Below are 57,671 nucleotides of genomic sequence, written 5' to 3' on the forward strand. Positions count from 1 at the left end.
CGCAGTCGCTTCAACATTTCGTAAGTATAAGGTACACCTGCAATGGAAGTAGCTTTTTGTTCCTTGATGAAAGTCCAAAACTCACGTTGCATCACAGCTTTATCAGTAAGTAAAATGGTAGCTCCCTTAATTAAATGACTGTTAATGACCGACATGCCATAACTATAATACATTGGTAATGAAGTCACCGGACGCTCATCGGATGTAATTTTTAAATAATCTGCAATTGATTCTGCATTACTCTTAAGATTTTGTTCAGACAATCTCACCAATTTAGGAGAACCGGTACTCCCTGATGTCGTAAGACATAGAAGCAGATCCGGATTAATAGCTTTATCGGTCAAGGGCTCATCATAAGCCATCAACTGAAGAGAATACTCCTGATAAGTATATATACTCTTTCCACCGATTTCATTCGCACGAACCGATGGCATCCATATATACTCCGGCTGATAGATTCCAATGAGTCTTTGAACCAACTCTAAATCCTTACTACCATCCAAAAGTACCTGTGGAATATGTTTGTTCATGCAAGCCACATAACCGATAAAAGCACCAAGAAGATTCTCACAAAGCGTAAAAACAAACCCACCTTTATAATGAACGGCAAAGTTCTCCACTTCTTCCGCTACCTGTCCATAAGTCAACACCTCGTCACGGTCGGTAATGACAGCTGTATTATCTTTATATTTATCTAAATCGAACATCCAGTATATTATTATTCAATAATTCTTCATATAAGAAAGGATTACCATGTCCTGGAAAAATAGTCATATCACCCTTTAATTTTCTCTGTATCGTTGGTAAAGCCTTAATCAGATAGTCCTTATGGCTACTGTCCGGGAATCGGGTAATAATTGGTATATCCTTCAATAGTGAATCTCCTGTAAATGCATATTGATTATCAATCACTATCAAACTACTTCCTTTAGAATGTCCAGGAATATGATAAAACATAAGTTGATGTCCATGCCAATCCATCTGTAATTCTTTATTAAACGTAACATCTGTTTTATAGTTGCATGCAACATATTCATGCTTAAATAATTCCAGATTATTATCACCAGTAACCTTATCCCTTTCTCCAATAACAAATAAAAGTAATGTTGGTCTCAGGTATTTTGAGGAAACCATCCATTTTGCTCCAAATTCCTGACAAATTATTGTAGTCTCAAAATATTTCTGATACCAATATATTCCGGAAGTATGATCATGATGTTCGTGTGTAAGCAGTATGGTTATGTTTTGTATACCTTGCTTATTTAGCAACTCTGTTAATTCTTCATTTCTATGAGGATCAAAAATAATGGCTTCATTCTCACTAAAAATCACATACATATTAGAATTAACAAATTCATATACAGAACGATATATCTGCAATTCCCCTATGGGAAACATATCTAACATCTACTTCAACTCATTTAATATATCTTCTGCTACTTGTGATGCTGTCAATCGATTTTGTTCAAGCAAACAATCATAATCACCTGCCAGATCGAACACATCTGCGATACCCAAACGCAACAAACGAGTTTGTCTTAAGTGCTGTTCTGCAACAATCTCTGCGACGGATGCCCCAAGTCCTCCCATTTTATTATGCTCTTCTAAAGTCACAAGTAAACGTGTATCTTTTCCCTCCAAAACAACCTCCTTATCAATGGGCTTAATAGAATACATATCAACGACAGATACTTCTACCGATTGTTCTGACAATATTTCTGCTACCTTCAAGGCTGTTGCTACCATAGTTCCACACGCATAAATAGTAACATCTTTTCCTTCCGTCAAACGATTACTTTTACCGATTTCGAATTGAACATCATCTTTATATACTATTGGGCAGTTCAAGTTACCAGTCAATCGGATGTAGACTGGAAACTTGGATTTCAATGCTACATTAAATAATTTCACCGCAGAAGCAGCATCAGCAGGTGAAAGTATCTGCAAATTAGGAATAGCGCGCATCATCGATATATCCTCAATAGTATAATGAGTATTTCCTGCAAATCCTTGACTTAAACCAGCACCAGAACCAACAACTATTACCTTCTGAGACATGTATCCAAGATAATGACGAATTTGTTCACACCCTCTCATCGTCACAAAAGTTGCATATGTTGTAACTACAGGATGAAAACCTTCAGCAGCCATACCCGCAGCAATTCCTATCATGTTCTGTTCGGCAATACCAACATTAATAAATTGATCTGGATAAATTTTACAGTAACGATCCATTCCAGAAAGAGTTGCCAAGTCGGCTGTCATTAATAGAAACTTATCATCAGCCTTAGCAGCCTCAAGAACAGCCAAGCCAAAAATAGCGCCTCTCTGTCCCAACATGCTACATGTACGAGCCGTTATCCGTGTTATTTCAAACATTTTCCACCTCCTCTTTAGCTTGTATATATTGTTCTTTGGTCAAAGTGTGATGATGCCACTCTTTCTGACCCTCCATAAAACTTACACCTTTGCCTTTGATAGTATCTGCAATAACACAAATAGGTTTTTCACTTAACGTATTCAAGGCTTCAACCAGTACATCCGGATTATGACCATCTACAATACGTACCTCAAACCCAAAAGCCTTAAATTTTTCTCCAAGATCCATCTGATTCATCACCTCTGTTGTGAGTCCATCGTATTGCAGTTTATTTCTATCTATAATAACAATAAAGTTATTTAAACCATAACTAGCTGCAGACATTGCAGACTCCCAAATCAGACCTTCATCACATTCTCCATCACCAACAAGTGCAAATACACGCGATGAAAGCCCTTTCTTCTTACAAGCCAAAGCAAGCCCACCGGCAAAACTCATTCCCATACTAAGACTGCCACCAGAGAACTCTATACCTTTCTGAAGATTACGCATTGCATGTCCATGAAAATGAGAGCCATTTATCTCAAAGCTCTTGATGTCCTCATCAGAAAGAAAACCTGCCCATCTCAATGCGGAATAATATGAGAGCACGCAGTGCCCTTTGCTTATCACCAAACGATCACGATTCTCATTTTCTTTTTTATTTATGTCATAACGAAGCACCTTTCCGAAGAGGGCAGCAAATATCTCTACCGTTGACAATCCAGGGCCTAAGTGAGAACCATTCCGTCCACAGTCGTATGCCATCTGTAATGCAGACAAGCGAAGGTTCTTCGCCAATTCTTTTAATTCCATTTTATCTATTCTTAATCATTAATCGAAGATCAAACCCGCCACCATCAACTTTAACATTTTCTCCATTAATAAAACTGCTGTCATCACTTGCAAGAAACGCTATAGTTTTGGCAATCTCCTCTGGCCTACCCAATCGTCTCAAAGTAAGACCAGAATTGATTTTAGACATAGTTTTGTCTTCTATTTCTTGAGCCATTTTGGTGTCTGTGAGTCCTGGAGATACAGCATTGACTCGTATACCTACAGCACCCATCTCCCGAGCCAGTTTTTTGGTAGCACATACCAGTGCTGCTTTACTGGCTGCATATTCCAATTGGGAAGTATCTTCACAATCAGCTGCAACACTGGCAACATTAATGATACTTCCACTTCTTTGTCTTAACATTACTCTAGACACAAGTTGAATAGTCTCAAGTATACTAAAAAAGTTAACATCCATTACTTTTCTAATGTCAAGCATGTTTGTCATTGAAAAAAGTCTATCAGGACTAACTATACCAGCAGCATTTACCAAGATATCTATCGGTCGTTTCTCTTTAATAATTTCTTTAATTCCCGTTTTAATAGATTCCGATTCACTCAAATCTATATATACTCGCTTAATCCAAATATTATTCTGTTCTTGCAACAATTGTATTTGCTCCTCAAATTCGGTATCATCTCTATGAACTATCGCCCAACAATTAACCCTTTTTTGAGCAAATAATTGCAGTGTAGCGAAACCAATCCCACTACGTGCACCCGTAATTATTGCATTTTTACCTCGTAACATCAGAACTCTACATTATATTTCTTCAGTATCTCCTGCCCTCTTTCATAAGAAGAAAAATCAATGATATCATCTGTATCCATCATGATATCAAATGTATCCTCAATAGCTGCAATAAGTGTCATATGACCTACAGAATCCCAAAGTTCAGTCCCTTGATATTTTAAACCTGCAAGTTTGTCAACTGTTATTTGAAGATTCTCACAAAATACATTGTTATACTTTTCTAAATTTGTCATAATTATTAGTTTTATATGAAATAAATTAGTTATTATCTACCTGCTTTAAGAGCAATTCTAATCACAACCCTGTCACGACCATCAGGTAAAGTAAATTCATCAATAACTTCTGCCTTATTTACACGTTTATGAAAATCAAGAACACCTTTATTTCTTTTATCAACTTCCCCTATAAGTTCTTTTTCTCCAAGATGATAAAGAACCCGGTTCTTTATATTATCAACTTGAAAATTCTGAAGTCCAGCCTCTTCGCTCTTTAACCAGCACCAGTACTCACCTCTTACACCTTTTGTATCTATAAACTTAGGAGCATTGGGGGCATCACATAATGATTTATAACGTTGCCAAACACCTTTAATTAATGAAGGATGACATATTAATGCAAATGCTGCTGCAAATCCAAGTTTAAGTTTATGTTTCTTCAAATTATTTATCTGTGATTTAGCATCTTGACTAGCACTACTAAATCCCACTATTTTCCCATCCTCTTTTACTGCACATATTACTACCTCCCATGGGTCGTTGAGAATTATTTTATAATAAGTCTTTAAAAAGAACTTTCCTAGAGACAGAAATATGCCTTCTGTATACCGATCCCGTACATGCCAATGCACATCTGTAATTTGCTTGGCATCACTTGGTTTTGCTATTCTAAATCTAATATTGCTCATCATTTAAATGATTTAATTCTCAACTATCTTTATCACTTCTACCATTTTTTCTGCCAGATACTCATAATCAAATATTTTAGCTGTTTCCAAAGCCCGTTTACACATGACATTATATTCCTCGGCCGATAGTTCTAACAGAGAACGAATAGCTACTGCATAATCATTCTCATCTTTCATTTCATGAGCTATACCTATTTCATTATTGGTTATCGGACATTGAGGAAGATTGATGTTACAAACTATCGGACGACCACTAGCCATATATTGAAACATTTTGCTTGAACTGATTCCATATTTAGCAAATTCTGAAGAAATATAGTTCAGTATATTTAAATAGCTCTTTGAAAGTATAAATGGGACATACTTGGGATCTGTCCATTTTGCTTTGAACTTTACATTCGAAAGATTATGTTCCACACAATATTGAATCAGCGCATTACGATCATCACCATCACCATAAATCAAAAAGACAGTATCTTCCAGATCTTTCATTTTTTCAGCAGCACGTACCAACTGTCCTACATTATTCACCAGTCTGATACTCCCCAGATAAATAACCTTTTTCTTGTCAGATTTCAAATCTTCATCATCTATCGTATATTCAATCTTCCAGTTATCAAAATCTTTCAAGTCCACACCATTATTTATATAATAAATCTTTTTCATATCTACAGGACCTCCAGATTCTATATCCCATCCCTTTGCACGTATATAATCAAAACAACCGGTAAGTGAAAATACAGCAGCATCCGACTCTGTATAGTTTTTTTTGGCTCTATACCACAAATATTTCATGATTGGATTCTTTGCACTAATCAGCCCTAAATCCACAAAAATATCCGGCCACATATCCAATACCTCTTTCACATACTTAATACCATGTTTATGAGCAAAGTCAAGAACCGGATTTGAAATAAGCGCATCCGTTGTTGCCACTATCAAATCAGCTTTAGGTATTTTTTTCATCACCCTCACTAAATTATAATGGAACTGAATTTCACTCAATATACGTTTTATACCTGCCGTTCCCCGATAAGGCAAACTCCTAACATGTACAAAGTGCAAATCGTCATACTGACGCTCAATATATAATGAATCATCTTCTATAAGATCCAGATTCATATTATGCATAATACTACAACCAAAAATTGTCACATTATATCCACTTTGCTGGAGATAATGAGCAAATTTAATTGTCCGCAAGCGTGATTCATATTTGGGTGGCATAGCATACTTATTCACCAACCAAATATTTTTAATATGTTTTTTAGACATATATTTTTAATATACAAACTATTTGAATTTATTGATCAGTCCAACTACCCTTTTTACATCTTCCATCAGAATAGCAGGCCCAATTGGTAAACTTAATTCGTGATCTGCAATGTATTCTGTGATAGGAAAATATAAATCATTCCATTCTTTATAACACTCCTGTTTATGGGGAGCAATAGGATAATGGATAACAGTACCTACACCATTCTGTTCCAAATAGTCATGAAGTTCATCACGTTTTTCACAAAGTACAGGGAAGAGATGAAAAGCATTACTTTCATAAGGAAGTACATCAGGCATCAACACTAAAGGATTCTTTATATTTTCAATATAATATTTAGCAACTACTTTACGATGAGCATTGTCCTCTACTAGATATTTCAGTTTCACATCAAGTACCGCCGCCTGTACCTCGTCCAAACGGCTATTGCGACCTGTGTATTTAAAGACATATTTTTTCTGGCTACCGTAATTAGCTAAAGCACGGATTACCTTTGCCAATTTTTCGTCATTAGTAGTCACAGCACCACCATCACCAAGAGCACCGAGATTTTTACCCGGATAGAAACTATGACCAGCCGCATCACCAATATTTCCGGTCATACGACCATCACTGTAAAGACAACCATGACTTTGGGCACAATCTTCAACTAATTTCAAATGATATTTCTTACAAAGTTCACCGATCTTCTCTGTATAAGCGATACGGCCATAAAGGTGAACGATAGTAATTGCTTTAGTTCGGGGAGTGATTACCTCTTCTATCCTATCATCATCGATTTCAAGCGTATTCAATTTCGGTTCTACAAGAATCGGTTTTAAACCATTCTCTGTTATAGCAAGAATAGTTGCAATATAAGTGTTTGCAGGTACAATCACTTCATCTCCGGGCTGCATCACTCCCATTTCCAGATAGGCTCTGAAAATCCAAATTAAAGCATCTAGCCCATTAGCACAGCCAACGGTATATTTAGCTCCAATAAATTGGGAATAATTCTCCTCAAAACGCTCGTTCTCTTTGCCCTGGAGATACCAACCTCCATTAACAACACGATTTACAGCCTCATTTATCTCAGCCCCATGAAGGGCCGTTACATCTTTTAGTGAAAGGAATGGTATCATACTTTATCGTTCATCTACTTTTCTAAGAAATTTTGCAGGGTTACCGACCCATATTTCTCCGGCAGGCACACTTTTTGTAACCACGCTACCAGCACCAATCATGGAATTCTCACCAATAACTAGCCCGGGAAGGATAGTAGCCCCGGCACCAATGGAAGCCCCCTTACACACCTTTGTTTTAAGAAGCCTCCACTCTCCATTCTTTGATCTCGGATATATGTCATTAGTAAAAGTAGTATTGGCACCTACCATTACGCCATCCTCTAATTCAATACCGTCCCATATTTGTACTCCACATTTAACGGTGACATTATTGCCAATCACCACGTCATTCTCAATCAAGCAATGGGAACAGATATTACAGTTCTCTCCAATTTTAGCTCCGGGAAGCACTACGCAAAATTGCCAAATATTAGTAGACTCCGGTATGGCAGAATTATTACAGTCACTCAATGGATGTATCATCGTTTTATTCCTCTAAAGCTCAAAAATTCTTCATAATCCCGAATATAATCTTCCTGCAGATACACATCCGATGCCAAAACCATACAGACAGCTCCGGAAGAAAAATCATCCAAATCACGCCACATACCGGGTTTCACATACAAACCTTGGTATGGACGATTAAGAAAAAACGAACGTTTTACTTTGCCGTCATCAAGGGTAACACGAAATGATCCAGAAGCCGCAATCATCAGTTGACTCAAATCTCTATGGGCATGTGCACCGCGAGACTCACCACCCGGAACATCATACAAATAATAGACACGTTTCACATCGAAAGGCAAAGTATCCCCATTCTGTACTACAGAAAGATTTCCCTTTCGATCACTGTGGTGTCTATCCAGTTCAATTATAGAGCAATCAAATACGCTATATTTTTCCATTACTTTTTAATTTTAGGAATTCATCATAATTCCTGATATAATCATCCGGATCATAATTAGTTGAAGAAAATTCAAGGGCAAGAGAGTTTGTTGAGAAATTATTCATTTTTCGCCACAGCCCTTTAGGAATATAAAGACCATAGTAAGAACGATTGAGCGTAAAGGTCTTTCGTTTCTCACCGTCATCAACTATCACATCAAAACTACCGGAGAGTGCAATTATAAATTCCTTCGTGTTTTTGAAAGCGTGACCTCCACGTCCTTCTCCTCCTGGTACATCATAAATCCAATATGTTCTCTTGATTTCAAAAGGAATATGATTATTCTGTTCGGCAAATGATAGATTTCCTCTCGCATCCAAAAATTTAGGAAGTTCTATTGTTTTACAATCTTTGATCGACATTTTATAAATTCATATAAATCTGTTTGAGAACTCGTCCTACTTCTTCTCTGAAATTAATAATAAATGGAGAATTCCATTGTCGTGGATGCGTAAGAAGCTCCAAAACGGGTTCTCCACGTTTGATTGCAGCAATCGCTTGTTCCACAAAAGCCTCTCCCAGCACTTGATCCGCTAATCTACAAGTCAATGCATTCATATGCTCTTTATCATATGCCTCTCTTACTATTCCTGCTGACTCTTTTATTGCATTCGTCATCAGAATCGCATTCTGAACACCTAACTTAGTATTAACATAATCGCCATGAGAAGCAACAGTAAGACATGGTAGCCCTATCTCTTTACGGAAAGCCTTCAAGTTTTTTAAGAAAGTAATTTGAATCTCACTAAGATGTCCCAATACTTTCTCTCTATTTCTTATTCTATATTTATAGCAATATGTAGCAAGTTCTTCATAGTGATAAGATGGCTCACCTCCCCCATTTTGTATGTATTGCATTAATTGGAGATTTTTCGTACTCTTTCGAAAATAATATGTGCATCTAGCATTATATTTTTTCTCTATTGTGAACATCTTATATAGAGATACAAAATCCGGGGTATCAACATCACGACGAAGAATCAAATACTTTTTTAGGGGATCAAGACTTTCTCTGACTTCTTCGAATGAAAGAATTGTATGAAACTCATATCCTTCCTCTGCCGCTATCTTTATTATTTTTTCATATTCTTCAAACTTACTTGGACGTAAGAAATCATCATACAATCTTTTTTTATATTCATAATTTAGCAGTTTAATGATGCATTAATATACATCTCAGCTACCTTCTTATTTGTTAATTGCGTAGCTGTATCCATCGCATTCTTTGATATTCTATTCAATTCTTGAATGGAAAGATTTCGAATTTTATTTACAACCTTTACAAGTTCCTCTACGTTCTGGGATATACATAAAAAACCATTCTCACCGTCAACAATGACACCATCAATTCCTTGCCCTTTCGTTGCGACCGTAATACATCCTTTTGCCATAGCTTCTACATAGACCAATCCAAAAGCCTCATGCGCACTTACCATTATGAAACAATCCGACCGCCCTATAATTCTCTGTGCTTCATCCCTTGTTTTTTTCCCATGGAATGTAACCTTTTCCTTTATTCCTAAAGCTGATACAAGTTTTCTCAGATTAATTTCTTCAGAACCATTACCTACTATATCAAAATGAAATGTTTCCTTTCCATAACTCTTATTAAGAGCTTTTATGGTATCTTCTACCCGTTTCAGTTTGTATAGGCTACCTACAAAGGTAAAATTAGTCACACCATTTTTAAAGGTTTTCGACACCGGTTGTATGTATTTTTCAGGAATACCAGAATAGCATAAAAACTCATTTTTTTTAACTCCATATAAAGATTCAAACCTTTTCTTAAATGCAACAGATCTGAATCCCCAAACATCTACCGAATTCATATATTCCTTGTATCTATCACCATAAACTGTTTTAATATTGCTTCCATCACTATGGATAACCATTGTCGTCTTTACCTGTGGAAATCTTTCTTTAAACATGTATAAGAACTGCAACTGTGGAAGTACAAAATGGCCTACTACTACATCCGGAACAAAAGTATATTTGTTCAAATACTCACAAACCGCCCCAAAAGCTTTATTCATTTCTTTCTGCGAAAATATCCTATGGGGTATAAATTTGCGTAATGGAACAAATAAAACCGGTATGCCATCAACCGCATATTCTTGCAAAACAGTAGAAATATCTACATTGACTACACATCCTGTTTTGGCTTGAATTAATGAATTGAACGCTCTTCCGATCCAATAATATGGTTTTGGAAACAATGAATCAAAATGTATAACACGAACATCATATCCAAGTTGTATCCATTCACGAGTAAAATAATGGCAAACAGATGTTCCTCTATATTGAGGATTACCTGTCGGATATATATTCGAAATCAAAAGAATTTTCTTCATATTACAATCTTCCATCAACAAATTCTTTTGGAAGAATTCCTTTCACATCATACACTATACCAATTTCTTTCACTATAGACCTAACATCCAATGCAAGAAATTCTTTGTGAGCGACACCAAGGATAACCGCATCATATTTTTCTTTACTATTCAATTCATTGCTCACATCAATACCATACTCATGTTTCACAGCTTCAGTATTTGCCCATGGGTCATAAACTGTAATATTTCCAGTATATTCTTTCAAAGTATGATAAATATCCACAATCTTAGTATTACGAATATCAGGGCAATTTTCCTTGAAAGTAATACCTAAAAGAAGAATCTTGGCATCTTTCACCATAACTCCTTTTTTATTCATACATTTAATGGTCTGTTCAGCAACATATTCCCCCATACCATCATTCAAACGACGAGCAGCAAACATTATGCGAGGAAGTACACCATACACCTGTGCTTTCTGAATCAAATAATATGGATCTACAGAGATACAATGTCCCCCTACTAAACCAGGATTCAATTTTATGAAATTCCATTTTGACGCGGCAGCTTCAATCACATCATGTGTATCAATCCCCATTGCATTGAATATTTTGGCAAGTTCATTCATGAAAGCAATGTTCACATCACGTTGAGAATTTTCAATAATTTTACTTGCCTCTGCCACCTTAATGGAAGGTGCTTTATGGGTACCGTTCACAAGTACAGAATTGTAAACATCATCTACTATATCCGCTATTTCGGGAGTAGATCCAGATGTTACTTTCTTAATTTTTTCAACAGTATGCAGTTTATCCCCCGGATTTATCCGTTCAGGAGAATAACCCGCAAAAAAATCCAGATTAAATTTTAAGCCTGAGATTTTCTCTACGACTGGTAAACATTCTTCTTCAGTAACTCCAGGATAGACTGTTGATTCATATACAACAATATCACCTTTACTAATCACTTTACCGACTGTTTCACTTGCTTTCCAAAGGGGAGTTAAATCTGGACGATTATTCTCATCCACAGGAGTAGGTACTGCTACTACATAAAAATTACATTCCTTAATGTCATCTAAATTTGTAGTACACTTAAAACCGTGATTTTCGATAGCATCCTGAAGTAATTCATCAGAAACTTCAAACGTAGCATCATGACCACTCATTAATGCATTCACACGTTTTTGATTCATATCAAAACCTATAGTTTCATATCTTGTAGAAAAAAGACGAGCCAATGGCAGACCTACATAACCAAGACCTATTACACAAATTTTAATCCGCTGCATTTTAATATATATGATTAATTAATTTCGTTGTATTGAGACGCTCTCGATAATTGTTGCTTTATAACAAACTAAAAATATCATCATAAATAATATTCCAGAAGAAAGAATTGAAGTAGGAATAAATGCTGATATTAAGGTATTACAAAAAAGAAGAGAGATTAAACATATATACGTCTCATCAATACCTTTAGAACATGAGCTTACTAACTTTATATAAATAACTAAAATTATTGGAAGTATTACACATCCTACCATACCGAAATTCGCAAAAGCTTCACTAATCAACCCATTATTAGATCTAATACCTTCAACATTAGGATTAAAGTATTCCCCGACTGCAATATCGACACTTGTATCAGCATAAGGGGATTCAAATCCAAACCTCCTTAAAATACTATTCCGATAGAAATCAGGTTCAAATATGTTAAAAAAAGTATAATACTCATAATCCTGTCCTGATGGTATATAAAAAACTCTTAAAAAAAGTGGTGTAATTGCATATAGTATAGTTTCATTGAAAAAACTAAAACAGACAAATAATGCAATTGTCAAATAGATAAAAAATACTTTCTTATATTTTGCTTTATAATAATATTTTAAGAGAACTCCTGCAATTGTTGCAAAAATAATTGACTTAACACCAGCTATAGAAAAATCCAGATATACGATAAAAATAAAAATAAAGGCTAAAAGATACTTTTTTTTATCAATTAAGAGACAAAGGATTAAAGGACAAAGAGTCATAGAAGCTGCTAATATATAGCTAAATACCATAGGATAATTATTTTCTCTTTGTTCGAATCGGATATCATACACATCTATTAATGATGTATGTAAATGAAAGCCAGTATATCTTCCTGATACATAAATAACAGCACAAACAAATAGAATAATTATATATGATAAAGCCTTATTAAATACACTTTTATTTCTTCTTATATAGCTATTACTGAATAATTTAATATTAGGGAATATACTATATAACCCAAGAAATAAAATCCAAAAAATAAAATTTAAATAAATATACTCTAATTCATATTCAACTTTACCAATCATTATTGATAATGGAATAATTTTTAAGCACATTAAGAACAGTAAAATATATTGCCATAAAGTATCTGTAGTCTTAAATGATTTCAGATAAAAAGGTATCATAATTAAAAGGAATATCCAAGATAATATATATTGATACGAATCCGCATTATTCGTATAGCCTGAATATGAAAAAATAGGTACCACATAATCCACATAATATTTTTCATTAATTAAGCGATAAAGAATTATAATACACACTTGAATCCAATTAGGAATATTCCAGTTAGTTTTCATAATCAGCTAATATTTATCATTCAAATAGAAGAGAAACTTTACACAGAACATATAAACATTAGTATAATATCAAACAAAAATTAATGAATGTATCAGATATTTACAGATATTATCAACAATTCATTGTTTCATCTGCATTCCATTTACAAATTATACTTTCAATTATTTGTTACCAAGTGAATTTGAACTATCTTAAAATGAACGTCTTGTAAATAGCTCTTTTAAAATGTTCCCACAAAACATGATATATCTTTTTACTTTTAATATTCCCCCCCCCAATTGAATTTACATAATCAATAAACTCCTTAGCAATTTTATAATAAACTAATTTTGAATAGTGATTAATATTGTCAAAATAATCTGATTGAGATCTAACAATATCATTTACATTCAATAAATATATTGAATCCCTTTCTTTAAATAATTCTATTATTTTTTCATTAATCTCTCTATGATATATTTCTTTTCCAGAAAGAGCATAATATGGAGAAGTTTTTGTGTATTTATATGGTAATTCTGACAATAATAATATTACAAACTTTGTATTTGCATTTTTTTTTAATATTTTATCTATAATCAAAGAAAAATTAGTTGCAATCTCGTTTGCAGTATATGAATATTTATGAAACTCACTTCTAAATTTCTCCAACTGTTTATAATCAAAATTACAACGAGCCGTCATAACCCGTTTTTGATAATAATCGTTCCAATTTTTTGTATTGATGAGAGATTTATTATATAAACCAAATGGTAATAATATATTGCCATTTGAATAAACCCCTAATGTTGCATCCATTAAAGGAGATAAACATATAACATCATAATCTCCGCTAAATAGCGTAGTATTATAAGCCTCCTCAGATATGAAATTATATTTCTTTGAGATCTGTTCAAATTCTTCTTTCTTAATATTCGTAGAATTTATAATATTCACAGTGTGATTGTAAAAATCCACTTGGTTTCCCTTATCATCGCAAAAATTAAACTCTGTTGTTATATTACATCCTGAATTTTCAATATATGAAGCCATCACTTGTAAATCACAAGGACCTTTTAGCAATATCTTTAACCCTTTTTGCTCTTCACTCTCTTTCTCCTCTAAACTATCAACTAGAGTGATATAAGTTGGTTTTCCTAATTCTTTTGAAACATTACCAGAAACTGGACCAATTATATCCAAGCGAGGATAATTTAGATATGCATAGATATACTGCTCTATTCCCATTCCCATAGTTCTACATGAAAATACGAAATGCTCCAAAATACTATTATTTTCAGAGTAGAATCCAACTAAGCCATATTTTCCATAATTATCCTCAACAATAACAGCACCTGTTTCATTCTTTGGATTATTAATAAGATTAGTTACTTCAACGTTATCTATCCTCTTTTTTGTAAAATTCAATTGATTACTCCTAGCTATCAACTCAGTAATTCTTTCTACATATTGAAGAGGCTTTTTTATTATACAGATCTTAATTTCACTATGACTTAAAAAGTCATAGTTTGATGTGAAAGTTTGCTTATCTACACGTTTTTTTTCTAACACCTTATATTGATTTAATCTGCTCAATTCTCTATCATCCTTTCCTATATTATCAACGTTGTTATACAGATAAGAAATAGTATCAGGTGTAGCTACCAACAAAGAAGGACATACATATTCCGCTTCTCCTAAATTTGATAGATTATCATCTATAAATAAAACATTTTCCGGACGTAATGCCATATCTTTAATTGTTTGCTTAATACGCCCACCTTTAGATTCCCAATTAATTGAATTAAAAACAAAGTATTCTAAAATGCCCAATCTTCTCAGTTCATTTTCAGCAAGTTCACAATCATTTTTTGAGCATACAGAATTTACAATACCACGTTTAGAAAGTTTTTTAACTAAACTTATATTAGAATCAATAGGAATAATAGATGGGGCATTAACATTACTATCGGACAAAGTTCCTTTCCAGAATGTTTCATCCAAGTCCCATATTATTAGTTTAATTTTTGAAATATGATTTTTATTAAATTTCATTTCTGAGAATATTTAGTGACATAATTGTGTACAATATACTAGCTAATCCATCCGAGATACAAAATGCCAATACCCCTCCTAAAAAGCCATAATATGGAATCATTAGTACTGCTATAATTATAGATACTATTGCTGCTATACTATAAAATATAATATATATCTTATCCGCCCTATAAGAAACTAAAAACTGATTAAATACAGCTCCAATGGAACTCAATATTAAATAGACAGCACAAATCGGTAAAGCACTTGAAATCTCAAGGTATTCACTAGAGAACAAAGATTTAACAATCAAATCTGGACAAATAAACATTGGAATTACAAATGGCAACACAGATAATATCATTATAAAAATATATTTCTTTAGAAAACTCCTTTTTCGTTGCTTATCGTATCCTACCATACATATTTCGGCCATTTTAGGATTTCCAACCCTTGCCATTTGATTAAGGATAAATTTAGCAATGGTAAGAAGTTGTAAACAAGCAGCATACAATCCCACAGAAATTTCATTAGAAGATTGTTTCATTATCATTTGGATAATTGGCCCAAATGCACACCCCAGTACACAAACAACTGCAATTATAAATCCCGACTTATAAAAACGAAACAAATCCCTTATTTTAAATTGTTTAAATATATTAATATGTAATTGATGTATTACTTCCCAATATTGTATAACAACTACAATTATCCATGACAAAAACAGTATTATCGCAGCATTTCCAATAGATAATCTATTATTGATCAAAAGAATAACCCATACACCTACAATAAATAAGATTTTTTGTATTAGATAATAAATAGAATGCCAGCTTATTAAACGAAATGATTCATATACAGGTTGGAAATCCAATGAAATAAGGCACGGGGATAAAATTAATAAAATAGCAACAATGGATAATTGAATATCCATTTGATTATGAAATACAATAATAGTTGCTAAAAATAATATTAAATTAATAATTGAAATCCATACAGTATATGTAATAGTAATGTTTCTTTTATCAGGATACTGAACCAATTCACGAAGCATAGTTTTATGACGACCATAACGTACTATATTAGAACCGATCTCTCCAATTGCCAAATAGTATGAATAAATGCCAAATACTGCAGCCCCTAATATATTTGCCAACTTGATATTAGTAACTATTATTAGCAGACCTCCCAATGCATTGAATGCTAATAAACCTATAACATTCTGCATAGTACCCTGATGTGCTGAAAACTTACTATAAATATCTATCGTTGTAAAACGATCAAGTAGCTTCACTATAACATTGACAAATTCTTGCAAAAATCTATCTATAGCGTATAATACGATATTAGTACGTTTATTAATATACTTTCCACTGTTATCCATACCTCTTTTTACAAGAAATTTTAAAATTATTAGCCCATAACAGCTAATACACAAATACTATACTAATACTATTCTGCTACATAAATATAAAATTATAATCACAAAGACCTCAAAATATCCAGCACCCAATCAAATCTTTTATAATACTAACTAATTGTATAGATAATTGTATAAACAAGGAAATTGAATAAAAACTATTTATCTATTCAGTTATCCAAATATTTCAAGTTAACTTTAACACACTGTTAAAGTTAACTTCCTATCTGTAAGAAGTTAACATCGTAATCACAAGAAATTAACTTCCTGCAGACAGAAAAATCAATGTCTGTTTTTCACTTTAACATTGTTAAAATAGAGAAGATGTTTTTCATGATAATCCTATCGAAAGCTGTCGATAGCTCTATCAATACGCATAAATACCTATCGAAGCTCATCGATAGGCTGAATTCAAAATAACGTGATTTTATGTTTATTCAAAGGTTATCTCAGCAGTATTTTTATTCTTCCACTATATACTTATCCAGGTTCCTCGTTTCTTTACTGAAGTTCACTCCCACTTTTATAAGACGTTTTCCCTCCAGCGTATAAGGAATCAGATAACCCCTCTCATCGATTTGTTTCAAGGCTTCTTCGGCTGTACCGTTCAGTTTAAATTCAAAGGCATAAATGGCATTCTGAGTTTTCACGATTGCATCGGCACGACCACGCGCACTGCGGACTTCTGTTTCTACAAATTGTCCCATTAAAGTGAAAACTATATAAAAAACAGCTTGATAATGACGTTCGGTATTGTCACTCAAATCGTATGGCATACCGGCAAAGAAGACTTTCAAGCGCTCCATGAAGGCGTCTACATCACCGGAACGAAGTTCACGCATAAATTTAGCTATGAGGAAACCGGTTTCGTCATCAGTCACTTTGGTATAATATGGCACCAAGAAATTAAGGAAACCGTAGCGTACTTCATCATTGGGAAATTTCAATGTATAAAGATCCACTTCACGGTCATAGTACTTGATAGTCAGATAGCCGCTTTGATAAATCATGGGAAGAGGGTTATTTACCTCTATACGATATTCCGAAAATGCAGAAGCAGTTACTTCTACTCCATCTACTAATAAACGAAGATCATAATCACTCTGCTTAAGTAAATCAACCAGATAGGTAGGCGTACCTGTTTGAAACCAAAAATTGCCGAACTTCAGTTTTTGAAAAACATTTAAAAGACTGAATGGGTTAAAAAGTCCGACTGTTGTATCTTCACAAAAATGATAACCGTCATACTGTTTCTCCAGGCGATAAACGGTTTCTTCAAATGTCAGTCCTTCACTTTCACCTAAATGTTGTATCTCCGGAACAAAAGTACGAACCATCTCTTCTTTTGTAATACCGCACAAGGCTTTATATGCCCTGTCCATACTGATATCATTCAATTGGTTCAAATCGCTGAATATGCTGACTTGGGCAAATTTAGTTACTCCGGTCAGAAAAACGAAACGTAAATAACGGTCTGCGCTCTTCAATACGCCATAAAAAGCTTTCAGAATACGACGGTATTCATTCAACAAATCTTCATCCAGCAATGCCTGAAGTAAAGGTTTATCATATTCGTCAATCAATACTACAATTTGTTTGCCCGTCTGGATATATGCTTGTTCTATTATATAGGCAAAGCGCTCCTCAGGACTGCGATCCTGCTTTTCGGTACCGAATTTCAACTCCCATTTCTCCAAATATTGATTGAGCATGGCTATCAAATCAGCGGCAGTCTCATAGTTGCGGGCATTCAAATCAAGATGCAATACAGGATATCTTTCCCATTTAGTTTCCAGTTCTTCTATCGCAAGCCCTTGGAACAAGTCTTTACGCCCTTGAAAGTATGCTTCAAAGGTTGAAAGAAGCAGACTCTTGCCGAAACGGCGGGGACGACTTAAAAAATAAGGTTTACCAATATTTGCTATTTGATAAACCATAGCAGTCTTGTCTACATAAAGATAATGCTCCTTACGTATTTCCTCAAAAGTCTGTATACCAACTGGTAATTTACGCATCTGTTCCATTTTATCTCCTTTTTTAGAAGCTATATGCAAATATACGCTTTTTCTTCAAAGGGAAATCCTATTTATCTTTTTTTCTATTCTTCCACTTCCTCCCACGGATACTGATTTTCCTCAAAATTTTTCAGTTCTTCAATAATCTCCATTTGCTCCTGTGTCAGATATGTCTTATCCCAAGTGTTAATGATGGTATGGGCAGTCTGTGCCAAGCTCTCATCGTAGACCTCACTGTAGCAGTAGGATAAAAGACGGGCTTTGAGCGGGGAGGAAGAAAGTTTAGGGAGGACTTCATAACTACGATCCAGAAGGCGCTGGATGTATTGCTGCTTATGACCGTTGTCGTAAATGGTGGCGGAAAAGGCGATTAAGAGACCGAGACAAAGTTCGGCTTCGGACTCGGGAATGTCACCGGAAGTGTTGTAGAGTTGCAGAGCTTGCTCGTAAACATCACGATTCAAACGAGCAAAGTCATCAGCATAAATTGGAGTACCATCTATGCCCAAGGTCAACAGACGATGGGCAGAAGAGTACAAAGTTGCTATTTCTGAGTTCATATAACTGATATGATTTATTGATTTCACCACAGAGGATACAGGGGTATCTTTAAGATCTCATGTTGCCTTTCCTACAATTCTACAATAGGTTCTACAAGGGAAGGATGGATGTAGGTAGTGGCTATTGCCATTACTCCTTCAATATTCACTACCACGCGACGGTCGTGACGGATACGTACAAATTCACCGATAACGCCCTCAAAAACTCCGGCTGTAATACGAACTTTCTGACCTTTTACAAGATGTAGCTCGGCGGACTCGACATAGAGAATAGCTTCATCGTAAGTGCCGGCAACAAGTATGAAGCTACGCATCTGCTCATCGGGAATAATGACCGGGCGGCTGTATTCACGATCCATAATGAAACGTATGGGCATAGAGCCTTCTAGGGTATCCTTCAGAGCATCTATACGTTTACGGGTGGAATGGATAAAGACAAGGTTGTGAATGGCCGGAAGCAACCTACGCATGCGTTTACCGTTTTTTACGATATATCCATATCTCATCGGAATGAAGTTTTCTATTTTTTCCTTGTCCAGAATAGCCTTCAAGAACAGTTCACGACTATAAGAGACACGAACGGCATACCAATGATTGTGTTGCAAAAAATCTTTATTTGATTGGAGGCTCATAAACAGGTAATTGATAATCAAGCGATTATTATCAATACTATTTTTATATTATCGTTTTGGAAAGAGTGTTCTTTAGGGACACCGGAGTAATGATATACCTCCCGGTCAGGTTATGTAATGCAATTATTCTCAATAGTTTAGTCTGCATTCATCTTATTTTAAGACCACTTACCATCACGGAAAAAGAAGTCAAAAAATAGCTATGTTTAATATTACACTCCTAAAGAGCTATAAACAAAGCGATTAAAGTGATAAAACGTTTTTTAATCGTTCATTTAATGTACGCAAAGGTAAGAGCAAGAAATGAAATTACAAAATATTTCTATAGATAAATTCTTTCTCCTTGTCTAGTTCTCCTTTATTTTACTAATTATCAAGATGTTGTAATATTTATTGGATATAAAATTTAATCTCTCCTTTTATAGGAAATAGTGTGATATATAAATAGTCTTCGGAAAATGTTTTTTAAACGAACGTTTAAAAAACACCTTCAGTCGCATACAAAATGCAGATACGAATAGAAATTCGGGTGTAATATTTTCCTATAAAAGGATATTTATACCTACATAAAAAAAAGGATATTACCGATTACGGTTAATATCCTCTTTTCAATTATAACACACAATTATATATGCAAGCCAGTTCCTTATATATTCATATTACCCATATATTCATTTAAATATGAACGACACTGAGTATCGGGAATACAGCGCCCTGTATAGCGAAACAGATGCCAAACACGGCAGCGCTGACAATCCAAAGAATAAGTAAAGTCCATTTCAGACCAGAATTCATGGGTTGCCATTTGAACAATTGGCTAAAGATTGCCCATACAAGGCTGATCAATGGGATGCCAACTAACAGGATACCAGTGATGTACATCATAATGGCAGACATCGGAGAAGCGGGAAGTATAATATCCGCCATCGGGAAGAGTGAAAGAAGTGCCGCTCCCCCTCCGATTGCCACCGCAATAGCAGCAAGGAGTAAAGCCACAAATACAATTCCAAAAACAAATAGTACCGGACTGCAAATAATAGCAAATATTACCAAACATACTTTCAGGAACAGACCGACAACCATCACTAACGTATCACCTGCTTTCTGTAACAAAGTACGAGGTTTGTCAGATTTCATGAAATCGTTTACACCATGGCTCACTTTTTCAAAACCATCGGTCACCGTTTTGCCAATATTCTCTACCGTGACAGCCTCACCACGCATACTCAATTTCTCGGCAGCCGTACGTGCTTCGGGAATTACCAGCCAACATATGATATATACCGGTATCAGTGTACCGTAACCACAAATAAGAACGATTAGCAGTAAAAAGCGAAGTAAAGTTACGTCCCAACCCAGATAGGAGGCCAAACCACTGACTACACCGCCCAGCATCTTGTCATCCGGATTACGAAAAAGGCGACGGCGAACAGAAGCGGTTGCCTGATTGGCAGAACCGGCATTCCATGAACCGGAACCGTAGCCACTACTTGTATTCGTACCGTCATGAGAAGAGGTATCTGCATCTCCAGTCTCTATATCTTCGGGTTTTCCCATGCGGGTAATCACCTCCTCTACATCTGTAATCGTAATAACTTGCAAGCCTGCCGTCAATTTCTCGGCAAACAGTTCGGAGATACGGCGTTCGATATCATCAACAATCTCATCAGCGCCAACGTCCTTACTGAAATGTATCTTCAGATTGCTTAGGTAATTATCCAAAAGGCGATAAGCGTCTTCATCAATATGGAAAACCGTTCCGCCTAAATTTACAGTTAAAGTCTTTTTCATTGCTATATTTTTTATTATGAATTACTAATTATGAGTTGCTAAGATGATTCACGGTATCACTCAGCTCTCGCCAGGATATTTCTAACTCTCCAAGAAAAACCTCTCCTTTCTCTGTGAGCTTATAGTATTTGCGTGGAGGTCCCTGTGTAGACTCGATCCATTCGTAACTCAACAAGTCATCATTCTTCAAACGGGTGAGTAACGGGTAAAGTGTTCCCTCTACCACAATCAAACGGGCTTCCTTCAACTTTTGGATAATATCCGAAGCATACGCCGGTTCCTTGTGAAGCAATAGCATGATGCAATATTCAAGCATGCCTTTGCGCATTTGTGACTTTACATTATTAACGTCCATTCTAAATTATAAATTACCGATTATTAATTACACGACCATTGTCTTTCCTCTCTTATAAATCTCATATTGTCTTATCAACTTCTTTGTATGGCACAAATATATGTATTACTTTGGTACTATGTATTACAAAGTACCTTATATTTTCATTATTTAACTATTAGAGTTACAAATAACAGCATTATAGTGTATCTTTGTTCCCAAATACTATAAATACAACAATATGTTTACCATTAGAAAAGCAACGACTGCCGATTGTGAGTTAATTCATAAACTTGCCTGGCAGATATTTCCTGAGACATATAAGGAAATACTAACTAAAGAACAAACCGAATATATGATGGAATGGATGTACTCTTTAGAAAACATCCGTAAACAAATGGAAGAAGAAGGACATGTCTATCTAATTGCTTACGAGGAATGCGAAGCGGCAGGGTATGTATCCGTACAACCACAAGGCGAAGATTTGTTCCATTTACAGAAGATATACGTACTCCCCTATTTTCAGGGTGCACATTGCGGTAGTTTTCTGTTCCGCGAAGCCGTTAAGTACATCAAGGAGATACACCCGGAACCGTGTTTGCTGGAACTAAACGTGAACCGTAACAACAAAGCACTACACTTTTATGAACATATGGGAATGAGAAAATTGAGAGAAGGAGATTTTCCGATAGGAAACGGATATTATATGAATGATTATATAATGGGGAAGGAAATTTGAAATAAAAGATGAAAGGCTGCGCGAATATCCAATATTTAATTCGCACAGCCTTTTTATTTTTACCGGCAAAGAAAATTTATGCCACTCTCTCCAAACGCTTCATTACAGAGAAAATGAACAGGGCGGACAACAGGCAAAGAGCTACCAAGACTCCCCATACCACATAGAGTGGGAGGTTACCCCACAAATTGGAAGCCACGGAAGTCAGATAGTTACCAATGGCAGTTGCCACAAACCAACCACCCATCATCATACCTTTATATTTGGGAGGTGCCACCTTGGACACAAAAGAAATACCCATAGGCGAAAGAAGAAGCTCACCGAAAGTAAGTACAAGATAAGTAGATACCAACCAGTTAGGTGACACAAACGAAGCAGTACCGGCTTCAACAGCTACTTTTTGCTGATCGGGTGAAAGCAATCCTATAGAAGCAATAATCATCAAAATGTAACCACATGCTGCCACCAACATACCTAAGCCAATCTTACGCGGAGCACTCGGTTCCTTACCTCTTGAAGCCAACCAACCGAAAATACCCATAGAAACAGGTGTCAGAGCTACTACATAGAATGGGTTGAACTGCTGGAAGATAGGAGCATCAACTACTGTGGACTCCGGAAGCATCGTATATCTATATATCAGGAATGCCACAGCTACTAAAATAACCATACCCGAAATCATCTTCGCACGTCCGGATTTACTTTGGAACAAGGAGAACAGAGCGTAAACAATAAAGATGATTGCTACCAAATTCCATACCGTAAACATCATACTTTCCACTCCCGTAGAACTTTTGGCAGTAAACTCATCAGCAAAGAAAGTAAGTGTCAGTCCGTTTTGATGGAAAGCCATCCAGAAGAAAATAACCACAGCAAATACCAGACAAAGAGCCACAATACGGTCTTTAGTCTCAGCAGGAGAAAGTTCTTCGGTAACCGCACCTTTACCTGTACCTGCAGTTATTTGTTTCGTACTACCTTCCACATGTTTGAAAGTGCTACGGAAAGTATAATAAATAATCATGGAAACAATAAGCGAAACGCATGCCACGCCGAAAGCAAAGTGATAAGAGTCGTTGACACTTATCCCCAGACTTTTCTGCGCATAGTTCATGATACCTACCGCACATGATGGGGCAAACAGGGCACCAATATTGATGGCCATATAGAAAATACTGAAAGCGGAATCGCGTCTTGAAGCATATTCCGGCGAATCATATAGATTACCTACCATCACTTGCAGATTTCCCTTGAAAAGTCCCGTACCCGTACTAATGACCAGCAATGCACCTATCATGCACACCATGCCCACTGTACCCGTACCTGCCGGAACAGCAAGCAACACATAACCCGCAAACATGGCAATGATGCCGATAGTAACCATCTTGCCATAACCGAATTTGTCGGCAAGAATACCACCAATGAACGGCAAGAAATAAACCATAGCAAGAAATCCACCATAAATCTGTCCAGCTACATCCGGCGACAGACCGAAATTAGCTTTGAGAAACAGCACAAACACTGCCAACATTGTGTAATAACCGAAACGCTCTCCTGTGTTGGCAAGCGCCAAGGCATAAAGCCCTTTAGGTTGTCCTTCAAACATAATTTTTTTTGATATTAGATATTAGTAAATAGATTAATTTCTTAATATTTGTGCAAATATAGACTTTTTGATTGATTGCACCAATAGACAATGAAGTATATATTTACTCAATTCTATTTACTTTGAAGGCGTGATGTACTGTCGATCTCTTTTTAAATTCATTTTAAATTGGTATTCGCATTCGTCTCCTTCTCCGGTATGGCATATAAGTAGTAGGTACTATTCGGCGTAAAAGGAGTGCCGTCGGGAAATGAAGTGAACCAATGTCCCTCCGGATTATACTTTTTATAACTACCGTCCTGTTGCCAACATTCATATTCCTTGGTAGCTTCTTCCTCTGTCAGCGGTTCACGCACTACGGACTGCTGTGTGCGGAGAATATCGGTTATACCGAAACCTTCTCCCCAAAGTTCACGGCGACGTTCCATCAAGATATCGGCAACCATCTGCTCCTGTGTTTTCCCTGTCAAATTATAATCAGCAAGTCCACGGGCATTGCGCAAAGTATTAAGGGGTTTCACGGCTTCTTCCAGTACCCCCTTACGGGCCAATCCTTCCGCAGCAATGAGATACATTTCAGCAGAACGCATCACGACAATATCTCCCGTCTGATCGGAACGGATACGGAATTTGCGATATCCCAGATAACCCTCGCGCATCCACTGAAAGAGTTCCCGACGGATATCATTCGCTTCGAACTGATCCATGAAGTGCGGGTCGGCCATAAAACTGTTGTAAGCATCGGGAGTCACCACATCAATATAATAGAAATTATAACTGGCGTCGGACTGGCTGACGGACTGCGGTTGTCCCCATATCCACTCGGAATTGGAAATATCGTTAAAACCCATATAGGTTTTGGCATCTGTCATCAAGGTATATCCATTGGCTGCGGCAAGAGCAGATTTGGCAGCATCTTCCCACTGGCCGGTGAGCAGATAGGCACGGGCAAGCAAACCGTTGACGACAGCTGTGTTCGGCTTGAATTTTGAATTGTCATCAGAGCGCACATAACCATCGAGCAAGGTCTGTGCCTGTTTCAGATCTTTGAATATCTGAGTATAAAGTTCTTCAAGAGTGGCTTTTCCCTTGGGTTGCGTACCCGGACCGGTCGGTTCGGTATAGAGAGGTACGGCAGGCGCCGTCTTGTCCTTCAAATAAGTAAATTGGTAATGCTGCGCTAAATGTAAATAGCAGAATGCACGCAAAGCATACGCCTGTCCTTGAGCATGACGAAAATCAGAGGTATCATCATCACCAGTGGCCTGAATGGAAATAACCGTGTTGCAGTTGTCGATGGTTTTATACATCAGATACCAGGCAAAAGCGGTTCGATTGTTGGAAGGTATTGCCACATCATCGAACTGATAAGAAGAATTGAAACCGTACATGGGACGAGAAACAACATCGTTCGCCATCATATCGTCTTGTAACATCAAGGCACGATAGCCGATATTGGCATACGTACTGCTATATTCAAATAAATTATACCAAGCACCGTTGAAGATACGCCCGGCATTGGAGGGTATGGGGACGAGTCCGGCATCTACCGCATCGGTAGGCTTATGGTCGAGAAAATCGCCACTACAAGAAGAAATGACGAACAGTCCGGTAACCCAAATTACTATATTTTTAATTGAAGTTTTCATAATGAGTAGAAATTTAAAATAAGTTTGATATATGGGATGGAGATTATCAGAATGAGACATTAACCCCTCCCGAAATAGATCGCATGGCAGGATAACGGTAATAAGTCAATCCTGTAATTCCCTGTTCTGGATCAAGTCCTTGATTACCGGAAATCGTGAGCAGGTTGTCTGCCTTGACAAACAGTTGCAAGCTACTCAAACTGATTTTCTTTATCATAGGTTGCGGGAAATTATAGGATAAGGTGATATTCTTCATCCTCAAGTACGAATTATTGAACAGGTTACGGGTGGAATTTGCATTCCAGTTATTAGAAACGGTCTTCAGTGCCGGGACATCCGTATAACGATTTTCCGGCGTCCAACGTTTCAGCATTTCCGTAGACCAAGCACGTCCCGTACTGCTTCCATTGCTCCACAGCATCGTGACGTCACGGTCTACAATGTATCCACCGATACTATAAGCAAAGATTGCGGACAACTCAAATCCTTTGTAAGTGAAAGCGGTATTGAAACCTCCATACACTTTCGGTAAGGAAGATTTATTGACATAATAGTAATCGGCTTTGGCATAGTCATTGGTAGTGGTACGGCCGATAACATTGTTCTGCGTATCCTTTACATCTTTATACCACAACGGGTCACCATTTTCCGGATTTACCCCGGCCCACTCACGCAGATAGAAATCATAGACCGAACGGCCTACCTTCAAACGGGTGACTCCCGTAATCGGCATATCTTTCAACGGAAGATCGGTTACTACGTTCTTATAATGAGTCAGGTTCACGCCCAGACGCCATGCGAAGTCACGCGTATGGATGAGTGTACCTTTCAAGTCTATTTCAAATCCGGTATTCTTCAATGCACCGATATTCTCGTCTACCGAAGTATAGCCCAACGAAGTGGCAAGCGGACGGGAATAGAGCAGGTCTTTGGAACGACGCTGGAAGAAATCGAATGAACCGGAGAAACGGTTATTGAACAATGAGAAATCAATTCCGACATTAAAGTTCAGGTTAGTTTCCCATTTCAATCCCGGTGTAGCCAGACGATCGGATACCAAAGCGTTCTCACCGGCTTGGGAAACGATGGAATAGAGTCCGCTACTGGCATAATATGTACCCAGATTGTCGTTACCCTGTGCGCCATAACTCGCCTTCAACGTCAAGGCCGAAAGCCAATCGGCGGTGGAAAGCATAAACTCTTCACGGTCGATACGCCAAGACGCACCTACCGACCAAAAGTTACCCCAGCGGGTGGAAGGAGCAAAACGGGAAGAACCGTCACGACGATAAGAGGCCGAAAAGAAGTACCTTCCCTGATAATCGTACTGTGTACTCAGGAGATATCCCAACAAGGAATAATCGATACGGTATCCGGAACCGGCGGTCACCAGTGAACCGACAGCCAACTCAGGCATATCGGGCACAGCCATATTTGAACGTGCGGCCTGAAGTACATCATAACGATATGAATAGGCTTCTTCTCCGGCAAGGATATTGAAGTGATGCTTACCAATGGTTTTATCATATGTCACAATATTGTTCCATGTCCACGAGAAAGTACGCGTATATTCACGACTCGCACCGCCTCCGGTATTTACAGCAGGACCGATTTTGGGATTGGTATAATCAAGTGCGTTATAATTGACTAAATCGAAGTTGAAGCTGGTTTTGAATTTCAATCCTTCGATAATAGTTGCTTCGAGGTATGTCCGTCCCGAAAACTCATCCTTCATACGTTCCGCTTTGTCATTCGGCAACGTGGCGGGTAAGTTCCAGTTCGCCATAGAACCGGACGGACGATAAGATCCGAAATCGTAAATACGGTTTCCTTCGGAATCATATTTGTACGTACCGTCGGAGTTCATTTCATAGATAGGATAAAAGTCAGCCATCAGTCGTCCGGCGTTGATGACATTGCTCGTTTTCGTATCCGAGGATACAGGATAATTTTGCATAGAATGAGCAAAACTCATATTGACACTGCCACGCAGCCATTTATTTATCTGACTGGTGATATTGGAACGCAGGTTGAAACGTTGGTAACCGGACTCAAGGGCAATACCTTTATCATTCAAATAGCCTGCCGAGAAGAAATACTGATTTGTTTTTCCTCCTCCCGATACGTTCAGCCCTAACTCCGTACGCAAAGCCTGTTGCTCCATGGCATCCTGCCAATCTACCTTCCAGAGGGGAACAGCTCCTGCAACCAATTTCCCGTCCGTGCCTACCGGTTGGGAATAGTTGGGGCCATAGGGGTTAGGACCTCCTCCCATCAATTTGCCTACAAGGTCTTTGGAAGCCTGGATGGCGGCGGTTTGGGGAGTATACTTATCCGTATTCAAGGCATATTGGTTCCGTAAAGCTTCCCAATAGAGTTCAAAATATTGATTGGTACCGATGCGGTCATAATCGCGTACGGCACGGTTGGATCCCCCGAAACTGGCTTTTACACTGACTGTAGTTTTAGAGTCAGTCTGCCCCTGTTTAGTAGTGATGATGATCACGCCATTGGCACCACGAGAGCCGTAAAGTGCGGCTGATGCAGCATCTTTCAGTACCGTAATAGAAGCAATATCTTCCGGATTGATAGAGTTGATGCTGCCATCGAAAGGTAAACCATCCACCACATAAAGCGGTGCGCTGGATGCATTGATAGAACCGATACCACGAATACGAATTTCGGCATCGGTACCCGGTTGCCCGCTGGCGGCACTTGCTTGAAGTCCGGGAACAGTGCCCTCAAGGGCACGCGACACATTTGAAGTCTGCATGCGGGTTATCTCATCCCCTTTCACAGTAGAAGCCGCTCCGGTAAAGCTGTATTTCTTGGCGGTGGCATAAGCTACTACCATTACTTCATCCAGTACTTCACTATCAGTCTGCAAATCCACGTTAATTACCGTACGGCCATTGATTTTCTGTTCCTGGCTTTTAAGGCCTATAAAGCTAAATACCAATATGCCGTCTGAAGGGGCTTTAATGGAATAATGACCATCAATATCGGTCACCGTACCATTATGCGTTCCTTTTATCAATACCGATACTCCCGGTAAGGGGTCTCCTTCTGACACAACGGTACCTGTGACCTGTATATCGTTCGCCGTTGCCGCATGGAGAACGGCTGTACAAAGCAGGACGAACGATGCTAAAAATAGACGTAGTTTCATATTCATCTCTTAAAAATTAGTTAGGTTAGTTAACTATTAAGAGACGACTTTGGTTCATTGAAAAAGAACAATTTTCACCACAAAAGAAAAGTTCAATTACTTTAGAACCAACATTTACATCCGCTAAAGGTCATATTTACAATCCTAAACATCATGTTTATAGCCATAAAGTTGATGTTTAACTTCGTAAGGATCATGTTTACATCCCCCGCTTCATTCATTGAAAAGAGTACATACTTCAGCGCGAACCTCCTTTATAAGATCTTTTGGATCAAGTTTAAGTTGAAGTCCCCGTTGCCCGGCACTGATATATATATAAGGAAATTGCAGACAGGTGTCATGGATATAGGTAGGAAAAGCTTTCTTCATACCTATGGGAGAACAACCGCCACGAATATAACCGGTAAGCGGAAGAAGTTCTTTCATTGGGATAAGGTCGCATTTTTTGTTACCGGAAACTTTGGCAGCCAGTTTTAAATCAACCTCATGTTCACCGGGAATAACACAAACAAAATAACCATTCTTATCTCCGTGAAGTATCAGAGTCTTAAATACTTGCTCGATATTTTCACCCAGACTGGCGGCAACATGTATGGCACTCAAATCGTTTTCGTCGACCTTATAAGGGATAAGGTCGTAAGAAATCCTGGCTTTATCAAGCAGACGAGCTGCATTGGTTTTATTAATTTTCATGAAGTTACGAATTATCAATTTATTTCACCACAGAAGATACAGAGGGCACAGAGATTGTTATTTTAGATTTAATTCTTCTCTCAGGAATTTCGGCGTATACCCCTTCGTGCTTTTTGCCACTTCCTCGGGTGTTCCGAATGAAAGGAGTTCTCCCCCCCCCTTACCACCTTCCGGCCCCATATCAATGATATAATCGGCCATTTTAATGACATCGAGATTATGTTCGATAATGATAACTGTATTTCCTTTATCAACTAACTTATTCAATACATTCATCAAAACACGAATGTCTTCAAAATGGAGTCCTGTCGTCGGTTCGTCAAGGATATATAGAGTTTTACCTGTATCTCGCTTAGAAAGTTCGGTAGCCAGTTTCACACGCTGGCTCTCGCCGCCGGAAAGAGTTGTGGAAGATTGTCCCAACTTGATGTATCCTAAACCAACTTCCTGAATAACTTTGATTTTATTCAAAATCTGAGGAATATTCTCGAAGAACTCTACCGCACGATTGATCGTCATGTCCAGCACATCGGCAATGGATTTTCCTTTGAAACGAACTTCCAAGGTTTCACGATTATAACGCTTACCATGACAGACTTCACACGGGACATATACATCCGGCAAGAAATTCATTTCAATAGTCTTGTAACCATTACCCTGACAAGCTTCACAACGTCCACCGGTAACGTTGAAAGAGAAACGACCGGGTTTGTAACCACGTATCTTGGCCTCGGGCAAACCGACAAACAGATTACGGATATCGGAAAACACTCCCGTATAAGTGGCAGGATTGGAACGTGGTGTACGTCCTAAAGGAGATTGGTCTACATTTACCACTTTATCTATATATTCTATTCCTTCAATACAGTCGTATTCCAACGGATCTTGGAGCGAACGGTAGAACTTTTGGGACAAAATAGGTTGAAGTGTTTCATTTATTAACGTAGATTTACCACTACCCGATACTCCTGTAACACAAATCAACTTACCAAGCGGAAATTCAACGTCTACATTCTTCAGGTTATTCCCTTTTGCACCACGCAGCCAAAGACTATGCCCGTTACCCTCACGACGCCTGGCAGGTAGTTCAATCTTACACTCTCCGTTCAGATACTGAGAAGTCAATGTATGGGTCTGCAACATTTGTTGGGGAGTACCCGCAAAGACTACTTCACCTCCCAGACGTCCGGCCTTCGGCCCCATGTCAATGACGTAATCGGCAGCAAGCATCATATCCTTGTCATGTTCTACAACAATGACGGAATTACCCATATCGCGCAGTTCCTTCAATGAATGGATAAGGCGCTGATTGTCCCGTTGATGCAAACCGATACTCGGTTCATCGAGAATATACAGTACATTCACCAGCTGCGAACCGATCTGTGTAGCCAAACGGATGCGCTGGCTCTCGCCACCGGATAGACTGACGGCACTACGGTCGAGAGACAGATAGTCCAATCCTACATCCAACAAGAATTTAAGACGCGTACGGATTTCTTTCAGAATTTCCACCGCAATCTGCTGCTGCTTATTGCTGAGATAAGGGTCTACCTTTAACAACCAGTCATATAGTTCGTTGATATCCATACTGGAAAGTTGGTAGATATTCTTGTCATGGATGCGATAGGACAAAGCTTCCTTATTCAGTTTGGCACCATGGCATTCCGGACAAACGGTAGTCTTGGCAAACTGTTCCGCCCATTTTTGAGCTGTAGCAGAAGCATCTTTCTCCTGTAACATCTGGATGTACTTCACCACTCCCTCAAAAGTCACAAAATAGTCGGAAGAAGTACCTATCAGTGTACTCTTTATCTTGATACGTTCGTCGGAACCATAAAGGATTTCATCAATGGCATCGTCCGGCAACTCCTTCACCGGAGTTTTTAATGTAGCTTCGTATCTCTCCAGCAATGCGGTTATCTGCCAGAATATCATGCTGTTCTTGGACTTTCCCAAAGGAATGATGGCACCTTCGGCAATAGAAAGGTTACGGTCAGGTATCACCTTATCTATATCTATCTGATTGACTACCCCCAATCCCTTACACTTGGGGCACGCCCCCTGCGGAGAGTTGAAAGAGAAATTATGAGGAGCCGGTTCCCGATAAGATAATCCGGTGACAGGACACATCAGACGTTTACTGTAGTGACGCACCACATCCGCCTGTACATCGAGCACCATCAACAAACCGTCTCCTTGCCGCATAGCAGTGGTAACACTATTTTTCAGACGGGTATCGTCTTTGTCGGTCACTATTAATTTATCAATTACCACTTCCACATCGTGATTTTTATAACGGTCTAGCTTCATACCCGGTAAAGCTTCACGCACTTCACCATCTACACGAACATTTAAATATCCTTTTTTACGTATCTGTTCGAACAGTTCTTTATAATGCCCCTTACGGCTACGAACCAACGGAGCAAGGATATAAATCCGTTTACCTTTATAATCTTTCAGGATAAGATCGATAATTTGCTCCTCTGTGTACTTCACCATTTTCTCACCGGAAAGGTAAGAGTATGCTTCACCCGCACGGGCATATAACAGACGAAGGTAGTCGTACACTTCCGTCGTAGTACCTACCGTAGAACGGGGATTTTTGTTCGTCGTTTTCTGTTCGATGGAGATAACCGGACTCAGTCCTGTAATCTTATCTACATCGGGACGCTCCAGGTTCCCCAGAAAATTACGGGCATAAGCGGAAAAGGTTTCAATATAGCGACGTTGACCTTCAGCAAAAATTGTATCGAACGCCAAGGATGACTTACCGCTACCACTCAGTCCGGTGATGACCGTCAAGCTGTTGCGGGGTATCTCTGCATCAATATCTTTCAGATTGTGTACACGGGCACCGTATACGTTGATATATTCTGTCTCTTCTTGCATACTGCTATTTATGTTCATTAAAATGTGTCAAATGATAAAGGAAAATTTCTTTCACTACAGAAAAACACGGAACGGAAAATTATCACCTATCATTTCAATATTCAACCCAAACTGTCTTTTTATAATCGGGCAAAAGTAACTTTTTTCCTTCTAATATCAGCTGAAATAAAGTATTTTTCAGTTTTGAAATGCACAATATTATTTCTTAACGCATTCCTTTGGTTAAAATGGGACAATATTGTTAACTTTGCAGCTACTTTGGGAAATTGTAAACATAAACCAACGATTACTGAATGAAAACGATTAACCGCATTATCTGCTCCTTACTGCTTGCCGGCGCATGTAGTTTCGGGGTAAACGCACAAGAAAACCAGTCTTATTTTCTACATACCATCGAGAAAGGGCAAAGCCTATATTCTATAGCCAGCATGTACGGTGTAAGCCAGACTGACATCGTGAAATTGAATCCCGGAAGTGATGAGAAAATCTATGTGGGACGTGCTCTACGTATCCCTAAAGCTATAGCCAATCCTCAGAAGGAGACATTCCATACCATCGAAGCCGGTGAAACGCTCTATCGGCTTACCGTAAGATATAACATATCCGCCAAAGCCATCTGTGACGCCAATCCCGGACTGAGTGCCGAGAATTTCCGTATCGGGCAGGTGATCCGTATCCCTTCTGCAACGGAAGCAGGTGTTACTACTAATACAACTGTAAATACTTCTGAACCTACTGAAAGCAGTGATATACAAAAACCAGTACAATCACGTTGCCGTGACATGCACAAAGTGAAACGGAAAGAAACCGTATTCAGCATCAGTCGTGAATATGGTATTACAGAAGCTGAACTGATAGCTGCCAATCCCGAACTGAAAGGTGAAAACAAAATAAAAAAAGGATCGTTCCTCTGTATTCCTTATCCTTCCGTACAGACCCAACAGAATACCCGACCGCAAACTGTACCTTCGAATAGTGAACTATTCAATGAAAACAAAAAAACAGGTGAACGTATCAGTACCATTAAGGCTGCTGTCATTCTTCCCTTCCTGCCGGATGGAGCTACCCGGAGCGAAGCGACAAAAATGGTGGAATATTATGAAGGTTTTTTGATGGCAGTGGATAGTTTGAAGCGTACAGGTATTTCCATTGATCTCTATACATACAGTTCAGGATCGGAAACTGCTTCCCTGAGCTCCATACTCGGCAAGAGCGAAATGAAAGATATGGATATTATCTTCGGGCCATTGCATCAACAGCACATCAAGCCTTTGGCAAACTTTGCCAATAAAAACGGAATACGTCTCGTGATACCGTTTACTTCCAAAGACAATACGGTATTCCGCAATCCTGCCATATATCAAATCAATACGCCACAGTCGTATTTATACTCCGAAGTTTATGACCATTTTGTACGCCAGTTTCCCAATGCAAATGTCATATTCCTTGAAGCAAGTCAAGGAACAAAGGATAAAGCTGATTTCATAAAAGGGCTAAGAGAGGAATTGCGTAACCGTGCCATCCCGGTGAAGACACTGAAAGAGGATGCCAATGTAGAATCACTGAAAGCGGTATTGATGAATGATCGTGAAAACATCTTCATCCCCACTTCGGGCGATAACGTCACGTTGATAAAAACTCTTCCGCAACTCACCATGCTAGTTCGCGAGATGCCCGACAGCCGTATCCATCTTTTCGGATATCCGGAATGGCAAACGTACACCAAAGATCATCTTGAAGCGTTCTTTGAGCTGGATACATATTTCTATTCTTCATTCTATACTAATAACTTATTGCCCGCTGCTGTCAGTTTCACGAAGAATTATCGCAGATGGTATGGTAAGGATATGGACGAACGTTATCCGAAGTTTGGTATGTTGGGATTTGATACAGGCTATTTTTTCCTGAAGGGTTTGTCCCAATATGGTTCAGAACTCGAAAAGAACTTGCAACGGATGGATTTAGTTCCTATCCAAACCGGATTTAAATTCCAACGTGTGAATAATTGGGGAGGATTTATCAACCGAAAAGTATTCTTTGTGCATTTTACCAAGAATTTTGAACTGATAAAACTGGACTTTGATTAATTAGTAACTTGTAATTAAATCGATGAAGCTGAAAACAATTATAGGAACAGTACTATTACTGGGTATCATTGCCCTACCTACAAGTGCACAGATAGGTGAACAACGGCATAATTTCTCTGTAGGTATTAATGGGGGTATTAACCTGAATAGTGTAACCTTCTCACCAAAAGTACGCCAGAAAAATCTGATGGGTATCAATAGCGGTATAACTGCACGTTATATTTCTGAGAAATATTTCAGCATGATTTGTGGTGCGCAAGTGGAATTTAACCTTTCTCAACACGGCTGGGACGAATTTTATGAAGATTTCCCGACTTTACAATATACCCGCAAAATGAACTACCTGGAAATTCCTTTCTTAGCACATTTGGCATTCGGAAAAGACAGGGGTTTACAGTTCTTCATTCATGCCGGTCCGCAAATCGGCTTCTTCTTGAGTGACAGCCGAACGATAAGCGGTAATTGGAAAGATCACCCAAGTATCATAATAGAACAGCACGACAAAGCTGTAGATAATAGATTTGACTATGGTATTACCGGAGGAGCCGGTGTGGAGCTTCGTACTAAAGCCGGTAATTTTCTTGTAGAAGGAAGATATTACTATGCACTTTCCGATTTCTACAATAGCACCAAGAAAGATTATTTCTCACGTTCTGCACATGGAGTAATTACTGCAAAGATTACATATCTGTTCGACCTAAGAAAATAATACACATACCTATAAATAAAAAACAGATGGTGTGTCGAATATTGACCACCATCTGTTTTTTTTATAACGCATCATCTATTATCTCAATCTATCCGCAGCTTTCACCATCAATTCATCCCGATAGATAGCACGGAATGCCAAATAATTCAAAATAATACATATAACGGGAAGACACAAGGCCCAACCCAACTGAAAATTCATCGCATCCAAGTCATTCTTCAACATAAACATGAACACGAAGAAAGCAATGTAATAACCTATCAGCAAAAGACTACTGAATATAGTCATACGCACCTGCAACATGCGATTACGGAACAGAAAAATAGTGCAGAAAGCAATAATTGCACTCAACAAAAGTATACCGAACAACCCCCATGTAGACTGAAAAGTACCATTAGCTAACGTTACGCCCAACGGCTTGAATATATGGGTTGTCACTCCGTCCGTACCGATATACTGTCCTACCGGCAGACAAATTGCCACTACCAGCAGAATAGTTACCAACAATAAATAAACGGATTGAATACGTTGTATCATTACTGCAATTTTTCTTTTTCCTTTGCAGGATTACGATAATATACCTTACCTTCTATATATTCTTGTGTAGCAATCAAAGTCGGTTTCGGCAATTTTTCATAATAGCGTGAAATCTCAATTTGTTCACGGTTCTCGAATACTTCTTCCAGATTGTCATTGTAAGAAGCAAACTCCGCCAATTTCTTAGAAAGATCGTTCTTGATTTCAACACTAATCTGATTGGCGCGTTTACCAATAATAGCTACGGTTTCGTATACATTACCGGTATCCTCACACAACTCCATCATATCACGAGTAACCGTAGTAGAAGGAGCATTTGTCTTTCTGTAATCCATAAATTTCTATCTAATTTAATTTACTATCAATTATATTTTCTCTATTCTCAGTCTTTCAAAATCTTTTGCGCTTCCTTGAAAATGCGATCGGCATCTTTCATGTATTTACTCTCGGGAAATTCATTTTTAAAAGCATAATATTCGTCCACCGTTTCGCGATAACGTTCAGCCTTCTTATCTTCTACACTATATACTGCCATTTCATATTTGGCACGCAGAATAAGGATAGACAAATCTTCACGCAGATTGGTATAAGGATAATCCTTCAATGCATTTTGCGCAGTTATAACACATGATTCGTAGTTATTACCCAAATAATTCCCTAAATTATAATATAACTTAGCCGAAAGGTATTCTTTCATCACCAACTTGTCTTGAAGAGCGAATACCATGGTTTGAGCTTCCTCTTTCTTAGTACTTTGAGGAAAATATTCAAGAAACATCTGTAACTGCTGAATGGCACTGTAAGTGCCCGATTGGTCGAGACGAGGTTCCGGGGTATCCAAATACAAAGCTTTTCCGGCATGGAAACGTGCTAATTCAGCAAATGTACCACGAGGATAAACATTATAATATTGAATGAAAGTTTGAGCAGCGGTTTGATAATCTTTCTGGTTATAGTAACTCATACCCAACATATATAGAGATTCCTCTGCATTAAGGGTACCTTTTAGAATAGCAATCAATTCATTCAACAAGGTGGCAGCACGGTTGTACTGTCCTTTTGCAAAATAATTCTTTGCCGCTTCGTACTTGTATTCGTAATCGGTGCTTTTCAGCAACTTGTTGTATTCTCCACACGAGGAGAGCAGCAGTGCTGCAAGCAGAGTTATTAGGATGTTCTTTTTCATTACTTTTATTCAAATAATGTGCAAAGATAGAGGTTCGCATCGAATAAAGCAACGATACGAACCTTAATTTTTCAAAAAGCAGACAAACGGGGCAAGATTATCGACCAATAGAGATTATAATCTATACAAATCGCTTGCTGCAAGTAAATCCACTTTCTTTTCCGTTAACACACGAATACAGTTCTCCATGTCGTTAGGACGGATGATAACATTGGCAGTCTGACCGTTGGCAAAAGAATACATGTATTCAATGAATACTCCTTCATCAGACAGACAACGAAGTACTTTCGCCAACGAACCGGGAATATTGGGACAACTAATACCTACAACATCAGTAACATTGACTGCAAAATGATTATCTTTTAAAGCCTTATATGCTTTATCAGGTTCAGAAACAATACCACGAAGAATACCGAAATCAGCATTCTCAGCAATGCAAAGAGCAGAAAGGTTAACGCCTTCTCTAGCCAGAACTTCCGTTACTTCCGTAAGGCGACCGGACTTATTCTCCAGAAAAATAGAAAGTTGTTTTGCTACCATGGGATTAAGTTTTAAATTATAGTTTACGATTATCAATTACACGTTTGGCTTTACCTACGCTACGCTCTATGCTGCGAGGTTCCACCAACCGGACATCTACTCCCAGACCAAGTACGCTTTGCAGGCGTGCGGTTAGTTTCTTTTTCAACGCCAGCATCTTATTGATTTCGTCTGAATAGAATTCGGGACGGACTTCAACCTGTAACTCCATGGTATCAGTGTTATTTTTACGATCAACCAACAAAAGATAGTGCGGTTCAAATTCGGGCATTTCAAGAATTACAGATTCGATCTGCGTCGGGAATACATTAACGCCACGGATAATCAACATATCGTCGCTACGTCCAAGAATACGATCCATACGAACCAAAGTACGACCACAAGGACATGTGTCATAGTGCAATGCGGTTAAATCTTTAGTACGGTAGCGCAACAGGGGCATCCCTTCCTTGGTAAGATGGGTAAATACCAACTCCCCTGTTTCACCGGGAGCTACGGGTTCCAGCGTCTTCGGATCTACAATCTCAGGAAAATAATGGTCTTCGTTAAGATGTGTACCATTCTGGCACTCACACTCGTACCCCACACCCGGACCGGCTATTTCACTCAGTCCATAAATATCGTAAGCTTTAATACCCAATTTAGTTTCAATATCACGACGCATATTCTCCGTCCACGGTTCAGCACCAAAAGCACCAATTCGCAATTTAAATTCTTCACGGGGAAAACCGGAATCTTTTATAGCATCAGCCAGATAAAGAGCGTATGAAGGAGTACAACAGAGTACTGTCGAGCCGAAATCATGCATCAATGTAATCTGCTTTTCCGTATTTCCACTAGACATAGGAATAACGGAAGCACCTATATTTTCAGCACCGGCATGAGCTCCCAAACCTCCGGTAAAGAGTCCGTATCCGTAGGACACCTGAAAGAAATCCGAGCTATCTGCACCGTAAGCCGTAAAAGCACGGGAAAGACATTCGGACCAAGCCGAAAGGTCTTTACGGGTATATCCCACTACCGTAGGCTTTCCGGTAGTACCGGAAGAGGCATGGATACGTACAATTTGACTCATTGGAACAGCACATAGTCCGAAAGGATAATTATCCCGCAGATCATATTTAGTGGTAAAAGGAAGTTTTACGATATCATCAATGCTGTTGATATCATCAGGAGTAATACCTAATTCCTGCATTTTCTTACGATAGAAAGGAGTATCATGATATACACGCTCCACAGTCTTCTTGAGACGAATACCCTGAATTTTGCGAAGACTTTCGCGATCCATGCATTCGATATTTTCATTCCAAATCATGTTCTTCGTTGTATTACATTATATGGTTGTTATTAACTTAATTGCACTTTCTTTGCCGCAAAGTAAACAAATTATTTTGTTTATCTCAAAGATTTTACCGAATATTGCCGCTCCTAAAGAGAGAAAATGAATAAATTTGAATTAACATCTGCCTATAAGCCTACCGGCGATCAGCCGGAAGCCATCGCCCAACTGACCGAAGGTATACAGGAAGGAGTTCCTGCACAGACCTTACTGGGTGTTACAGGATCGGGAAAAACGTTTACTATCGCCAACGTCATTGCTAATGTCAATAAACCAACTTTGATATTAAGTCATAACAAAACTTTGGCAGCGCAACTTTACAGCGAATTCAAGGGATTTTTCCCCAATAATGCCGTAGAGTATTATGTATCTTATTATGATTACTACCAGCCCGAAGCTTATCTGCCGTCTTCGGATACCTATATAGAAAAAGATCTTGCCATCAACGATGAGATAGATAAACTCCGTCTTGCAGCTACCTCTGCCCTACTTTCCGGCCGGAAAGATGTAGTAGTGGTTTCTTCGGTATCATGCATCTACGGTATGGGAAATCCGGCAGATTTCTACAACAATGTAATTGAAGTGCAGCAGGGTAAAATGTTTAGCCGTAATGTATTTCTGAGACGTTTGGTAGACAGTCTCTATGTTCGTAACGACATTGACCTTAACCGTGGTAATTTCCGGGTAAAGGGTGATACGGTGGATATCTATCTGGCATATGCCGACAACTTACTACGCATTGTTTTCTGGGGAGACGAAATAGACAGTATCGAAGAAGTAGATCCGATAAGCGGGGTGACCCTGGCCCAATTCGATGCTTACAAAATCTATCCCGCCAACCTCTTTATGACAACAAAAGAGGCTACTCTGCGAGCCATTCATCAGATAGAAGACGATCTGCACAAGCAAGTGCAATGGTTTGAGAATGAAGGACGTCCGTTCGAAGCCAAACGTCTGCAGGAACGTGTGACATATGACATGGAAATGATACGCGAATTAGGTCACTGTTCAGGCATCGAAAACTATTCGCGATATTTTGACGGCCGTGATGCGGGTACTCGCCCTTACTGTCTGCTTGATTTCTTCCCTGATGATTTTCTGATTGTCATTGATGAAAGTCACGTCAGTGTGCCGCAGATACGTGCCATGTACGGTGGTGACCGTGCCCGTAAAACCAATCTTGTGGAATATGGTTTTCGCTTGCCTGCCGCTATGGATAACCGTCCGTTAAAATTCGATGAATTCGAGTCAATGGCAAAGCAGGTAATCTATGTCAGCGCTACTCCTGCCGACTATGAGTTGATACAGTCGGAAGGTGTTGTTGTGGAGCAGGTCATCCGCCCCACAGGATTGCTCGACCCGATTATTGAAGTTCGTCCCAGCCACAACCAGATAGATGACTTGATGGAAGAGATCCAACTGCGCATCGAACGGAATGAGCGTACCCTTGTCACCACGTTGACCAAACGTATGGCAGAGGAATTGACGGAATATCTACTGAATAACAACGTAAAGTGTAACTATATCCACAGTGATGTAGATACACTGGAACGTGTAAAGATTATGAGTGATTTACGTGAGGGTGAATACGACGTACTTGTCGGCGTGAACCTATTGCGTGAAGGTCTTGATTTACCGGAAGTGTCTCTCGTCGCTATTTTGGATGCAGACAAGGAAGGTTTCTTGCGTTCCCACCGTTCACTGACACAGACTGCCGGACGTGCTGCCCGTAATGTAAACGGCATGGTCATCATGTACGCCGACAAAATAACGGAAAGTATGCAACTGACTATTGACGAGACGAACCGCCGCCGTGAAAAACAGTTGAAGTATAACGAGGAACACGGCATCACACCTCAACAAATCAAGAAAGCGAAAAATCTCAATGTATTTGCTACAGCAGAAGGATCAGCAGAAACAGTTTCAGGTAAAGACAAACCTTCAGGTAGTGTTCCACGCCCATACATTGAACAGGAAGAAGCTACTGCTGTTGCTGCCGATCCGATAGTCCAATACATGAGTCGTTCCCAATTGGAAAAAAGTATCGAACGTACCAAAAAACTTATGCAGGAAGCAGCCAAGAAACTCGATTTCATCCAAGCAGCGCAATATCGCGACGAGGTGCTGAAAATGGAGGAGTTATTAAAAGAAAAAGTAGAGTAACACCCCTAATAACATACTTGCCACAAAACAGATTTCCAAGATGTTTGTTATATCTTCATTTAGAATATTAACCCTTTAAATTAATAAGATAATGAAGGTAAAATTAGGAATGGTAGCAACAACCGCATTAGCTGCGCTACTTTCAACAAACGTACAACAGGTTGAAGCATGTACCCGTGCTACATACATCGGTCCGGACAATATGGTTATTACCGGTCGCACCATGGACTGGAAAGAAGATATCATGAGTAATATCTATGTATTTCCGCGAGGTATACAAAGAACCGGATATAACAAGGGGAAAACAGTAAATTGGACTTCCCAATATGGTAGTGTCATTGCTACAGGTTACGACATAGGCACTTGCGACGGCATGAACGAAAAAGGGCTGGTTGCCAGTCTGCTATTCTTGCCAGAATCTATTTATGACTGTCCCGGAGATACTCGCCCGATAATGGGTATCAGTATCTGGACGCAATATGTTCTTGATAACTTTGCCACCGTGCGCGAAGCTGTGGACGAATTGAAAAAAGAATCCTTTCGCATCGATGCACCCATGATGCCTAATGGCTCCGCTTCTACCCTGCACATGGCAATCACAGATGCTACCGGAAATACTGCCGTCCTGGAATATCTGAATGGTAAATTGGATATTCACGAAGGTAAAGAATATCAGGTAATGACAAATTCCCCCAGATACGAACTGCAATTAGCCGTCAACAACTATTGGAAAGAAGTGGGTGGATTGAACATGCTTCCGGGCACCAACCGCTCAAGCGACCGTTTTGTACGCGCCTCTTTCTATATACACGCCATTCCGCAGACCAATGATGCCAAGATTGCCGTTCCCAGTGTGCTGAGCGTCATGCGCAATGTATCCGTACCTTATGGGATTACTACCCCGGACAAACCTTACATTTCATCTACCCGTTGGCGTTCCGTCTCCGACCAAAAGAATAAGGTTTATTACTTCGAGTCCACCTTAACTCCCAACCTCTTTTGGCTCGACCTGAACAAGATTGATTTCAGCCCGAAAGCCGGCATCAAGAAATTAGCCCTCACCGGTGGAGAAATTTACGCAGGCGACGCGGTGAAGGATTTAAAGGATAGTAAATCATTTACGTTCTTGTTTCAGACACCTATAATGTAGACTAATGCGTACTTATAACCAAGTCCTCTCATGGCATAGTATATATGGTTCCGCAAAAGTGGTTTCACAATTAATATGTAGCCTCCGTTAATAATGAAAAAAGGTATATTTTAGTTAATGCTTACTGAGATATGATGAGGTAAGATAAACTAAATAAAGCAGCCGGAATTACTCAAACTGAGCAATCCCGGCTGCTGCCTAAAACAAAATAACCGCTGTTACCTGTCGTTTATTATAAAAATATCACTCTAAATATGTAGAAGAAACTCTTTGTTTACATACCACTGCTGGTGCTCCCAATTCTTCTCGCTCTAATACATCAATAAATCCCTCCTGTTCCAACTCGAAGAGTGCGGGATATACCCGCAGTTTGTCAGCACCGGAATTTTGAATGATATCCTCTACCCTAATCTCTCCTAAAAAAGAATTTATGTAGTCTATGATTTTCTGAGTATCAATTACTTTATAATTCATCTTTATTTTACAGCTATACTTTTAACAACTCTACCTTTTTCTTAAATTTTTCTGCTATATTTTTCCAACTATAACGGTCCAAAACCAGATGAGCAGGAGCTATAGATGTTTTGCTCAATAATTCGTCTAGATTAATACAGGTATCATAAGGATCTATGTAATACACCGATCCTTGAAATATCTCCGGTAAACAAGAAGTATTAGCTACTATAACTTTTGCCCCTAAAGATAAAGCCTCTAAAGGAGGAATACCGAAACCCTCGTGGATAGAAGGAAAAATAAAAGCCTTACAATACTTATATAAAGACACTATTTCATTATCAGACACATACCCTAACCATTGTACATTAGGTACACTTTCTATATCAATTTTACTATTTTTTACTTTTCTACCACTAACTACAAAACACTGATCCAAATGTTTTTGAGCATAATTCAATATCCATCGTATATTCTTGTTATAATTGATATTTCCCAATATAAAAAAGAATTCACCTTTTTGTAAACAGTTTTTTTGTAAAATAGAATCATCAGGAGAAATTGCCTTGATATGTTGCCACGCATTACCTAAAACTGAAATACGAGATTTATCTTTTATATTGTAAGTATCTATAATACTATATTTAGAAAAATAAGAAACTGTAAATATATGACATCCACTCTTTACTGCTTGATAAAAAAGGAAACGATGCCAAATAACAGATAAGCGTCCATAAAATGTTTTAAAGAATTCTGGATGTGTCTTATAAGCTACGTCATGTATGCAAATAATGTTGGGATAAAGTATAGGTTGGCTATTGCATAAACTAATGAGAATGCTCTTTTTACGATAAACAAAACGGAATAAATCCCATTGTTCCCAAAGCAATCCCTTGGCATTACCATATTTAATTACTTCTATATTCCTCAATTCGGGGATTTCTTCCACATATTGCGGCATTACTATTGCATATTCATTAGGAGCTGAAATTATATCCAATTCATTCACTAATTCTCTTGCAAACCGTTGGACACCCGTAACCTTCTGTGAATAAAAAAAACCATTTATAACTTTCATATCATACAAATTATATCCGTTTCTTCAGTAGACGAGCCGGTACTCCTCCCCAAATTTCATACTCTCCTATATTTTTAGTCACAACAGCACCTGCAGCAATAATAGAACCTTTACCGATATGACACTCAGGCATTATTATTACCCTTGCACCTATCCATACGTCATCTTCAATAATCGTCACCTTATTCTGTTCTGATCCTTGAAAACACATAGGCATATCAATTCTATCAAATTTATGATTTCCCCCTACAATATAAAGATAAGGAGCAATCATAACAAAATTTCCAATTTTTGTATTTGGTGGAATTATTGCCCCTTCACCAATTCCTGAATAATTACCTATTTCAATATCCATTCCCTTTCCGAAATTTACACATCGATTTATAGTACTTACCTTACCCATTTTCCGGAATATTCTTCTACATAGAAATAACCTTATTTTGTTGGATATTGTACCAATTACGGGAATATATGAATTTGGCAAAAAATTGGCAAAGCCATAAAAAAGCACTAAACATAAATATTTTAAAATCATCACATAAATCATAAAAAAAACAATCTTTTGAATTTAGACTCAAAGAAATCGTATTTGAAAAAATAATAAAATATCCGGCAACTCATTAATAATCGCCTTAATCGAAAAAGTTTAGGTTCTACAAGAAATCTCCAAACACCTTCTAAACCATATCTTTGTACTAGAAGCGGTGCACGTTTCACCCGTCCGGAAACGAAGTCAAATGTTCCCCCACACCCAATGATATATTTAACGCCTATCTTTGCTAAACTACTCAAATTATCATCAGCCCAAAACTCCTGCTTTCCCATCCCAAATCCCACAAATAATATCTCTGGAGAAAAGATTTTTATACTTGAAAGCATAGAACCATTAATCTCGTTTTTAAACGGATAAGGAGAGTATTCTGGAGAATATCCTCCAATGACCAATCGAGGATACTTCATTCTTAATTGAATCAATGCTCCTTCATTCGATTTATCATTTCCGCCAAGAAGGAATACTCTATAATTATTAGTTTCTGCCCATGAGCAATAATCATAAATAATATCCGATCCAGACAGTTTCTCTATTTTCACTGATGAAGATACTATTCTACAAAGCCATAAAGGAATTTGTCCATCAATTGTGGAAATATTCTCAGATATTATTTTTTTCAATCGACCATCTGACTGTGAACGGACAATAGCCTCCGCATTTACCGTTACAACGATTTTAGCTCCTTTATTTTCTTGAAATAAATCTTGCTTACTTAAACAATTTATATCTATATTACAGATTTTCATTTATTTTTATTTAATAAAAAATCGAACAATCGTTTCAATACCATATCTGATTTGTATTCCGATGCTGTTTGATAAGCAGCTTTCATAAAGATTTGCTTTTCTGATATTGAGAGTTTTAAATAACTCTCAATTTTATTAGCCAGATCCTTTTCATCACCAGGCTTAAAGAAAAAACCGTTAACGCCCTCTTTTATATAGTCTTGTAATCCTCCTATTCGCGAGCCAACAATAGGAGTACTAGATGCCATAGCTTCCAAACCAACCAAGCCTAAACTCTCCACAAGTTTTGTAGGGAACACAAAAAGATCTATTTTATCATATATTTCAGGTAGTTCCGTATACGGTTGACGCCCTAATCTTTTAATATCCAATAATTCCAACTGTTGCATTTGCTTGTTAAGAAGAGGTTCTTGAGTACCTCCTCCTACTAATAGTACTTTAACTTTCACATCCCTATCTTTTAAAATCTTAATAGCATTTAGAAATGTATCCCATCCTTTCCCTCTTTCTATTCTAGAGACATATCCTATCGTCATTTTTTTTTCTAATTTATTGTTGAAAAATCTTTCTTTATAGAATATGGGTGTAACACCACTTGATGGCGATACAATAAATTTATGTGGCTTAATTTCAGGAAGCATCTTTATAGCAATTTCTTTGAAAAAATAGGATGGAACAACTATATATTTGGCACGGCGAAGAAGGGGTTTGGATATTCTCAATAAAAAATTCGCCAACTTTCCAACAACCAATAAATCCTCACCGTGAATATTGAATACTAAATTTAATGGTCTAAAAAAACGAACTAATAATATTGGAATCGAAGCATGAGTTATGAAATGAACATATATCAAATCATATTTATGAAAAAGTAATTTTTTTATTATTAGAGCATAAAAAAAAATATATTTATATAGTTTATAAATAAAATATCTCGGTTGCCCTTTAAGTAAACATACATCAACCTTTGTAGCTGTAGGATATTTTCTTAACTCATCAATAAAGTTTTTTACAAAAGTTCCATGATAAGGAGTTTTCTTATCAGGATACAAATTTGAAATTACTAAAATTTTCATCTACAAATAAACATTTATCAGATTTTATAAAAGTCAACGAATTAGCTAAAGCTGTAAACAGTCCTGCCATAGCAGAAAAAATAATATGTCCTGCAAAAAAAGACATTGATATGATTAGAAAGTTTGAAAAAGCGATGATTATTCCTAAAGGATTATTATTCCTACTTTTGATTGAATGAATTAATAAATAGAAAAAGAAAGAATAAACAGCCACTAACCCTATATAACCATAATTAAGTAATGTATCGAAAGGATCCATTTCTACCGTTCTATTCCCTCCTAATCCCATAAATTGATTGATTATATCAGAACTAAAAAATGTTTCTTTTTCCACATTCCAAAATTCATGCCGACCAGAAAAAATCAAATTGGCTATTCCTCCCTTTTCAAAAGAATATAGCCATCGATTTAGTAGATCATATGTTTCAAAAGTATTAACAATATAAACAACAGCACTTAATACAACTGTTGCCATAAATATCATTATAATAATTTTTTCCTTGAATTTTCCTAAAATATACGGTACAATAAAAACTGATATTACTGTTATTAATATAGCAGCTTTAGTTCCTAATAAAACAGAAACTATAATTAATAAAATACCAAAAAGAGAGTATATAATTTTACTACATCTCTGATATGTAATAAAAAGAAATAAAGGGAAAAGAAATGCTATAATTCCAGCAATTTCATTTCCTGCATAAAAAAAGCCTTTATAACCATATCCTTCACTTGCCTCTAAGGTATAAGTATGATAGCCAAATCCTAATAATCCAATACTAATATTAGCTATTAACACTATAAAATTCACTAACAAAACCCTATATACATACTTAATATATATGTAAAAATTAGATATTGAATGTTTTAAATAAATAAAAATATAGATAGTCAACAACAGTTTGCATAAATGCGTAAAAGTTGATGTAATATCCTCATCCAAAAAAATAAGGCTCAGAAAAAATATAGACAAATAGAAAAGAACACTGATAGAAAATCTGACGATATGTTCATATCTCATTGTCTTATACAATAATAGGAATAAAAGAATTAGTTTAAAAATCTGAGATACTGGAAGTTCTATATTATTATTTAGAAAGAAACCATTTATAGAATCAATAATTAGCCATATCGTAAAAAAAAACCAGATTATTTTATCTACAAGTACAAATTTCATACAATACAGTTATGCGTTTAGAGATTTTTTAGTTTCTATTTAAAAGACAAATATCCTTTTAAACAGGTAAGCGAATATTTTACTTGTTCTTCCAATAATGGAGTTATTCGCGAATAATCTATGTTAATATTATCAATACAAAAATTGTCGGCTGAAGATATTATATTGGACAAAGAGAAACGTTCTTTTAAATCAATAAGACGTGATGCCCTAGATAATGAAACGTAGTAACCTATAAACATCTTCTTATATTTCATAGAAAACATACATCCGTGAAATGAATCCGTGTAAACAAAAGATGCATTGTACAATAAATTCAGCCATACGCTAGGAGAAGCATCATATATAACTTCATCCGCTATTTTTTCTGCCTCTAAAGATATGTCAGAGATTACGACTGCAATAACTTTCTTTAAGCCATATTTTTTTTTCAACTGTTCTATTATATTAGAATGTCCTCCTTTTATTTCACATCCTAAAATATAAACAAATAAATATGGTTCAATACCTGATTTTTTTTTATCCAATACATCTGTGTAGTCATACAACAAAGATGGATCAGCAACTAACATCGGAGATTTCTGAGAATATTTTTTTATCAGTTCATAAGTATTTCTATCTCTTACCGTAATACCATCAAATTTAGATAAAAGATTTCTTACTTTATTTCTATTATAAAATGGTATTACTTTATTTGAGCTACATGCTGCATAAGCAAACAATTTACCTGTAAAATTGATATCACAGTCCAACATATATATTAACTGATTTTTACCTAAATTACTCCAAACTTGATCACTACCAACAATAACTATATCATATTGATTTAAAATATTACTTATAGAAGAATCATCTACCTGTCTTGAATAATTTAGGTCATTGGCTTTCTTGAAATCTTCAAAGGATTTATACAGTGATTGTGGAACTCTTTTTCTTGAAATTTTCAATTTTGAGAAATAATCATTTACTTTCTGCAAGAAAAAATCTTTATAAAAAAACATTATTATTTTTCTTACTATATTAGATAATTTAAGAGAAGATACAACAGATGGACGATAGTCAATGAATTCCACTATATAATTATCTTTTTGAATTATTTTGTATAATGCCATACTTTGCAAAATACCACCATAATTACTTTTATAGTGCATTGTTAAAATTCCTATTTTTTCTTTTTTCATGTTGATATTATATATCTAAATCATCTTTTTATCATTTTTCTGAGTAACAGATACACTCCCATCCATTGTAATAGATGTATTATTTTAGCTTTGATACTTTTATCAGGAAAAGTTGCATATCTGCTGATTGTCTGTGTCACACTACTTCCGTTGTATATATCTGAAAAAAAATCAGAACGTTTGGAAGGTATGATAGGGGAAACAAAGCAACTCCGGTTATTAATCTTTATAAAATCTATACTTACAGAATGCAAGTCTAATGAAGACAGACAGACATCAAATCGATTATTTTTTAGTATACATAAGCTGTATCCCCTATCATCATCCAGTTTCGGATATATGGATTGTAATCCCCAGCAATCTGCAAGGGTGAGATCTGAAGAACTCCTGAATTCTCTTACCTTACAGGCATAGCAAGACGGACGTAAATAAAGATTGCTCATAAAACCTCGTAAAAATATATTTTTGGTTAATGGTTCAGAGAGCAAAACTGTATTTTTGTCTCCACTCCTACCAGTCGTGGAGAGGGAAAGAGCAAAACTGTATTTTTTCCAGCCTAATCTCTTATTTCTGAACGAGATACCCTTTATATGGGTATTTCTTCTAGAAATAGGGAAAGACAAAACTGAATTTTTTTCGCACTGACGTGCGATTGTTTCATCCAAAAACATTCTCCACACCATAGGACTTGGAACGCCATGACAAATAAAATCAACTGTCAGTAAGTTTTCATATTCTTTTCGTAAAAAGTGTTTCAATCCAGATATTTGACAAGGAGTACCAGAAAAAAGTACCTTACGTCCTCCTTTTAAAAACCGTTCTACCTCTTTATAGTTATCTTCCATACGACCCTGTACATACTTAGAACCCCGAAAATCGTCCAGCCCTTCCTTAGTTTCTGTAAAACTATGACACACTTCCCAATTTTCATCAAACTTTGCTCCAAATACTACACCACCAGTGTTAATTACAGACTCAGCTATTAAAGTAAAAATACCACCAGAAGAACTTTGTTTTCGAGTTTCTTCATCAGGATTGGCTGTGGCATAAATACGGAATGTAGAATTTATTTCTCCTCTATTGATAATTGGACAAACTTTTTCGCAAATATTACAGCCAATACATTTTTCTACATCTACTATTGGATACAGAAACCCTTCTTCATCCTCTCTCATACAAATACATCGTTGAGGACAGCGCTCGGCACAAGCAGTACAACCACAACAGTCTTGCTTATTATTAATTGAAATCATACAGATCTTTATTTACGAAAAGAGCATTTAATAAACTTAAACAGACATAAAAATATTCTAAACAAACGTCCACCCAATAACATGAACTTATTGTTATAAAACCACAACAACCATTTAGAAAAAGCATCTGGCTTATCGTTTTCAAGTTGTTTTAATTTCTGTTCATATATGTCTAGCTCTCCTAGATAAACTGCCAATTTAAACAATTTCCATAGACTATAACGGATCACTTTAATCATGTCTAAATGTAGTAGTTCAGCAACTAATAACCGATGCCTCAAATATCGAAATGCGAAATCTAATTGTTGTTCAGGAGTTTCAAAATGACAGAGTGAACTGTTCAATACCCGATAGGCTACCATTATTTCCGGAATAAAGCGAAAATAACCAGACATACACATTGAAATATTCAAAATAGTACCCTCACCGGCACTATAAGGAGTTGAAATCAGAGGTTCATATTTTTTACATCCTTGTAGATAGTTTTCTCTTCTAAAGCAGGCAGAACTTCCCAAAGGATAAGATACCTCATCCAATGCGAAAGAAAGAGCACTTTCTTTACCTTTCTTGTTTACAGCCACACTATTCCAATACTTTATTTCATACAATATCTTTCCAGTCTCATCATCAAACTGTCGGTAACCAGTATAAACAATAGATACATCCTCATTATTTTCCAATATATTTATTTGACGCTGAAGTTTATCCTCAGCAATCCAATAATCATCACCATCTAATGTAGCTATATATTTTCCTCTGGCTATTTTAATGGCATTGATATAATTATAGGTCACCATCAAGTTTATATCATTGAAAACAAGCATGACAGACGATGAATATTTCCTTTGTAATTCACGTAAAAGTTCACGTTCCCCATCATTACTTCCATCATCTGCTATTATCACTTCAAATGAAAAGTCGCATTTCTGTGCCAAAACAGAAAGAAGCGTTTTCTCTATAAAACGGACTTGATTATAAGTAGCTATAACAACAGATACTAATGGATAGGATACTAATTCTGAAGAAGCTATTATCATAAGGAAGGATTATATCGGTTCAATACACAAATTATTGTCTCTACTTGTTCATCTGTCAGAACAGAGGATATAGGAATAGAGAGAATTTCCTTCTGAATTTTCTCCGCTACAGGACATGAAATTTGGTTATAGGATTTATAACATTGTTGCTTATGTACAGGAATAGGATAATGAATAAGCGACTGAACATTATTTTCTATCAGATAAGACTGCAGGTGTTCACGATTCTGGGTACGTACAACGAACAAATGAAAGACATGGCTGTCCGGATCTTCGTTTACTATAATCGGTAACTTTATGGCAGGATTTCGTATACTTTCCATATATCGCCCGGCTATTCTTTTACGAAGGTCGTTACGTTCGTCAATATACTTCAGTTTTACCGAAAGAAAGGCTGCCTGCATCTCATCCATTCGGCTATTCAATCCTGCATAATCATGAACATAACGCACTACAGATCCGTAATTGGCCAATGCTCTTACAATATGAGCCAACTCTTCATCATTTGTAGCGATAGCTCCGCTGTCACCCAACGCACCCAGATTTTTACCCGGATAAAAACTAAATCCAGCCGCGTCACCCAAGTTACCTGTGTAGATACCATGCCATTTTGCACCGATAGCTTGAGCATTGTCTTCTATTATTTTCAGATTATATTTCTGTTTCAATTCATTCAGTTTATCCGACCAACAGGCTTGACCGTATAAATGTACCACTGCTATCGCTTTGGTATGCGGGGTTATTTCTTTTTCTATTTTATCAATATCTATATTATATGTTTCTTCAGACGGATCAATAAAGACCGGTTTCAGATTATTGTCTGTAATAGCTAAAACAGTAGCAATGTATGTATTGGCAGGTACAATCACTTCATCCCCATCCTTCATAATTCCCATTTCCTTATAGGCCCGGAATATAAGGCGTAACGCGTCCAATCCATTCCCACAAGGTATTACATATTTGCACCCTATATATTTCTCCAGATTTCCGGCAAAGGTATCATTCCATTTTCCATTCAAAAACCAACCTTCTCCTATAACCTGAGAAGCCACGGATTTTAATTCGTCTGCATATAGGGCATTCACTTTTTGTAAATCCAAAAACTTTATCATGTTCTTTCTATTTTAAAATTCAGATAATCTTCATAATGACGGATATAGTCTTTTTCATTGTAATGTTCGGAAGCCAAAACCAGACATGTAGCTCCTGCCGAAAAATTAACAAGATCACGCCAAATACCAGGAGGTATTAATAAACCATAGTACGGTCTGTTCAGTGTGAAAGTTCTTCTGTTATAACCATCATCCAGGGTTATGTCAAAACTTCCGCCCACGGAAATAATGAACTGTTGCAGTTCCTTATGAGCATGCGCTCCCCTTGATTGCCCGCCGGGAATATCATACAGATAATAACTTCTTTTTATGTCAAAAGGGATCGAATGCAAATTTTCCACTACCGAAAGATTTCCAATTTCACTTGTATGCTTGTCTAACTCCAGTAACGTGCAATCAAAAACAGAAGTCTTCCTGGCATCATAACATTGCATTGTTAACACCTGCCCTGACAAATCATTTTTTGTCAGAACTTTACTATAGACCCGGCCTTGATACACTTTATAATTGTCGATATAGTCGGCCACATCAAAGTAAGTAGACGAAAGTACCAATGCCAACGAATTTGTGGAGAAATTGCATAATTCCCGCCATGTACCAGCCGGTACGTAAAGACCGTAATAAGAACGGTTCAAAGAAACCGTCTTATTTCCGCCATGCTCATGGAGAATGACATCAAAGCTACCAGACATGGCCACAATAAACTCTCGTGTCTCTATATAAGCATGACCACCACGAGTCTGACCACCCGGAACATCATAAATCCAATGTGCCCGTTTTATTTCAAACGGAATATGTTGGAGACTCTCTATGAAAGACAAATTACCACGCTTATCCAAAATTTTGGGCAACTCTATAATCTTACTTTTTTCTTCCATTCAATTTTGATTTTATAAAAGAAGTCAAATCCATTAAAGAGTTAAGTCTATTATATGAATATAGACCTGCAAGCATACATACAAAAAAATCCAATGTATATATAACCCATGTTACCAACTGAGAAGACTGAAGAATAATGACAGTTACAATCACGACTCCCATCCCAAGCAATTCCAATATAGTCTTGACCTTATAATTGATTTGATATTTGCGATTTATATACCAATAAGAAACAGAGGCATCAAAGATATGTGACAATAGAAATGAAATCCCCAAGCCTTTAATACCCCACACGCTATACAACAGCATATTCATTCCCAAATAGAATAAAGCAGACAATATGGAAAAATACAAGTACGCTTTAGATTCTCTTTTAGGGATAAGAATACATCCAAAACACCAATTGGGAACTTTAAAAAGCATACCTAATCCTCCCCAATAAATCATCTCAATCATCGGATAAAATAGAGAAGAATACAATATCAATATCATCAATTTTCCAAATATAATAAAGAGAACTATCAATGGAAACAGGAGTAATATAGACATCTCTATCTGCTGATTGATAACAAGTTCTGACTGATGGTCATCATCAGAGACAGCTGATAATCGTGGAATATAATCCGTACTCATGGCAGTAAATATCATCCCCACATAACCATTCAGGATTGCAAATCCTGCAGAAAAAAGACCGACATCTGTCAATCCCCCATTATTGGATATAAATGTACGTATATAAAAAGACGCTATAAGTGGAAAAAATTCGGCAGCGGAAAAAGCGATACCCGCAATCAATATGTCTTTTGAAATTTCTTTAAATTCTCCTCGTTCAGTTCTTATCTGTACTAGCCTAAGCCTACTACGATAGAAATATGCACACAGAAAAGTAGATATTGAAAACAGTATTAAAGTAGGAACTATAGCATCAATGCCCAACCAAAAATAAAGAGGCACTGTAATAAAGAGGCTTAAAAAATTACCCCATACATTTGCTTTTGCATAATAATTAATATTACGGCATCCTTTTAGAATCAACAAATTACCATTAGTCAATTGCGTCAAGAATAACGAAATGGAGAGAAAGGCAAAACTTATAGTAAAGTCTGTATTACCAAATGTCCATTGGCTCAACTGCCGACATAATGACAAACAAATAATTGCTCCCAATAATCCCGTAGTCCAAATACAGCGCTGTAATACATAAAGTACTTTTCCTAAAGTAGTATAGTCCCCTTTCTCATAAGCTGAAGCGATGTTCTTTATTGCACTAAAGGTAATTCCCAAATTGGTAAATCCTGTAATGGTACCGGTTGCAGAGGTTAGCAGTCCCATAATACCCATACCTGCGGGTCCCAATAAAATTGAAATACATTTGTTACGTACTACTGCAATAAGTATATTAAATAGCTGCACGCTACCCAATATGGCTGTTGCCTTAAATACCCCTCTATATTCCCCTCGGTTTTTGCTCATACTGGAATTCCATGATATTTACAAGCACGTTCTATTTTCTCTAAAGGGATATAATAGGAACAATGGGCAAGATTACCCGTATTTGTATCTTGACCGGTAACCAGCAACATGTCCATACCAAAATATTGTTCGTGCATACATAACCAACTTTCAAAAGCTCTGTTATAATTAGTAAACATCAATACTTTTGTTCCAAATTTAGAAAATATCATATTTGAGAATGCACTACTAAAAGGACCTACTATCACCTCCGCATTATTAAATATTCTTATCTTTTCCTCCAAAGAAACCGTATGAGGTTCGAAGATAAAATAGCCTCTGTCTTTAAAATATTGTTCAACCTCATCATTATTGGTTAGATTTCTGTATTTACCATTCTTTCGCGAAAGATATAGTTTGTATTTGGGAGTGGTTCCCAAACCAGAGAGTGAAGATAAATAAGGATTTACCAGATTTTGCTTAATTATATCTGATACAATCTTGGGTTGAACGCTATCTCCGATCTCAACGTAATCTTCATGATCAGTAAATTTACATGGCCTTTCTACATAATATGCAATTGGGGTACGAACAGCCTCATTCTCATTTACAATAATAATCTCTACATTTGTATACTTATTTATTTCTTTATAGATTACTTCTTTAAGCTGATCATCTTTATAATTAGGAACTAAAATAGCCACTCTGCACTTTGCGTCATCCAAAACTAACTGAAGCTGAGATAGTTTAGTAAAATACTCAGATAATGCATGTGACCAAACATGACTATGTACTCCAATTAGAGTAAAAGCCACATCCACATTTATTATTCTATATGGTTTCCTTATATATAAGATATTGTTCTCCCTACGTATCAAAAACTTGTCGCAAGGATAATTTTTAGTAAAATTGTAAGCATAAAACTTATGCCAAATCAATTGATTATTCGTAAGGATAAAATCCGAACTATAAAATAGTGTAGCATTATCAATCTTCCACACTGCTATTTCCGGATATTTCACAATAAATTCTCCAGATTGTATAAAATCAAAGATTTTAAGTGTATGTACCCTTTCCTCCGTTTCAGGTTTAAAAACACCGATTTTAGATGCTACTTGTTCTATAGGTACAATTGGATATCCTTCATATTCTCCATTTTTCAAAGCTATTCGAAAAGAATAATCCCTAAAAAGTGTCTTTGCCTTATCTCCCCAAATAACAATATTCCTATATGAAAATGAGGCACATTTATATACTACGTTGTTTAAAAAAGACATTTCAACAATTTTTTATTAACCAATTAATCATCAAATTCAATCCTTCTTCTTTAGTAGTCTTAGGTTTCCAATTAAAAAAATTCGCAGCTTTATTAATATCAGCCACAAACACCTTTTGGTCACTTTCTCGCCAAGGCAATTGAGTATATTGCATTTTAATGCCCAATTTTTGCTCAAGCAACTTAAACAATTCCAATAACGATAAACTGTTATTTATTCCTCCACCAATATTGAACACTTGTCCGTACGCTTTTTCTACATCCTTTGCGGAAAAGTATAAATTTACAATATCCTCACCGTGAAGCACATCACGTACTTGTTTCCCTGTACCGGAAATTGTAAAAGGTTCTTTTAATGTTCCGTTTTTTATTTCCAAAGCCTTTTGGCAAAACCAGCCTATCCACCCTTGATCATAGGTGGCATGCTGATTACTGCCATACATGGATGAATGGCGGAACACGATTGTCTTTAGACCATAAATACGATGAAAATCTAACAGATACTGGTCTGCACATCCTTTGGAACAACCATAGGGTGAATGGAAATCCAACGATATTGTCTCTGGAAAACCGTTAGGATATTCTTCACAGACATATCGAGTCTTGTCTTCCCTGAAAGACAAATATTCAAAATCACCATATACCTTGTTAGTAGAGGAATATAATATTACCGTATCCGGTGAATATTTGCGGACTGAATCAAGCACATTGAATGTACCAATGGCATTCGTCTCAAGATCAAGCCGAGGGTTGTCTATTGACGTTGTCATTGCAACTTGACCTGCCAAATGAAAAATATAATTGGGTTTTACCGCCTTTATGACAGTTTCCACATCATTTATATTACGTGTATCATAAGGATAATACTTGAATTCTCCTTGAGAACGTAACCAAGTTAAATTCTCATTACTTCCATGACGGAATAAATTATCGATAATAAACAATTCCTCTCCGCGTTTTAAAACTTCAGCAGCCAAGTTACTACCTACAAAACCACAGCCTCCAGTTATTAAATATCTCATATTCTCTATTTTTTCAAATTATCCAATAAACATTCTTTCAATTTAGTTACGCCAATGATACGATTCAATTTCCCTATATCACATCTCAAATCCATCGCTTCATTTTCACGATAAGGCAAAGCTCCATAGCAGATTTCAGAAGTAGAGTGTAGTTCTGTTTTATAGAATTCTATAATTTCTCTTAGTGAAACGCTATTCCCACTACTTACATTCACAATTTCTCCCACACACTTTTCTGAATTATCCAGCAGACCATGAATAGCTTTTGCAAAGTCATCCGCATAAATAAAATCACGTTTCTGTTTACATGGGGAGACATTCAACGGTTCACCTTTTTTCAATTGGTCTATTACGTAAGGTATAAATTTACTTTTGTTTTGTCCTGGACCAAAAAGATTACCGGGACGAACTACCATGACAGGAAAACCATAATTGCGATGAAGCATTATCGATGTATTTGTTGTCAATTGTTTCACTAAAGCATAAGGGGAATGAGGGCTTTCTCGGTTTTCTTCCTTAAAGGGGGAATTTTCAGAACCATACTCTTCGGAACTTCCAAATTGGATAAACAATTTCAATCTTTCATCATCTTTAAACCGTTTAAATAAATTCAACAAAATCTTCAGATTGGAAGATATCAGGGTGTCAAAAAGAGACAAATCTCTTTCTGCTGTTACAACAGATGCCAGATTAATTATGAACTCCGGTACAGGATAGTTAGTCGGAACTTTGTCTATAACAAGATCCAATCTACACGTTTGTACCTGGGGATAATTACTGAAAAATTGTGTATCTATATATTTGTCGAATACAGTAATACCATAAAAAGGAGATAAACAACGTACCAGATTTTTTCCTATAAAACCGCTGCCGCCTATCAAATAAAGAGTTTCTTTCTTCATCAGGCAGCAAAGTTTAAGTTAGAACATAAATACTTACAAATTACCCCCCCCGAATTGTTAAATAAAGCTAATCCATTAAGCGGTTTTACAGAAGGATGCCAATTGGGTAATTGAGAGTAA

General features: G+C 37.1%; 54 protein-coding genes and 1 pseudogene (2 of these 55 running past the window's edge). 5 read left to right on the forward strand and 50 right to left on the reverse strand.

Annotated elements, in window-relative coordinates:
• The 23 genes from DXC10_RS14805 to DXC10_RS14915 all read right to left on the reverse strand — a co-directional run.
• Positions 1–707: the 5' portion of an AMP-binding protein gene (locus DXC10_RS14805; protein ID WP_117738240.1), read on the reverse strand. Its footprint begins 697 nt before the window's first position; 707 of the gene's 1,404 nt are visible here — the first part of the coding sequence; it begins with the start codon at positions 705–707; its stop codon lies off the left edge, out of view.
• Positions 691–1,407, reverse strand: a complete 717-nt coding sequence (locus DXC10_RS14810; protein WP_117738241.1) for an MBL fold metallo-hydrolase — start codon at positions 1,405–1,407, stop codon at positions 691–693. Before DXC10_RS14810 ends, DXC10_RS14805 begins: the two co-directional genes overlap by 17 nt.
• Positions 1,408–2,379 carry a transketolase family protein gene (locus DXC10_RS14815; RefSeq protein WP_117738243.1) on the reverse strand — a complete coding sequence of 324 codons (972 nt, stop codon included), beginning with the start codon at positions 2,377–2,379 and terminating at the stop codon, positions 1,408–1,410. It abuts the gene before it with no gap.
• Positions 2,372–3,160: a transketolase gene (locus DXC10_RS14820; RefSeq protein ID WP_158557876.1), complete on the reverse strand. Its 789-nt coding sequence runs from the start codon at positions 3,158–3,160 to the stop codon at positions 2,372–2,374. The genes DXC10_RS14815 and DXC10_RS14820 overlap by 8 nt, the downstream gene beginning before the upstream one ends.
• A 16-nt stretch (positions 3,161–3,176) precedes the next feature.
• On the reverse strand, positions 3,177–3,947 hold the full coding sequence (locus tag DXC10_RS14825) for an SDR family NAD(P)-dependent oxidoreductase (RefSeq protein ID WP_117738247.1): 771 nt from the start codon (positions 3,945–3,947) through the stop codon (positions 3,177–3,179).
• Positions 3,947–4,183, reverse strand: coding sequence for an acyl carrier protein (locus tag DXC10_RS14830; protein WP_117738249.1), 237 nt, complete (start codon positions 4,181–4,183; stop codon positions 3,947–3,949). The genes DXC10_RS14825 and DXC10_RS14830 overlap by 1 nt, the downstream gene beginning before the upstream one ends.
• Before the next feature lie 32 nt (positions 4,184–4,215).
• Positions 4,216–4,857, reverse strand: a complete 642-nt coding sequence (locus tag DXC10_RS14835) for a hypothetical protein (RefSeq protein ID WP_117738251.1) — start codon at positions 4,855–4,857, stop codon at positions 4,216–4,218.
• 9 nt (positions 4,858–4,866) lie between these two features.
• Positions 4,867–6,129, reverse strand: coding sequence for a glycosyltransferase family 4 protein (locus DXC10_RS14840; protein ID WP_117738253.1), 1,263 nt, complete (start codon positions 6,127–6,129; stop codon positions 4,867–4,869).
• Between the two features lie 18 nt (positions 6,130–6,147).
• Positions 6,148–7,251: a DegT/DnrJ/EryC1/StrS aminotransferase family protein gene (locus DXC10_RS14845; RefSeq protein WP_117738255.1), complete on the reverse strand. Its 1,104-nt coding sequence runs from the start codon at positions 7,249–7,251 to the stop codon at positions 6,148–6,150.
• Positions 7,252–7,254: 3 nt separating this feature from the next.
• Entirely contained in the window at positions 7,255–7,716 is a 462-nt protein-coding gene (locus DXC10_RS14850) for an acyltransferase (RefSeq protein ID WP_117738257.1), read from the reverse strand.
• Positions 7,713–8,138 (reverse strand): FdtA/QdtA family cupin domain-containing protein, encoded by a 426-nt coding sequence (locus DXC10_RS14855; RefSeq protein WP_117738259.1) that lies wholly within the window; start codon positions 8,136–8,138, stop codon positions 7,713–7,715. The genes DXC10_RS14850 and DXC10_RS14855 overlap by 4 nt, the downstream gene beginning before the upstream one ends.
• Positions 8,125–8,541 carry an FdtA/QdtA family cupin domain-containing protein gene (locus DXC10_RS14860; RefSeq protein WP_117738261.1) on the reverse strand — a complete coding sequence of 139 codons (417 nt, stop codon included), beginning with the start codon at positions 8,539–8,541 and terminating at the stop codon, positions 8,125–8,127. Before DXC10_RS14860 ends, DXC10_RS14855 begins: the two co-directional genes overlap by 14 nt.
• 1 nt (position 8,542) lies before the next feature.
• A complete protein-coding gene (locus DXC10_RS14865; protein ID WP_117738263.1) occupies positions 8,543–9,304 on the reverse strand; it encodes a hypothetical protein in 762 nt (253 codons plus the stop codon).
• 20 nt (positions 9,305–9,324) lie between these two features.
• Positions 9,325–10,545, reverse strand: a complete 1,221-nt coding sequence (locus DXC10_RS14870; protein ID WP_117738265.1) for a glycosyltransferase family 4 protein — start codon at positions 10,543–10,545, stop codon at positions 9,325–9,327.
• Positions 10,532–11,803, reverse strand: coding sequence for a nucleotide sugar dehydrogenase (locus DXC10_RS14875; RefSeq protein ID WP_117738267.1), 1,272 nt, complete (start codon positions 11,801–11,803; stop codon positions 10,532–10,534). The genes DXC10_RS14870 and DXC10_RS14875 overlap by 14 nt, the downstream gene beginning before the upstream one ends.
• Before the next feature lie 18 nt (positions 11,804–11,821).
• Positions 11,822–13,132: a hypothetical protein gene (locus DXC10_RS14880; RefSeq protein WP_117738269.1), complete on the reverse strand. Its 1,311-nt coding sequence runs from the start codon at positions 13,130–13,132 to the stop codon at positions 11,822–11,824.
• Between the two features lie 187 nt (positions 13,133–13,319).
• A complete protein-coding gene (locus tag DXC10_RS14885; RefSeq protein WP_117738270.1) occupies positions 13,320–15,164 on the reverse strand; it encodes an HAD-IIIC family phosphatase in 1,845 nt (614 codons plus the stop codon).
• Positions 15,154–16,530, reverse strand: a complete 1,377-nt coding sequence (locus DXC10_RS14890) for an oligosaccharide flippase family protein (RefSeq protein ID WP_117738272.1) — start codon at positions 16,528–16,530, stop codon at positions 15,154–15,156. The genes DXC10_RS14885 and DXC10_RS14890 overlap by 11 nt, the downstream gene beginning before the upstream one ends.
• Before the next feature lie 497 nt (positions 16,531–17,027).
• Positions 17,028–18,590 (reverse strand): ATP-binding protein, encoded by a 1,563-nt coding sequence (locus tag DXC10_RS14895; protein ID WP_117738274.1) that lies wholly within the window; start codon positions 18,588–18,590, stop codon positions 17,028–17,030.
• A gap of 74 nt (positions 18,591–18,664) precedes the next feature.
• The gene (locus tag DXC10_RS14900; protein ID WP_101542642.1) at positions 18,665–19,141 is read right to left on the reverse strand and encodes a UpxZ family transcription anti-terminator antagonist; all 477 of its coding nucleotides are present in this window, start codon (positions 19,139–19,141) and stop codon (positions 18,665–18,667) included.
• A 71-nt stretch (positions 19,142–19,212) separates the two neighbouring features.
• The gene (locus DXC10_RS14905; RefSeq protein ID WP_101542641.1) at positions 19,213–19,773 is read right to left on the reverse strand and encodes a UpxY family transcription antiterminator; all 561 of its coding nucleotides are present in this window, start codon (positions 19,771–19,773) and stop codon (positions 19,213–19,215) included.
• Between the two features lie 675 nt (positions 19,774–20,448).
• The gene (locus tag DXC10_RS14910) at positions 20,449–21,564 is read right to left on the reverse strand and encodes a PspC domain-containing protein (protein ID WP_101542640.1); all 1,116 of its coding nucleotides are present in this window, start codon (positions 21,562–21,564) and stop codon (positions 20,449–20,451) included.
• A 28-nt stretch (positions 21,565–21,592) separates the two neighbouring features.
• Complete coding sequence (locus DXC10_RS14915; RefSeq protein WP_101542639.1) at positions 21,593–21,919, reverse strand: PadR family transcriptional regulator; 327 nt, start codon at positions 21,917–21,919, stop codon at positions 21,593–21,595.
• Between the two features lie 220 nt (positions 21,920–22,139).
• Here DXC10_RS14915 and DXC10_RS14920 point away from each other — a divergent pair, with 220 nt between their 5' ends.
• The gene (locus DXC10_RS14920; protein WP_101542638.1) at positions 22,140–22,637 is read left to right on the forward strand and encodes a GNAT family N-acetyltransferase; all 498 of its coding nucleotides are present in this window, start codon (positions 22,140–22,142) and stop codon (positions 22,635–22,637) included.
• A 76-nt stretch (positions 22,638–22,713) separates the two neighbouring features.
• Here the strand turns inward: DXC10_RS14920 and DXC10_RS14925 are convergent, their stop codons facing one another.
• The 5 genes from DXC10_RS14925 to uvrA all read right to left on the reverse strand — a co-directional run bounded on the left by DXC10_RS14925 (position 22,714) and on the right by uvrA (position 32,643).
• A complete protein-coding gene (locus DXC10_RS14925; protein WP_101542637.1) occupies positions 22,714–24,243 on the reverse strand; it encodes a peptide MFS transporter in 1,530 nt (509 codons plus the stop codon).
• A 158-nt stretch (positions 24,244–24,401) separates the two neighbouring features.
• Complete coding sequence (locus tag DXC10_RS14930) at positions 24,402–25,892, reverse strand: RagB/SusD family nutrient uptake outer membrane protein (RefSeq protein ID WP_101542636.1); 1,491 nt, start codon at positions 25,890–25,892, stop codon at positions 24,402–24,404.
• Positions 25,893–25,938: 46 nt separating this feature from the next.
• Entirely contained in the window at positions 25,939–29,067 is a 3,129-nt protein-coding gene (locus tag DXC10_RS14935) for a TonB-dependent receptor (protein ID WP_117738276.1), read from the reverse strand.
• A gap of 207 nt (positions 29,068–29,274) precedes the next feature.
• On the reverse strand, positions 29,275–29,754 hold the full coding sequence (gene ybaK, locus DXC10_RS14940) for a Cys-tRNA(Pro) deacylase (protein ID WP_117738278.1): 480 nt from the start codon (positions 29,752–29,754) through the stop codon (positions 29,275–29,277).
• A gap of 57 nt (positions 29,755–29,811) precedes the next feature.
• The gene (gene uvrA / locus DXC10_RS14945; protein ID WP_117738279.1) at positions 29,812–32,643 is read right to left on the reverse strand and encodes an excinuclease ABC subunit UvrA; all 2,832 of its coding nucleotides are present in this window, start codon (positions 32,641–32,643) and stop codon (positions 29,812–29,814) included.
• A gap of 293 nt (positions 32,644–32,936) precedes the next feature.
• On the opposite strand from uvrA, the gene DXC10_RS14955 reads away from it, so the two are divergent.
• Both DXC10_RS14955 and DXC10_RS14960 read left to right on the forward strand, forming a co-directional pair.
• A complete protein-coding gene (locus tag DXC10_RS14955; RefSeq protein ID WP_101542632.1) occupies positions 32,937–34,730 on the forward strand; it encodes a LysM peptidoglycan-binding domain-containing protein in 1,794 nt (597 codons plus the stop codon).
• A 22-nt stretch (positions 34,731–34,752) separates the two neighbouring features.
• Positions 34,753–35,439 carry a porin family protein gene (locus tag DXC10_RS14960; protein WP_101542631.1) on the forward strand — a complete coding sequence of 229 codons (687 nt, stop codon included), beginning with the start codon at positions 34,753–34,755 and terminating at the stop codon, positions 35,437–35,439.
• Positions 35,440–35,517: 78 nt separating this feature from the next.
• Here the strand turns inward: DXC10_RS14960 and DXC10_RS14965 are convergent, their stop codons facing one another.
• The 5 genes from DXC10_RS14965 to DXC10_RS14985 all read right to left on the reverse strand — a co-directional run bounded on the left by DXC10_RS14965 (position 35,518) and on the right by DXC10_RS14985 (position 39,017).
• Positions 35,518–35,976, reverse strand: a complete 459-nt coding sequence (locus DXC10_RS14965; protein WP_101542630.1) for a DUF4293 domain-containing protein — start codon at positions 35,974–35,976, stop codon at positions 35,518–35,520.
• On the reverse strand, positions 35,976–36,311 hold the full coding sequence (locus DXC10_RS14970; RefSeq protein ID WP_101542629.1) for a DNA-directed RNA polymerase subunit omega: 336 nt from the start codon (positions 36,309–36,311) through the stop codon (positions 35,976–35,978). Before DXC10_RS14970 ends, DXC10_RS14965 begins: the two co-directional genes overlap by 1 nt.
• 47 nt (positions 36,312–36,358) lie before the next feature.
• Positions 36,359–37,162, reverse strand: a complete 804-nt coding sequence (locus tag DXC10_RS14975; protein ID WP_101542628.1) for an outer membrane protein assembly factor BamD — start codon at positions 37,160–37,162, stop codon at positions 36,359–36,361.
• 114 nt (positions 37,163–37,276) lie between these two features.
• Positions 37,277–37,702, reverse strand: a complete 426-nt coding sequence (locus tag DXC10_RS14980; protein WP_101542627.1) for an amino acid-binding protein — start codon at positions 37,700–37,702, stop codon at positions 37,277–37,279.
• A gap of 16 nt (positions 37,703–37,718) precedes the next feature.
• Complete coding sequence (locus DXC10_RS14985; RefSeq protein ID WP_101542626.1) at positions 37,719–39,017, reverse strand: phenylacetate--CoA ligase family protein; 1,299 nt, start codon at positions 39,015–39,017, stop codon at positions 37,719–37,721.
• A 126-nt stretch (positions 39,018–39,143) separates the two neighbouring features.
• Here DXC10_RS14985 and uvrB point away from each other — a divergent pair, with 126 nt between their 5' ends.
• Positions 39,144–41,204, forward strand: coding sequence for an excinuclease ABC subunit UvrB (uvrB, locus tag DXC10_RS14995; RefSeq protein WP_101542625.1), 2,061 nt, complete (start codon positions 39,144–39,146; stop codon positions 41,202–41,204).
• Positions 41,205–41,295: 91 nt separating this feature from the next.
• Positions 41,296–42,354: a linear amide C-N hydrolase gene (locus tag DXC10_RS15000; protein WP_101542624.1), complete on the forward strand. Its 1,059-nt coding sequence runs from the start codon at positions 41,296–41,298 to the stop codon at positions 42,352–42,354.
• A gap of 243 nt (positions 42,355–42,597) precedes the next feature.
• On the opposite strand, the gene DXC10_RS15005 is transcribed toward DXC10_RS15000, so the two are convergent.
• From DXC10_RS15005 to DXC10_RS15080, 17 genes and pseudogenes are all read right to left on the reverse strand, one after another.
• A complete protein-coding gene (locus DXC10_RS15005; RefSeq protein WP_187120685.1) occupies positions 42,598–42,828 on the reverse strand; it encodes a hypothetical protein in 231 nt (76 codons plus the stop codon).
• Between the two features lie 13 nt (positions 42,829–42,841).
• Positions 42,842–43,885, reverse strand: coding sequence for a glycosyltransferase family 1 protein (locus tag DXC10_RS15010; RefSeq protein ID WP_117738281.1), 1,044 nt, complete (start codon positions 43,883–43,885; stop codon positions 42,842–42,844).
• A gap of 10 nt (positions 43,886–43,895) precedes the next feature.
• Positions 43,896–44,432 (reverse strand): acyltransferase, encoded by a 537-nt coding sequence (locus tag DXC10_RS15015; RefSeq protein ID WP_233519976.1) that lies wholly within the window; start codon positions 44,430–44,432, stop codon positions 43,896–43,898.
• A complete protein-coding gene (locus DXC10_RS15020) occupies positions 44,429–45,184 on the reverse strand; it encodes a WecB/TagA/CpsF family glycosyltransferase (protein ID WP_117738282.1) in 756 nt (251 codons plus the stop codon). The genes DXC10_RS15015 and DXC10_RS15020 overlap by 4 nt, the downstream gene beginning before the upstream one ends.
• Positions 45,181–46,260, reverse strand: a complete 1,080-nt coding sequence (locus tag DXC10_RS15025) for a glycosyltransferase family 4 protein (protein WP_117738284.1) — start codon at positions 46,258–46,260, stop codon at positions 45,181–45,183. The genes DXC10_RS15020 and DXC10_RS15025 overlap by 4 nt, the downstream gene beginning before the upstream one ends.
• Complete coding sequence (locus DXC10_RS15030) at positions 46,226–47,059, reverse strand: O-antigen ligase family protein (protein ID WP_158557878.1); 834 nt, start codon at positions 47,057–47,059, stop codon at positions 46,226–46,228. The genes DXC10_RS15025 and DXC10_RS15030 overlap by 35 nt, the downstream gene beginning before the upstream one ends.
• A gap of 413 nt (positions 47,060–47,472) precedes the next feature.
• Positions 47,473–48,618, reverse strand: coding sequence for a polysaccharide pyruvyl transferase family protein (locus DXC10_RS15035; protein ID WP_117738288.1), 1,146 nt, complete (start codon positions 48,616–48,618; stop codon positions 47,473–47,475).
• Positions 48,619–48,638: 20 nt separating this feature from the next.
• On the reverse strand, positions 48,639–49,793 hold the full coding sequence (locus DXC10_RS15040) for a Coenzyme F420 hydrogenase/dehydrogenase, beta subunit C-terminal domain (protein WP_117738290.1): 1,155 nt from the start codon (positions 49,791–49,793) through the stop codon (positions 48,639–48,641).
• 86 nt (positions 49,794–49,879) lie between these two features.
• The gene (locus DXC10_RS15045) at positions 49,880–50,908 is read right to left on the reverse strand and encodes a glycosyltransferase (RefSeq protein WP_117738292.1); all 1,029 of its coding nucleotides are present in this window, start codon (positions 50,906–50,908) and stop codon (positions 49,880–49,882) included.
• Positions 50,905–52,020, reverse strand: coding sequence for a DegT/DnrJ/EryC1/StrS aminotransferase family protein (locus DXC10_RS15050; protein ID WP_117738294.1), 1,116 nt, complete (start codon positions 52,018–52,020; stop codon positions 50,905–50,907). Before DXC10_RS15050 ends, DXC10_RS15045 begins: the two co-directional genes overlap by 4 nt.
• Positions 52,017–52,454 carry an FdtA/QdtA family cupin domain-containing protein gene (locus DXC10_RS16595; RefSeq protein ID WP_233519985.1) on the reverse strand — a complete coding sequence of 146 codons (438 nt, stop codon included), beginning with the start codon at positions 52,452–52,454 and terminating at the stop codon, positions 52,017–52,019. Before DXC10_RS16595 ends, DXC10_RS15050 begins: the two co-directional genes overlap by 4 nt.
• A 117-nt stretch (positions 52,455–52,571) precedes the next feature.
• Positions 52,572–52,898: pseudogene (locus DXC10_RS16600) on the reverse strand (FdtA/QdtA family cupin domain-containing protein); the annotation flags it as partial.
• Complete coding sequence (locus DXC10_RS15060; protein ID WP_117738298.1) at positions 52,882–54,372, reverse strand: oligosaccharide flippase family protein; 1,491 nt, start codon at positions 54,370–54,372, stop codon at positions 52,882–52,884. The pseudogene DXC10_RS16600 and the gene DXC10_RS15060, both read right to left, overlap by 17 nt.
• The gene (locus DXC10_RS15065; protein WP_117738300.1) at positions 54,369–55,628 is read right to left on the reverse strand and encodes a DUF563 domain-containing protein; all 1,260 of its coding nucleotides are present in this window, start codon (positions 55,626–55,628) and stop codon (positions 54,369–54,371) included. Before DXC10_RS15065 ends, DXC10_RS15060 begins: the two co-directional genes overlap by 4 nt.
• A 1-nt stretch (position 55,629) precedes the next feature.
• Positions 55,630–56,649 (reverse strand): GDP-mannose 4,6-dehydratase, encoded by a 1,020-nt coding sequence (locus DXC10_RS15070; RefSeq protein ID WP_004290791.1) that lies wholly within the window; start codon positions 56,647–56,649, stop codon positions 55,630–55,632.
• Between the two features lie 5 nt (positions 56,650–56,654).
• Entirely contained in the window at positions 56,655–57,551 is an 897-nt protein-coding gene (locus DXC10_RS15075) for an NAD(P)-dependent oxidoreductase (protein ID WP_117738301.1), read from the reverse strand.
• A protein-coding gene (locus DXC10_RS15080; RefSeq protein ID WP_117738303.1) for an NAD(P)-dependent oxidoreductase crosses the window boundary here: on the reverse strand, positions 57,551–57,671 show its 3' portion. It continues 821 nt past the right edge of the window; only the last 121 of its 942 coding nucleotides appear in the window; its start codon lies off the right edge, out of view; its stop codon occupies positions 57,551–57,553. The genes DXC10_RS15075 and DXC10_RS15080 overlap by 1 nt, the downstream gene beginning before the upstream one ends.

The sequence above is a fragment of the Bacteroides sp. OM08-11 genome (assembly GCF_003438665.1).
Taxonomy (GTDB): Bacteria; Bacteroidota; Bacteroidia; order Bacteroidales; family Bacteroidaceae; genus Bacteroides; species Bacteroides cutis.

Bases quoted from the DNA above. Each gene is read 5' to 3' on its own strand.
- DXC10_RS14810 (WP_117738241.1), bottom strand. From the start codon at position 1,407: ATGTTAGATATGTTTCCCATAGGGGAATTGCAGATATATCGTTCTGTA.
- DXC10_RS14815 (WP_117738243.1), bottom strand. From the start codon at position 2,379: ATGTTTGAAATAACACGGATAACGGCTCGTACATGTAGCATGTTGGGA.
- DXC10_RS14825 (WP_117738247.1), bottom strand. From the start codon at position 3,947: ATGTTACGAGGTAAAAATGCAATAATTACGGGTGCACGTAGTGGGATT.
- DXC10_RS14830 (WP_117738249.1), bottom strand. From the start codon at position 4,183: ATGACAAATTTAGAAAAGTATAACAATGTATTTTGTGAGAATCTTCAA.
- DXC10_RS14835 (WP_117738251.1), bottom strand. From the start codon at position 4,857: ATGATGAGCAATATTAGATTTAGAATAGCAAAACCAAGTGATGCCAAG.
- DXC10_RS14840 (WP_117738253.1), bottom strand. From the start codon at position 6,129: ATGTCTAAAAAACATATTAAAAATATTTGGTTGGTGAATAAGTATGCT.
- DXC10_RS14845 (WP_117738255.1), bottom strand. From the start codon at position 7,251: ATGATACCATTCCTTTCACTAAAAGATGTAACGGCCCTTCATGGGGCT.
- DXC10_RS14850 (WP_117738257.1), bottom strand. From the start codon at position 7,716: ATGATACATCCATTGAGTGACTGTAATAATTCTGCCATACCGGAGTCT.
- DXC10_RS14855 (WP_117738259.1), bottom strand. From the start codon at position 8,138: ATGGAAAAATATAGCGTATTTGATTGCTCTATAATTGAACTGGATAGA.
- DXC10_RS14860 (WP_117738261.1), bottom strand. From the start codon at position 8,541: ATGTCGATCAAAGATTGTAAAACAATAGAACTTCCTAAATTTTTGGAT.
- DXC10_RS14870 (WP_117738265.1), bottom strand. From the start codon at position 10,545: ATGGAAGATTGTAATATGAAGAAAATTCTTTTGATTTCGAATATATAT.
- DXC10_RS14875 (WP_117738267.1), bottom strand. From the start codon at position 11,803: ATGCAGCGGATTAAAATTTGTGTAATAGGTCTTGGTTATGTAGGTCTG.
- DXC10_RS14880 (WP_117738269.1), bottom strand. From the start codon at position 13,132: ATGAAAACTAACTGGAATATTCCTAATTGGATTCAAGTGTGTATTATA.
- DXC10_RS14885 (WP_117738270.1), bottom strand. From the start codon at position 15,164: ATGAAATTTAATAAAAATCATATTTCAAAAATTAAACTAATAATATGG.
- DXC10_RS14890 (WP_117738272.1), bottom strand. From the start codon at position 16,530: ATGGATAACAGTGGAAAGTATATTAATAAACGTACTAATATCGTATTA.
- DXC10_RS14895 (WP_117738274.1), bottom strand. From the start codon at position 18,590: ATGGAACAGATGCGTAAATTACCAGTTGGTATACAGACTTTTGAGGAA.
- DXC10_RS14900 (WP_101542642.1), bottom strand. From the start codon at position 19,141: ATGAACTCAGAAATAGCAACTTTGTACTCTTCTGCCCATCGTCTGTTG.
- DXC10_RS14905 (WP_101542641.1), bottom strand. From the start codon at position 19,773: ATGAGCCTCCAATCAAATAAAGATTTTTTGCAACACAATCATTGGTAT.
- DXC10_RS14910 (WP_101542640.1), bottom strand. From the start codon at position 21,564: ATGAAAAAGACTTTAACTGTAAATTTAGGCGGAACGGTTTTCCATATT.
- DXC10_RS14915 (WP_101542639.1), bottom strand. From the start codon at position 21,919: ATGGACGTTAATAATGTAAAGTCACAAATGCGCAAAGGCATGCTTGAA.
- DXC10_RS14920 (WP_101542638.1), top strand. From the start codon at position 22,140: ATGTTTACCATTAGAAAAGCAACGACTGCCGATTGTGAGTTAATTCAT.
- DXC10_RS14925 (WP_101542637.1), bottom strand. From the start codon at position 24,243: ATGTTTGAAGGACAACCTAAAGGGCTTTATGCCTTGGCGCTTGCCAAC.
- DXC10_RS14930 (WP_101542636.1), bottom strand. From the start codon at position 25,892: ATGAAAACTTCAATTAAAAATATAGTAATTTGGGTTACCGGACTGTTC.
- DXC10_RS14935 (WP_117738276.1), bottom strand. From the start codon at position 29,067: ATGAATATGAAACTACGTCTATTTTTAGCATCGTTCGTCCTGCTTTGT.
- ybaK (WP_117738278.1), bottom strand. From the start codon at position 29,754: ATGAAAATTAATAAAACCAATGCAGCTCGTCTGCTTGATAAAGCCAGG.
- uvrA (WP_117738279.1), bottom strand. From the start codon at position 32,643: ATGCAAGAAGAGACAGAATATATCAACGTATACGGTGCCCGTGTACAC.
- DXC10_RS14955 (WP_101542632.1), top strand. From the start codon at position 32,937: ATGAAAACGATTAACCGCATTATCTGCTCCTTACTGCTTGCCGGCGCA.
- DXC10_RS14960 (WP_101542631.1), top strand. From the start codon at position 34,753: ATGAAGCTGAAAACAATTATAGGAACAGTACTATTACTGGGTATCATT.
- DXC10_RS14965 (WP_101542630.1), bottom strand. From the start codon at position 35,976: ATGATACAACGTATTCAATCCGTTTATTTATTGTTGGTAACTATTCTG.
- DXC10_RS14970 (WP_101542629.1), bottom strand. From the start codon at position 36,311: ATGGATTACAGAAAGACAAATGCTCCTTCTACTACGGTTACTCGTGAT.
- DXC10_RS14975 (WP_101542628.1), bottom strand. From the start codon at position 37,162: ATGAAAAAGAACATCCTAATAACTCTGCTTGCAGCACTGCTGCTCTCC.
- DXC10_RS14980 (WP_101542627.1), bottom strand. From the start codon at position 37,702: ATGGTAGCAAAACAACTTTCTATTTTTCTGGAGAATAAGTCCGGTCGC.
- DXC10_RS14985 (WP_101542626.1), bottom strand. From the start codon at position 39,017: ATGATTTGGAATGAAAATATCGAATGCATGGATCGCGAAAGTCTTCGC.
- uvrB (WP_101542625.1), top strand. From the start codon at position 39,144: ATGAATAAATTTGAATTAACATCTGCCTATAAGCCTACCGGCGATCAG.
- DXC10_RS15000 (WP_101542624.1), top strand. From the start codon at position 41,296: ATGAAGGTAAAATTAGGAATGGTAGCAACAACCGCATTAGCTGCGCTA.
- DXC10_RS15005 (WP_187120685.1), bottom strand. From the start codon at position 42,828: ATGAATTATAAAGTAATTGATACTCAGAAAATCATAGACTACATAAAT.
- DXC10_RS15010 (WP_117738281.1), bottom strand. From the start codon at position 43,885: ATGAAAGTTATAAATGGTTTTTTTTATTCACAGAAGGTTACGGGTGTC.
- DXC10_RS15015 (WP_233519976.1), bottom strand. From the start codon at position 44,432: ATGATTTATGTGATGATTTTAAAATATTTATGTTTAGTGCTTTTTTAT.
- DXC10_RS15020 (WP_117738282.1), bottom strand. From the start codon at position 45,184: ATGAAAATCTGTAATATAGATATAAATTGTTTAAGTAAGCAAGATTTA.
- DXC10_RS15025 (WP_117738284.1), bottom strand. From the start codon at position 46,260: ATGAAAATTTTAGTAATTTCAAATTTGTATCCTGATAAGAAAACTCCT.
- DXC10_RS15035 (WP_117738288.1), bottom strand. From the start codon at position 48,618: ATGAAAAAAGAAAAAATAGGAATTTTAACAATGCACTATAAAAGTAAT.
- DXC10_RS15040 (WP_117738290.1), bottom strand. From the start codon at position 49,793: ATGAGAGAGGATGAAGAAGGGTTTCTGTATCCAATAGTAGATGTAGAA.
- DXC10_RS15045 (WP_117738292.1), bottom strand. From the start codon at position 50,908: ATGATAATAGCTTCTTCAGAATTAGTATCCTATCCATTAGTATCTGTT.
- DXC10_RS15050 (WP_117738294.1), bottom strand. From the start codon at position 52,020: ATGATAAAGTTTTTGGATTTACAAAAAGTGAATGCCCTATATGCAGAC.
- DXC10_RS16595 (WP_233519985.1), bottom strand. From the start codon at position 52,454: ATGCAATGTTATGATGCCAGGAAGACTTCTGTTTTTGATTGCACGTTA.
- DXC10_RS15060 (WP_117738298.1), bottom strand. From the start codon at position 54,372: ATGAGCAAAAACCGAGGGGAATATAGAGGGGTATTTAAGGCAACAGCC.
- DXC10_RS15065 (WP_117738300.1), bottom strand. From the start codon at position 55,628: ATGTCTTTTTTAAACAACGTAGTATATAAATGTGCCTCATTTTCATAT.
- DXC10_RS15070 (WP_004290791.1), bottom strand. From the start codon at position 56,649: ATGAGATATTTAATAACTGGAGGCTGTGGTTTTGTAGGTAGTAACTTG.
- DXC10_RS15075 (WP_117738301.1), bottom strand. From the start codon at position 57,551: ATGAAGAAAGAAACTCTTTATTTGATAGGCGGCAGCGGTTTTATAGGA.